Source organism: Citrobacter sp. Cpo012 (genome assembly GCF_030333015.1).
GTDB classification, from domain to species: Bacteria; Pseudomonadota; Gammaproteobacteria; order Enterobacterales; family Enterobacteriaceae; genus Citrobacter; species Citrobacter portucalensis.
Map to the genome: position 1 here is coordinate 1 of NZ_JAOWGR010000043.1, position 57671 is coordinate 57671.

The 57671-nt window shown below is 50.4% G+C and carries 56 protein-coding genes and 1 tRNA gene (1 of these 57 running past the window's edge); 29 read left to right on the top strand and 28 right to left on the bottom strand.

From position 1 onward, the window contains the following. Positions 1-109: 109 nt before the first annotated feature. The 6 genes from tnpA to OGX90_RS19900 all read right to left on the bottom strand — a co-directional run bounded on the left by tnpA (position 110) and on the right by OGX90_RS19900 (position 4624). On the bottom strand, positions 110-568 hold the full coding sequence (gene tnpA / locus OGX90_RS19875; RefSeq protein ID WP_057069660.1) for an IS200/IS605 family transposase: 459 nt from the start codon (positions 566-568) through the stop codon (positions 110-112). Between the two features lie 173 nt (positions 569-741). Further along, positions 742-1248, bottom strand: coding sequence for a protein disulfide oxidoreductase (locus OGX90_RS19880; RefSeq protein ID WP_234692935.1), 507 nt, complete (start codon positions 1246-1248; stop codon positions 742-744). Beyond that, on the bottom strand, positions 1238-1861 hold the full coding sequence (locus OGX90_RS19885; RefSeq protein WP_008784317.1) for a DsbA family protein: 624 nt from the start codon (positions 1859-1861) through the stop codon (positions 1238-1240). The genes OGX90_RS19880 and OGX90_RS19885 overlap by 11 nt, the downstream gene beginning before the upstream one ends. Next, positions 1858-3738 (bottom strand): cytochrome c biogenesis protein CcdA, encoded by a 1881-nt coding sequence (locus OGX90_RS19890; protein WP_286624569.1) that lies wholly within the window; start codon positions 3736-3738, stop codon positions 1858-1860. The genes OGX90_RS19885 and OGX90_RS19890 overlap by 4 nt, the downstream gene beginning before the upstream one ends. A gap of 48 nt (positions 3739-3786) precedes the next feature. Continuing rightward, a complete protein-coding gene (locus tag OGX90_RS19895; RefSeq protein WP_008784315.1) occupies positions 3787-4149 on the bottom strand; it encodes a hypothetical protein in 363 nt (120 codons plus the stop codon). A 70-nt stretch (positions 4150-4219) separates the two neighbouring features. Continuing rightward, positions 4220-4624 (bottom strand): VOC family protein, encoded by a 405-nt coding sequence (locus OGX90_RS19900; protein WP_079934909.1) that lies wholly within the window; start codon positions 4622-4624, stop codon positions 4220-4222. A gap of 396 nt (positions 4625-5020) precedes the next feature. Here OGX90_RS19900 and dsbA point away from each other — a divergent pair, with 396 nt between their 5' ends. The 4 genes from dsbA to OGX90_RS19920 all read left to right on the top strand — a co-directional run bounded on the left by dsbA (position 5021) and on the right by OGX90_RS19920 (position 7871). Beyond that, positions 5021-5644, top strand: a complete 624-nt coding sequence (gene dsbA / locus OGX90_RS19905; protein WP_008784313.1) for a thiol:disulfide interchange protein DsbA — start codon at positions 5021-5023, stop codon at positions 5642-5644. Positions 5645-5849: 205 nt separating this feature from the next. Then, positions 5850-6770, top strand: a complete 921-nt coding sequence (gene cbpA / locus OGX90_RS19910; protein WP_003832035.1) for a curved DNA-binding protein — start codon at positions 5850-5852, stop codon at positions 6768-6770. After that, entirely contained in the window at positions 6770-7063 is a 294-nt protein-coding gene (gene cbpM / locus OGX90_RS19915) for a chaperone modulator CbpM (protein WP_003832033.1), read from the top strand. Before cbpA ends, cbpM begins: the two co-directional genes overlap by 1 nt. A 121-nt stretch (positions 7064-7184) precedes the next feature. Next, positions 7185-7871 carry a Crp/Fnr family transcriptional regulator gene (locus OGX90_RS19920; RefSeq protein ID WP_153687013.1) on the top strand — a complete coding sequence of 229 codons (687 nt, stop codon included), beginning with the start codon at positions 7185-7187 and terminating at the stop codon, positions 7869-7871. Positions 7872-7918: 47 nt separating this feature from the next. Here the strand turns inward: OGX90_RS19920 and OGX90_RS19925 are convergent, their stop codons facing one another. The 4 genes from OGX90_RS19925 to OGX90_RS19940 form a co-directional block, all read right to left on the bottom strand. Continuing rightward, on the bottom strand, positions 7919-8755 hold the full coding sequence (locus OGX90_RS19925) for a nucleoside-specific channel-forming Tsx family protein (protein WP_008784309.1): 837 nt from the start codon (positions 8753-8755) through the stop codon (positions 7919-7921). A gap of 96 nt (positions 8756-8851) precedes the next feature. Then, a complete protein-coding gene (gene tsgA, locus OGX90_RS19930; RefSeq protein WP_032942923.1) occupies positions 8852-10006 on the bottom strand; it encodes an MFS transporter TsgA in 1155 nt (384 codons plus the stop codon). A 38-nt stretch (positions 10007-10044) separates the two neighbouring features. Then, positions 10045-10752 carry a purine-nucleoside phosphorylase gene (gene deoD / locus OGX90_RS19935; protein ID WP_032942921.1) on the bottom strand — a complete coding sequence of 236 codons (708 nt, stop codon included), beginning with the start codon at positions 10750-10752 and terminating at the stop codon, positions 10045-10047. A 162-nt stretch (positions 10753-10914) separates the two neighbouring features. Then, positions 10915-11274 carry a YcgJ family protein gene (locus OGX90_RS19940; RefSeq protein ID WP_156174764.1) on the bottom strand — a complete coding sequence of 120 codons (360 nt, stop codon included), beginning with the start codon at positions 11272-11274 and terminating at the stop codon, positions 10915-10917. Between the two features lie 212 nt (positions 11275-11486). On the opposite strand from OGX90_RS19940, the gene OGX90_RS19945 reads away from it, so the two are divergent. The 3 genes from OGX90_RS19945 to OGX90_RS19955 are packed head-to-tail and all read left to right on the top strand — an operon-like array spanning position 11487 to position 14213. After that, positions 11487-11849, top strand: coding sequence for a GtrA family protein (locus OGX90_RS19945; protein ID WP_048214495.1), 363 nt, complete (start codon positions 11487-11489; stop codon positions 11847-11849). After that, complete coding sequence (locus OGX90_RS19950) at positions 11846-12769, top strand: glycosyltransferase family 2 protein (protein WP_234692931.1); 924 nt, start codon at positions 11846-11848, stop codon at positions 12767-12769. The genes OGX90_RS19945 and OGX90_RS19950 overlap by 4 nt, the downstream gene beginning before the upstream one ends. Position 12770: 1 nt before the next feature. After that, entirely contained in the window at positions 12771-14213 is a 1443-nt protein-coding gene (locus OGX90_RS19955; protein ID WP_234692930.1) for a glucosyltransferase domain-containing protein, read from the top strand. A 261-nt stretch (positions 14214-14474) separates the two neighbouring features. Here OGX90_RS19955 and OGX90_RS19960 read toward each other — a convergent pair. Both OGX90_RS19960 and OGX90_RS19965 read right to left on the bottom strand, forming a co-directional pair. Then, positions 14475-14562 (bottom strand) — tRNA-Ser (locus tag OGX90_RS19960). A 142-nt stretch (positions 14563-14704) separates the two neighbouring features. After that, positions 14705-16333, bottom strand: coding sequence for an ABC transporter substrate-binding protein (locus tag OGX90_RS19965; RefSeq protein WP_234692929.1), 1629 nt, complete (start codon positions 16331-16333; stop codon positions 14705-14707). Positions 16334-16603: 270 nt separating this feature from the next. Between OGX90_RS19965 and yccA the strand changes: the two genes are divergently transcribed. Both yccA and tusE read left to right on the top strand, forming a co-directional pair. Next, the gene (yccA, locus tag OGX90_RS19970; RefSeq protein WP_008784297.1) at positions 16604-17263 is read left to right on the top strand and encodes an FtsH protease modulator YccA; all 660 of its coding nucleotides are present in this window, start codon (positions 16604-16606) and stop codon (positions 17261-17263) included. A gap of 88 nt (positions 17264-17351) precedes the next feature. Further along, positions 17352-17681 (top strand): sulfurtransferase TusE, encoded by a 330-nt coding sequence (gene tusE / locus OGX90_RS19975; protein ID WP_008784296.1) that lies wholly within the window; start codon positions 17352-17354, stop codon positions 17679-17681. Here the strand turns inward: tusE and yccX are convergent. Genes yccX through OGX90_RS19990 form a run of 3 tightly spaced genes read right to left on the bottom strand, consistent with a single transcriptional unit; the run spans position 17678 to position 19359 of the window. Further along, positions 17678-17959, bottom strand: coding sequence for an acylphosphatase (yccX, locus tag OGX90_RS19980; protein WP_020996508.1), 282 nt, complete (start codon positions 17957-17959; stop codon positions 17678-17680). The genes tusE and yccX overlap by 4 nt on opposite strands. 46 nt (positions 17960-18005) lie before the next feature. Then, on the bottom strand, positions 18006-18794 hold the full coding sequence (locus OGX90_RS19985) for a helix-turn-helix transcriptional regulator (RefSeq protein ID WP_103284992.1): 789 nt from the start codon (positions 18792-18794) through the stop codon (positions 18006-18008). A gap of 13 nt (positions 18795-18807) precedes the next feature. After that, on the bottom strand, positions 18808-19359 hold the full coding sequence (locus OGX90_RS19990; RefSeq protein WP_048227014.1) for a YbhB/YbcL family Raf kinase inhibitor-like protein: 552 nt from the start codon (positions 19357-19359) through the stop codon (positions 18808-18810). A gap of 214 nt (positions 19360-19573) precedes the next feature. Here OGX90_RS19990 and rlmI point away from each other — a divergent pair, with 214 nt between their 5' ends. Then, entirely contained in the window at positions 19574-20785 is a 1212-nt protein-coding gene (rlmI, locus tag OGX90_RS19995) for a 23S rRNA (cytosine(1962)-C(5))-methyltransferase RlmI (protein WP_048227015.1), read from the top strand. A 57-nt stretch (positions 20786-20842) separates the two neighbouring features. Continuing rightward, entirely contained in the window at positions 20843-21160 is a 318-nt protein-coding gene (hspQ, locus tag OGX90_RS20000; RefSeq protein WP_003035905.1) for a heat shock protein HspQ, read from the top strand. Between the two features lie 67 nt (positions 21161-21227). Here the strand turns inward: hspQ and OGX90_RS20005 are convergent, their stop codons facing one another. Then, entirely contained in the window at positions 21228-21641 is a 414-nt protein-coding gene (locus OGX90_RS20005; protein WP_153753380.1) for a CoA-binding protein, read from the bottom strand. A 172-nt stretch (positions 21642-21813) separates the two neighbouring features. Between OGX90_RS20005 and csgI the strand changes: the two genes are divergently transcribed. Together csgI and mgsA are read left to right on the top strand one after the other, a co-directional pair. After that, a complete protein-coding gene (gene csgI / locus OGX90_RS20010) occupies positions 21814-22476 on the top strand; it encodes a curli synthesis inhibitor (protein ID WP_016149882.1) in 663 nt (220 codons plus the stop codon). Between the two features lie 93 nt (positions 22477-22569). Then, positions 22570-23028, top strand: coding sequence for a methylglyoxal synthase (gene mgsA / locus OGX90_RS20015; RefSeq protein ID WP_003035897.1), 459 nt, complete (start codon positions 22570-22572; stop codon positions 23026-23028). Positions 23029-23060: 32 nt separating this feature from the next. On the opposite strand, the gene helD is transcribed toward mgsA, so the two are convergent. Next, positions 23061-25115 (bottom strand): DNA helicase IV, encoded by a 2055-nt coding sequence (helD, locus tag OGX90_RS20020; protein ID WP_234692928.1) that lies wholly within the window; start codon positions 25113-25115, stop codon positions 23061-23063. A 125-nt stretch (positions 25116-25240) separates the two neighbouring features. On the opposite strand from helD, the gene OGX90_RS20025 reads away from it, so the two are divergent. Both OGX90_RS20025 and yccS read left to right on the top strand, forming a co-directional pair. Then, the gene (locus tag OGX90_RS20025; protein ID WP_003831998.1) at positions 25241-25687 is read left to right on the top strand and encodes a YccF domain-containing protein; all 447 of its coding nucleotides are present in this window, start codon (positions 25241-25243) and stop codon (positions 25685-25687) included. A gap of 18 nt (positions 25688-25705) precedes the next feature. After that, entirely contained in the window at positions 25706-27859 is a 2154-nt protein-coding gene (gene yccS / locus OGX90_RS20030; protein ID WP_048236463.1) for a YccS family putative transporter, read from the top strand. Here the strand turns inward: yccS and OGX90_RS20035 are convergent. Then, positions 27837-28451 carry a TfoX/Sxy family DNA transformation protein gene (locus OGX90_RS20035; protein WP_003831996.1) on the bottom strand — a complete coding sequence of 205 codons (615 nt, stop codon included), beginning with the start codon at positions 28449-28451 and terminating at the stop codon, positions 27837-27839. The genes yccS and OGX90_RS20035 overlap by 23 nt on opposite strands. A 217-nt stretch (positions 28452-28668) precedes the next feature. On the opposite strand from OGX90_RS20035, the gene sulA reads away from it, so the two are divergent. Continuing rightward, on the top strand, positions 28669-29178 hold the full coding sequence (gene sulA, locus OGX90_RS20040) for an SOS-induced cell division inhibitor SulA (protein WP_008784287.1): 510 nt from the start codon (positions 28669-28671) through the stop codon (positions 29176-29178). A 357-nt stretch (positions 29179-29535) separates the two neighbouring features. After that, the gene (gene ompA, locus OGX90_RS20045; RefSeq protein ID WP_137377301.1) at positions 29536-30594 is read left to right on the top strand and encodes a porin OmpA; all 1059 of its coding nucleotides are present in this window, start codon (positions 29536-29538) and stop codon (positions 30592-30594) included. An 88-nt stretch (positions 30595-30682) separates the two neighbouring features. Here ompA and matP read toward each other — a convergent pair whose 3' ends face one another. After that, positions 30683-31135, bottom strand: a complete 453-nt coding sequence (matP, locus tag OGX90_RS20050) for a macrodomain Ter protein MatP (RefSeq protein ID WP_032942905.1) — start codon at positions 31133-31135, stop codon at positions 30683-30685. A gap of 185 nt (positions 31136-31320) precedes the next feature. Here matP and OGX90_RS20055 point away from each other — a divergent pair, with 185 nt between their 5' ends. Next, the gene (locus OGX90_RS20055) at positions 31321-33081 is read left to right on the top strand and encodes an AAA family ATPase (RefSeq protein ID WP_137377300.1); all 1761 of its coding nucleotides are present in this window, start codon (positions 31321-31323) and stop codon (positions 33079-33081) included. A 68-nt stretch (positions 33082-33149) separates the two neighbouring features. Beyond that, a complete protein-coding gene (gene fabA, locus OGX90_RS20060; protein ID WP_003035875.1) occupies positions 33150-33668 on the top strand; it encodes a bifunctional 3-hydroxydecanoyl-ACP dehydratase/trans-2-decenoyl-ACP isomerase in 519 nt (172 codons plus the stop codon). A 107-nt stretch (positions 33669-33775) separates the two neighbouring features. Here the strand turns inward: fabA and rmf are convergent, their stop codons facing one another. The 6 genes from rmf to rlmKL form a co-directional block, all read right to left on the bottom strand. Then, the gene (gene rmf / locus OGX90_RS20065) at positions 33776-33943 is read right to left on the bottom strand and encodes a ribosome modulation factor (protein ID WP_003035871.1); all 168 of its coding nucleotides are present in this window, start codon (positions 33941-33943) and stop codon (positions 33776-33778) included. 256 nt (positions 33944-34199) lie between these two features. Continuing rightward, complete coding sequence (gene pqiC, locus OGX90_RS20070) at positions 34200-34763, bottom strand: membrane integrity-associated transporter subunit PqiC (protein ID WP_048214507.1); 564 nt, start codon at positions 34761-34763, stop codon at positions 34200-34202. Next, positions 34760-36400, bottom strand: coding sequence for an intermembrane transport protein PqiB (gene pqiB, locus OGX90_RS20075; protein ID WP_137377299.1), 1641 nt, complete (start codon positions 36398-36400; stop codon positions 34760-34762). The genes pqiC and pqiB overlap by 4 nt, the downstream gene beginning before the upstream one ends. A 4-nt stretch (positions 36401-36404) precedes the next feature. After that, positions 36405-37658 carry a membrane integrity-associated transporter subunit PqiA gene (gene pqiA, locus OGX90_RS20080; RefSeq protein ID WP_186413546.1) on the bottom strand — a complete coding sequence of 418 codons (1254 nt, stop codon included), beginning with the start codon at positions 37656-37658 and terminating at the stop codon, positions 36405-36407. A gap of 15 nt (positions 37659-37673) precedes the next feature. Then, complete coding sequence (locus OGX90_RS20085) at positions 37674-39581, bottom strand: ABC transporter ATP-binding protein (RefSeq protein ID WP_008784281.1); 1908 nt, start codon at positions 39579-39581, stop codon at positions 37674-37676. Positions 39582-39593: 12 nt separating this feature from the next. Beyond that, complete coding sequence (gene rlmKL / locus OGX90_RS20090; protein ID WP_003831977.1) at positions 39594-41702, bottom strand: bifunctional 23S rRNA (guanine(2069)-N(7))-methyltransferase RlmK/23S rRNA (guanine(2445)-N(2))-methyltransferase RlmL; 2109 nt, start codon at positions 41700-41702, stop codon at positions 39594-39596. 98 nt (positions 41703-41800) lie between these two features. On the opposite strand from rlmKL, the gene OGX90_RS20095 reads away from it, so the two are divergent. Continuing rightward, a complete protein-coding gene (locus OGX90_RS20095) occupies positions 41801-42907 on the top strand; it encodes a YcbX family protein (protein WP_286624574.1) in 1107 nt (368 codons plus the stop codon). Here OGX90_RS20095 and zapC read toward each other — a convergent pair. Together zapC and pyrD are read right to left on the bottom strand one after the other, a co-directional pair. Further along, positions 42904-43446: a cell division protein ZapC gene (zapC, locus tag OGX90_RS20100; RefSeq protein ID WP_003035852.1), complete on the bottom strand. Its 543-nt coding sequence runs from the start codon at positions 43444-43446 to the stop codon at positions 42904-42906. The two genes, OGX90_RS20095 and zapC, sit on opposite strands and share 4 nt — an antisense overlap. Before the next feature lie 165 nt (positions 43447-43611). After that, a complete protein-coding gene (gene pyrD / locus OGX90_RS20105; RefSeq protein WP_003831973.1) occupies positions 43612-44622 on the bottom strand; it encodes a quinone-dependent dihydroorotate dehydrogenase in 1011 nt (336 codons plus the stop codon). A gap of 243 nt (positions 44623-44865) precedes the next feature. Between pyrD and ssuE the strand changes: the two genes are divergently transcribed. Genes ssuE through ssuB form a run of 5 tightly spaced genes read left to right on the top strand, consistent with a single transcriptional unit; the run spans position 44866 to position 49116 of the window. Continuing rightward, positions 44866-45441, top strand: coding sequence for an NADPH-dependent FMN reductase (ssuE, locus tag OGX90_RS20110; RefSeq protein WP_153753391.1), 576 nt, complete (start codon positions 44866-44868; stop codon positions 45439-45441). Continuing rightward, on the top strand, positions 45434-46408 hold the full coding sequence (locus tag OGX90_RS20115; RefSeq protein ID WP_048235698.1) for a sulfonate ABC transporter substrate-binding protein: 975 nt from the start codon (positions 45434-45436) through the stop codon (positions 46406-46408). Before ssuE ends, OGX90_RS20115 begins: the two co-directional genes overlap by 8 nt. After that, on the top strand, positions 46405-47550 hold the full coding sequence (ssuD, locus tag OGX90_RS20120; RefSeq protein ID WP_008784276.1) for an FMNH2-dependent alkanesulfonate monooxygenase: 1146 nt from the start codon (positions 46405-46407) through the stop codon (positions 47548-47550). The genes OGX90_RS20115 and ssuD overlap by 4 nt, the downstream gene beginning before the upstream one ends. Positions 47551-47560: 10 nt before the next feature. Then, positions 47561-48352: an aliphatic sulfonate ABC transporter permease SsuC gene (gene ssuC / locus OGX90_RS20125; protein WP_048235702.1), complete on the top strand. Its 792-nt coding sequence runs from the start codon at positions 47561-47563 to the stop codon at positions 48350-48352. Beyond that, the gene (gene ssuB, locus OGX90_RS20130; RefSeq protein WP_286624577.1) at positions 48349-49116 is read left to right on the top strand and encodes an aliphatic sulfonates ABC transporter ATP-binding protein; all 768 of its coding nucleotides are present in this window, start codon (positions 48349-48351) and stop codon (positions 49114-49116) included. Before ssuC ends, ssuB begins: the two co-directional genes overlap by 4 nt. Before the next feature lie 96 nt (positions 49117-49212). Here ssuB and pepN read toward each other — a convergent pair whose 3' ends face one another. After that, positions 49213-51825: an aminopeptidase N gene (gene pepN / locus OGX90_RS20135; RefSeq protein ID WP_286624579.1), complete on the bottom strand. Its 2613-nt coding sequence runs from the start codon at positions 51823-51825 to the stop codon at positions 49213-49215. Positions 51826-52091: 266 nt separating this feature from the next. Between pepN and pncB the strand changes: the two genes are divergently transcribed. The 4 genes from pncB to aspC form a co-directional block, all read left to right on the top strand. Further along, positions 52092-53294 (top strand): nicotinate phosphoribosyltransferase, encoded by a 1203-nt coding sequence (gene pncB / locus OGX90_RS20140; protein WP_003836860.1) that lies wholly within the window; start codon positions 52092-52094, stop codon positions 53292-53294. A gap of 166 nt (positions 53295-53460) precedes the next feature. After that, entirely contained in the window at positions 53461-54861 is a 1401-nt protein-coding gene (asnS, locus tag OGX90_RS20145) for an asparagine--tRNA ligase (protein WP_020996514.1), read from the top strand. A 599-nt stretch (positions 54862-55460) separates the two neighbouring features. Beyond that, positions 55461-56537, top strand: a complete 1077-nt coding sequence (gene ompF, locus OGX90_RS20150; protein WP_048235705.1) for a porin OmpF — start codon at positions 55461-55463, stop codon at positions 56535-56537. A 183-nt stretch (positions 56538-56720) separates the two neighbouring features. After that, positions 56721-57671: the 5' portion of an aspartate transaminase gene (aspC, locus tag OGX90_RS20155; RefSeq protein ID WP_048235707.1), read on the top strand. Its footprint extends 240 nt past the window's final position; 951 of the gene's 1191 nt are visible here — the first part of the coding sequence; the start codon lies at positions 56721-56723; its stop codon lies off the right edge, out of view.

Genomic DNA, 57671 nt, shown 5'->3' on the forward strand with positions numbered 1-57671 from the left:
AATAAATATCCTCCGGCATAGCCGGAGGTTTTTCTGATGCGCCTATAAGGCTCTGTTACCAGCCGCGCCCTAACAGGCGCATACGATCTGACATTTGCATCAGACTTCGTTACTTACGGCCCGTAAACGGGCTACCCGGATAAGGGATCGATAACTGCTCGCCCATTTTATCCTCTGCAAGCTGGTGCTTTATGTATTCCTGTATCCTTGCCGTGTTCTTACCCACCGTATCTACGTAATACCCACGACACCAGAACTCCCTGTTCCTGTATTTAAACTTCATATCACCAAACTGCTCATACAACATCAGACTGCTTTTACCTTTCAGATAACCCATAAAACCGGATACGCTCATTTTGGGCGGGATTTCCACAAGCATATGGATATGATCTGCACAGCATTCCGCTTCCAGGATCCGCACGTTTTTCCACTCACACAGCTTTCTTAAGATGCTGCCTATCGCCCTACGTTTCTCCCCGTAGAATGCTTGTCTTCGGTATTTGGGCGCAAAAACTATGTGATATTTACAGTTCCATCGGGTGTGCGCTAAGCTCTTTTCGTCCCCCATTGGGACCCCCTTTTGATTTCTTGTTTAACCCTTGCAGTTGCCAGACCGCAAGGTGTTTTAACAAATCAAAAGGGGTTTTAATAACTGGCCCAAAGCTGAAAGCTTTCCGGAACCCCCAGCCTAGCTGGGGGTTTTCTGTGCACAAAAAATGCCGGGTTTCCCCGGCACATTTATCAGAACGTTTTCGCCCACCACAACCGAAGTTTCATGCCCCAGTAGCTGGTCCAGCCGCTGGTGGTTGATACCACCCGACCTTGTGACATCACCACCAGCGTTGGCGTGACGCTGATTGCCCAACTGTGGGAAATGGCCCCGTTCGCATCATTGATGACCGGAAAGTCCACGCCTTTACGCGACAGCCAGCGAGATACCTCAGCTTCATTTCCGGAACGTAACGCAATGGTCATCACATTTTCCCCTTCCGAACGCAGCCTGGCGACTTCCGGCGTCGTGAAGCGGCATACGCCGCACCAGCTCGCCCAGAAATAAAGCAACACCGGCTCGTCTTTGCTGAGCGCCGCCAGCGTGACGGTTTCACCATCCAGCGTTTGTAAAGGCGTGCTGTCAAAGGAGGCAGGGAGTTGCGGCGCGCGCCAGGCATCCATCAGCAGCATTGCCCCCGCCAACAGTGCCAGTAAGATCAGCCCTTCGCGCAACCAGCGGCGCAGTTTACTGAGCATTGGCCGCCGCCAGTTTTTCTTTTACTACTTCCTCAAGGGTTTCCCACGGCACCGCGCCGGGAATAAGTTCATCACCAATAATCGTTGCCGGGGTTCCCTGCACCCCCACCAGTCGCGCCAGTTGCAGGTTAGTGCTCAGCGTTTCAGCACTTTGGGCGTCCAGCGTCACCGGACTGGCCCCCGCTTTTTCCTGCGCCTGTTTGATACTGACGTCGGTATGGTAGCCCTTCTTCTGCATCAATTTTTCATGTAATGCCAGGGACTGTTGCGGATGCTCATGCCATGTGGTCAGCACGGTCCGCGCCGCCAGTTCCGAACTTTCACCTTTAAACGGCAGCGGTTTAATCACTACCGCCACGTCAGGGTATTTCTGCACAATTTTTTCCAGCATTGGATCCAACTGCTTGCAGTATGGGCAGTTGTAATCGGTGAAGTTTATCAGGGTCAGTTTCGCCTGCTTCGCGCCAATCCGTGGGCTGTTGGGATCGTTAAACAAGGCTTCCTGAATTAATGCTTCAATTTGCTTTTCCTGTTCCGGGGTAAACGGCGCAGGCTCTTTCGCGATACTGACGGCAGAAAACAGGGTTAACAACAGAACTATCATCATTTTCATGGGGTTACTCCTTTGGCATCATTCAACGTTTGCAGTACCGCATCGCGGGTTAACAACGTAGGTAACGCCTGGCCATCCGGCAGACCGGGGCCATAAATTTGGTTATACGGCACAGCAACCTGGCCGCGTTTTTTTAGAAATTCGGTAATAGCTTCAGAAGGGAGTGTCCAGTCGCCGCGAAGCGCCACCACATCCGGCTGTTGCAATGCGGCCTGTACGTCTTCTTTATGCAACACATTGTATTTGTTTACCTTACAGGTGATGCACCAGTCGGCTGTGACGTCAATGAACACGCGCTTATGTTGCGCCAGCGCATCCTCAATCGCCTGCTCGCTTAGCGGTTGCCAGTTCACGCTTTCTTTAGCGCTACTTTGTCCGCTAACCCCTAAGTGTGGGAGCAACAACGTCGCAAGCCAGATAGCCGAACCCAGCATCATCACGCCAAGCAGACGCCGCAAAATATTCATCCACCGCCCTGGCCGCGGCAAACGCAGCGCCAGACCGGGACGCAGGGCCACCAGCAGCCACGGTAAGCTCATCCCCAGCCCAAGTGCGATAAACAATCCCCACAACGTCGGCAGCGAAGCGGTCAATGCTACCGCCACCGCCGTTCCCAGAAACGGGGCACTGCACGGCGTGGCAAGCAGTGTCGCAAATGCACCTTGCCAGAAATGTCCCGACAGTCCGTTGCCGCCGTGAGTCGCCAGCGTGGTGGTCATAGCAGAAGGGAGTCGGAATTCAAACCACCCGAACAGGCTGGCGCTGAACGTCAGCATCACTAGCACCATGACGCCAATGAACCACGGATTCTGAAACTGGATCCCCCAGCCAAGGGCTTGATTGGTTAAACGCAGCACCGTCATCAATAGCGCCAGAGCCATAAACGAGACCAGTATTCCGGCTACCGATGCGAGGAACTGACGACGGATCTGGCGACGACTTTTTTCCTCGACCAGCAAAATCGAGCCCAGCTTCATGCCCAGAACCGGTAACACACAGGGCATCAGATTGAGGATCAAACCGCCCAGCAGCGCCATGAACACCACTTGCCACAGTGGGAGTGAGGCGTTCTCAACAACCGGGGCTTCGCCAATCGCAAGACGACTCTCCTGGGCAACACCGTTGTCTGCCAGCACCAGCGTGACTGACTTACCACGCAGATCCGGCGCGCCTTCTCCCCAACCGTCATGTACTGGTACCGTGGCGCGTAACGTCTCCCCCTCAACATGAATTTGCGGCATGCCAAAATCCGCATCATCAACAGCATCCAGATACAGCCCTGGTTCAGTCCAGCCTCCCGCACGGCGAGCCTCGACGACTAACTCTCCCGCCCGTGCGCCAGCGCTCAGAGCATCGGTCAGGCCGCTGGCAAGTGGGATCTGTCCCATCGCCTGAGCATAGTCATGTGCAAAAGTCGGGTCCTGGGCTGTGGGCGTCACGGAAAAAGGAAAATCCGTCAACAGGCAAACGTTGCTACAGGTGGATAGCGTCAAAACGCCGCTGAGCGTGGCGGGCGCTCTACCGCGCACCACCATCGGGAACGTCACCTTATCGTGATACCCCTGAGTAGTGATATTGGCGACCTCAAAACGAGCAGGGGTTGGCCAGGACCAGTCGACCGCGGGCATTTCCCCTTTCCAGGCGATAGCAGGTGCAACGCCTCCCTCGCCCGGAGAACGCCAGTAGGTTTTCCAGCCGTCCTCCAGTTTGACATCCAGCAACAGACGGGTTTCTCCGCCTGCGGACGTATCAGCGCGTAACCGCACGCTGGCGTGATCGTTATCGGGTGAACGCAGCCAGCCGGGTTCAGCCGCCCAGGATACGGGCAGCCATAGCAATAACAGACAGAGCAGCGCCTGTCTGAAAACAGTCATCATAGTTTTTCTCCGTGAATAATTATCTAACAGTCAGCAACGGCTGTTCTGTCATTCACGGAAGACGCAAAATCGGAGATGCACCCGGAGAGTGGGCGGCGAGATGGCTCGCGGTGGGAAAAAAGGTAGACGAAACGCCCGTACTGGCGCCAGCAACGACAGCAGCAGGCACAGCACCAGAATAGCACCTTCAAACAATACGGGTGGCGCAGCCAGTAATGATTTCGCACTCAGTTCACAAGGGGTAACGGGTGAGGCCTCATCGGTCTGCACTTGTGCGCTGGCGACAACGCTTGTAACGGCGGTATCCATCTGCAACGCGTGCAGGCCCGCCATGCGTTGTGCGGTGCAAACCATCACCACAACACATGCCAGACAGAGGAACCACCATCCCATCCGTTGACGTTTCGCCATTATACCCTCACTCATTGATGCGAGTTATCTTAACCACTCGCCAGGTTTTGGCAACCTTTACGCTGTAAAGTTATGTCCTGCCATCTGCTGGATATACCGCGATTTCAATCAGATTGAGATCGGGATCCCTGACATACACCGAGCGAATAGGTCCTGTCGCACCGGTACGTGCAACGGGCCCTTCAATAATCTCGACTCCGTGGGTTTGAAACGTCTCCATCACCTCTTCCAGCGTACGCGTGGTGATAAAACATAAATCCAGCGCCCCCGGCGTTGGCGCGTAGGCTTTGGGTTCAAACTCTTTTCCCCGAATGTGGAGATTGATTTTCTGATTGCCAAAGACGAAGGCTTTCCGACCTTGCGCGAAGGTTTCCAGCCTCATGCCTAAAAGCTCGACATAGAAACGAACGCAAGCCTCTTCATGATTGGTGGTTAGTACCAGGTGATCCAGGTGGTCAATCATAGCGATATCCATTTGGGTTGCTCATCTCTGACACTTACCCTATTCATTCACGCGCGACAAGAAAAAGAAAATCTACGGAGTTATTTGCAGAACTTAACGCAACAACCTGTAATTCACGCTTTAAAAACGAAATGATAATTAATCATATTTCCGCCTTTATTTATTACGCTATAACATTGCTAAAAACACCCCTGAAAATATCACGCAAGTTATCATTCACTATTTACGAAGAATGCCAAAAGATATTTCCATGACAGCACACAGATAATGCCCACCACGTACTGATGCGTAAATGAAAGTAAGGGTCAGCGCATTTCCAGAGAATTTCCTTATTATATTCAGACGCAATGAATAACGTATTCATTAGCAGATAATTTGTTTATTAAATGTTATTTAGAGTATATGGAAATGAAAAAATATTTATTACCCCTGATTGGGTTACTTTTTACAGTTAGCGCTCAGGCAGCATCATTTACCGACGGCAAAGAGTATATCTCACTGGAAAAACCTGTCGCTTCCGCTCCAGCCGCACTGAAGTTTTTCTCATTCTATTGCCCTTCCTGTTATCAGTACGATGAAGTTTTTGAAATCACTGATAACGTGAAAAAAGTATTGCCTGCAGATGTCAAACTCACCGAATACCACGTCGACTTTTTAGGTCCGCTGGGGCAAGACATGACCCACGCCTGGTCCGTCGCCATGCTGTTGAACGTACAAGATAAAGTTAAGCCGTTGCTTTTTGATGCCGTTCAGAAAAAACAAACCGTTAAAACAGCGGACGATATTCGTAACGTATTTATCAGCGCGGGCGTCAGCGCCAGTGATTATGATGCGGCATGGAATAGCTTTGCCGTGAAATCACTGACCGCTAAACAGCAAGAAATGGCGAAGGCAGTTGATTTAACCGGTGTGCCCGCCATTTTTATCAACGGAAAATATATGATCAATCCAAAAGGACTGAAGTCAGATGACCTTAATGCATTCGTGCAAAACTATGCTGATACGGTCCGCTTCCTGATAAGCAAATCCTGATGTTTAGCTAATCTCATTTTTCGCACCACACATCAGATGCCGTAACCTCAACTGCGCTGTTGGTGGTGCAATGCCTGCATCGTTTATCGCAATATCCTCCCTTCCCGGTTGGCATTCGCCGTTATCAGGATTACCCTAAACTTAGCGGTGATACCTGTTGTCAGGGTTCACCTTCTGCAAGTGTTGATTTACACGAGAGAACGCTATGGAATTAAAGGATTATTACGCCATTATGGGCGTGAAACCGACAGACGATCTCAAGACAATCAAGACCGCCTATCGTCGACTCGCCCGTAAATATCATCCTGATGTCAGCAAAGAGACTGACGCAGAGGCCCGGTTTAAAGAGGTTGCAGAAGCCTGGGAAGTTTTGAGTGATGAGCAGCGACGCGCCGAGTACGACCAGCTGTGGCAGCACCGCAACGACCCACAGTTCAGCCGTCAATTCCAGCAAGGAGAGAATCAAAGCTACAGCGCCGAAGATTTCGACGATATCTTCTCCTCCATTTTTGGCCAGCGTGCGCACCAGTCGCGCCAGCGCCCTGCCAGCCGCGGGCACGACATTGAAATTGAAGTTGCCGTATTCCTCGAAGAAACGCTTACTGAGCATAGCCGCACTATCAGTTACAACCTGCCAGTCTATAATGCGTTTGGCATGGTAGAACGAGAAATTCCTAAAACGCTGAATGTGAAAATTCCGGCTGGCGTCGGTAACGGTCAGCGTATCCGTCTGAAAGGCCAGGGTACCCCCGGCGAAAACGGTGGGCCGAACGGTGATTTGTGGCTGGTGATTCATATTGCGCCGCATCCGCTGTTCGATATTGTTAATCAGGATCTGGAAGTTGTCGTTCCCCTCGCGCCGTGGGAAGCTGCGCTGGGTGCGAAAGTAACCGTTCCGACGTTGAAAGAGAGCATCCTGCTGACCATTCCTGCAGGCAGTCAGGCCGGCCAGCGACTCCGCATTAAGGGCAAGGGTCTGGTAAGTAAAAAACATACCGGCGATTTGTATGCGGTGATCAAGATCGTCATGCCACCGAAACCTGACGACGCCAGTGCCGCCCTGTGGCAACAACTGGCGGATGCACAAAAGACCTTTGATCCGCGCAAAGAGTGGGGGAAAGCATAATGGCTAACGTTACCGTCACTTTTACCATTACAGAATTTTGTCTGTACACCGGTGTGTCAGAAGAAGAACTGCATGAGATTGTCGGCTTAGGGGTGATAGAACCTCATGAAGACGAGACGTTTGACGATCATGCGCTGACAGTAATGCGTCGCGCGGTGCGCCTGCGTCAGGAGCTGGAACTTGACTGGCCAGGGATTGCCGTTGCGCTGACGTTGCTGGAGGAGAACGCTCAGTTACGCCAGGAAAACCGCCTGCTGCGCCAGCGCCTGTCTCGCTTTATCAGCCATCCTTAGTGTGTCAGGACCAGCATGGTGCTGGTCCTTTTATTATCCGCCCCGCGCTCTTAATGACATTGCCCAGCAGATGGCATACAGTCTGAGATAAGAATTATCTTAAACAATAAGACGTTGAGTCATGCAGCTTAAACCCCTCACGAAAGGTCGTTTTCACAACATCTGGCAGCAGGATGATGCCTTGATTGAGAAGATATTTCAGGAACTGCTCTCTGAAACGCAGATTATCCAGGAAGATGAGTATCTATACCGCCAGGGACAGGTTGTCGATCGACTGATCATGGTGCAATCCGGAAGAATTTCACTGCGTTACAGCGCGGAGAATGGTCGCCGATTCCAGTTGGGCGCCATGGAATGCGACGAGCAGCTGTTTGGTGAAATGGAGTTTTTTACCGGGTATCGCTGCCAGCTTGATATCGTCGCGGAAGAACCACTGACCGTAGCGGTGTGCAGCTGTGACCGTCTGGAAGAAGCGCTAAATCAGCACCCCAGACTGGCGATATTTTTTGCCAGTGCAATGGCGATTGATTATCAGGATATGCTGGAAATCTTCCTGCACCGGATGCTCTATCCTATCGTACATAACGTGGCGTATGACCTGTATCGCCAGCATCAGAACAAGCAGCCGATGGATGGTTTCCATAAAAAATACCAGGAAGCTGAGCGATTCGGTACTACCGACCGGGTCTATCGGCGGGCGGTTAAAACGCTGACGGATGCCGGGCTGGTAACGCGAACGAAGCAAGGACTGGAAATTAAGGATCTGGATGGGCTGCGTAAATTTCTCGGCAATGACATCATTGACTGACACACCAACGCTCGTTAACAGAGCATTGGTGTGTCATTTCGGCGCAATCAGAACTTATAGGTGAGGCTGAAATAGTGACCGAGCCCGGTGGTACGCCCTGCTCCGCCGTGGTTTTCCATCAATGCCATGTTACGGAAATACTTCAGGCCATAACCGACTGCATAATGCTCTGAATGCCAGTAGATACCGTTATACCATTCAATCGCGTTATTGCTGTATAACGGTTGATTAGCAATCTTATTCGCGGCGAACTGGTAGTCAAAGTACCCCTGATAGTTCAGATAACTGCCGTTGGCAAAGGTATAGAATGGTGTCGACCAGTTAGTCGAGAACATATAGCCATCCCACTTTCCTTCGTTATCCGCACCGTAGTTTTCACGAACATAATGCGCATAGATGTTCATTCCCACCAGACCAAACCACGGGACCTTCACATCTGTACCCAGGCCAACGTAATGTTCAAATAATTCCCGGTCGCCAATGTTATTTACCGTTGCAATATAGAATTCGTTAAACGGCCCAACGGATAAATCTTTATTAAAAATGGCGTCCAGGGAAAAACGCGGAGATATCTTGGCAAAGAAGTTATCACCCCCATGACGATCGTCCTGCTCGCGATCCAAAATATCAAAGAAATCCACATAACCGTACAGATCGATAATGCCAGAGCGTGCACCAAACTCCAGTTCCAGATAGGTGTCATTGCGAATACCATATGGCACTTTCGCGTCCACACTTTGCATTAAGTTCATCTGCATCCAGTTAAAATCATTTTTACGGATGTTGCCATCAGTATAGTCAGCCGCGAATGCTTGCATACAGCTCATTGCCACTACTGCACCCAGGATTGTTTTTTTAATCATTAACTTATTGTTCTTCAGCATTTTTCAATTCCTTTGAGTAAGGTTGAGTATCGCCCCACCATATAAATAGTGTGGCGACTGGCTATTTAATTAAAGAGGTAAGTGTTATCAGTGCTTTTAATTACGTTTGAGTTTTAATGTCACCATCAACATGACAAAGATAATTAAATACAACACCGGTATCGCGTACATAATCTTCTGCAATCCCATTGTTTTTTCCATGAGCGCGCTGATCGCCGGACTAAACATGGCCCCGGCACTGCCGCTAATTAAAATATAAGAAACGTTCTGACTGCTCGCACGCTTCACGAAAGAAACACCGTAGGCAATAAATGAGTTATACAGCGCAGCACAGACAAACCCGTAACTGTAGGCCAGATAATCAAGCCCGGAGATATTATCCTTCGTGACGATAATTGTGGTAATAATGCTAGCCAGCAGAATAATACTTAGCAGGAAATAATGTATCTTCACCCGAGAAACAATGACGGTTGATACTAATGCCCCGACCAGCGCAGCGCCCCAGTATTGCGTAATAATATTTCCTGCTTCTTCAAAGGGAATGCCAAATTTGTTCTTCACAAATAATGGTGCCCAGGTCAGGAAGGTGTACAGCGCCAGCATTCCTAAGAACAGGCCAATGCCTCCGCTGATGATCCCTGGATTCCACTCCGATTTTACCTTATCTGTCCGATCTGCCGTGGGCGCCGTCTCGCAGGCAGTAAAGCGGGTGAGCGCCACAACGCCCAGCGTGAGTAAGGCCACCATACCCACGCTTAGATAGCTGTAACTCCACGACATATTGTGCGTCAGGGCGAAGGTCGTGATCAGCGGAAAAACCACACCCGCAACGTTGAAAGTGGCGTCCTGCACCACCAGCATCGTACTTTGAATACGATCCTGCCAGACCGATACCACAATCGTTCCCGCCACGCACAGACCGATTCCACCGCAAAAACCCACCAGGGTCATGGCGACCATCACAGGCCATAAGCCAGGGCTTAAATGCATTACCAGAGCGCAAAGGAACACTATCGAATAGATAATGAGCGTCATACGCTTCACACCGATTTTCTCAATCAGGAAAAAGGCGGCGATGGTGCCGGCTAATGCTCCACCATTGAGCAACGAAAATATCGAAGCAACGGTATTCACATCGGCACCGTAGCGTACTGCAATCGGTTCGATTAGCATACCGAACTGACTGGCAAACCCTGCCATAATAAAATTTGCCAGAAAACTAATCAGCGTAAGTGCTATTTTATTCTTCATATAATGCCATCTCTGATTGGTTCAATTAAAAGCTGGAACTAAGCGGTAACAGCAGTATTTAGCGCCAGCTCAATCATGTTGTTAAAGGTCAATTGTCGTTCTTCTGCGGTTGTTTCTTCTCCGGTCAGGCAATGATCGGAGACAGTTAAAATAGCCAGCGCTTCAATATTAAACTGATGCGCTAAAGCGTATAAGCCTGCTACTTCCATATCTACACCGAGCACACCGAATTTTTCCAGTGCCGGTATTAAATTTTCGTCAGGATCGTAATAAAGATCGCCGCTAAAAACATTGCCGACTTTAATATCGATACCGGCCTTCTGTGCCAGCGTCCACGCCTGCTGCAATAATGGGAAATAGGCGGATGTTGCCATCGCATAGCCTGCGCTACGTTTTAAATTTGTGACTGAATCCGTTCCGGCTGCGACGGCCAGGATAATATCGCGCATTTTGACATGATGTTGTGTTGCCCCTAAACTGCCGACGCGTATAATTCTTTGCACACCAAAATCATGTACCAGTTCATGGGCATAAAGCGTCATTGAAGGAATGCCCATTCCATGTCCCATCACCGAAACAGGTTGCCCAAAATATAAACCGGTATAACCCAGCATATTACGTACATTGGTGACTTCGCGGTAATCCATTAGATAATTTTCGGCAATAAATTTAGCGCGGAGCGGATCGCCCGGCATAATAACGGTTGGCGCGAAATCACCTGGCTTGGCATTAATATGTGCAGTCATAACAATTCCTGAATTATGGGTATTGAAGATATGCAGGGATTGTAACCAGACGTTTGTGAGGTGATTGAGGACAAAAGTCCTGCTCACAGGATCGGCCTCTCATTTTTGAGAGTTAGTGGTGTAGTGCCCCCGCAATACAGGCTGGGGACACGTCAGAGATTGTCAGGGCTTGTCGACCTTTCCGAACAGTAACGCGGTGTAATGGGTGTTTATTTTACCGCTGCGCTTACCGTCGGTGCCGAAATAGCGGTCATCCCGACACAAACGTTCGTTGGTATCGCAAAACAGGCCACCGCGGAATGTAAAAGCCGAGGTATCGAACTGTCCCGCAGCTGCCAGTTTTTCGCCCTGCTGCTTGCCAAGATATTTCGTGGTCAACGCCACCGACAAACCGTGTTCATCGGCACAGATGGTTTTATCGCACAATACGCCCGGCGCTGGACTGTTTAGCCCAGTCGTTGCTGCGTACGCCGACAATGACAGAATGCTTAGCGCCAGCAAGGTGCCAACTTTTATCATCATAATCTCCTTATATCAGCTGACTTGCGCCAAAAGTATAAAGCAAAAAGCGGGGGCTTTCGGCAACCTATTCTTACAGATAACGTGGCTGTAGCATTTACAGCCCCTTAATCATCCCCAAATGACTCTGCTTACTGCGCTGACTGGCGTCAACATGTCGATCTGGTTTTACATCAATGTTAAACTCCCTTTCTTCCTGTTCAGCATTTTTAATCATGATAAAACTACTTTCTCGCTACATTTCTGTCGGAATCGTAAACACGGCATTGCATTGGGCCGTGTTCGGCATCATGGTGTACATCATGAAAAATGACCAAGCTGTGAGCAATGTAGTGGCATTCTTATGCGCAGTAACATTTTCATTTTTTGCTAACGCAAAATTCACCTTCAATGCAAAAGCCACCAGCAGAGGATACATACTGTTTGTTGGTTTTATGGGGTTGTTGAGTTTCATCTCCGGTCAGATTTCCGATCGCTTTAACATTTCCCCACTCATAACGCTGATTGAGTTCTCCTCAATCAGCTTAGTATGTGGGTTTGTATACTCTAAATTTGTTGTTTTTAGGGATCCGAAATGAAAATTTCTCTGATAGTGCCAGTCTTCAATGAAGAAGATACAATACCTATTTTCTACAAGACGGTGCGAGGATACGAAGAACTAAAAAAGTACGATGTTGAAATTGTGTTTATCAACGACGGTAGCAAAGATGCTACAGAATCAATTATTAATGCCCTTGCCTTATCTGATTCGCTCGTTGTTCCCGTTTCATTCACACGTAATTTTGGAAAAGAAGCCGCCATATTTGCAGGACTGGAATGTTCCACTGGCGAAGCCGTTATCCCAATCGATGTCGACCTACAGGATCCAATTGAAACAATTCCATTGATGATAAATAAATGGTTATCGGGTGCAGATATTGTACTGGCAAAGCGTGCGGACCGTTCTACAGATGGAAAACTTAAGCGAAAAACCGCTGAATGGTTCTATAAATTGCACAATAAAATAAGCGCCCCGAAGATCGAAGAGAACGTTGGTGACTTCAGACTCATGTCCCGCGATGTCGTAGAAAATATCAAACTCATGCCGGAACGTAATCTCTTTATGAAGGGTGTTCTTAGCTGGGTTGGAGGTCGTACTGACGTAGTGGAGTACACTCGAGCAGGCCGTATAGCTGGTAAATCAAAGTTTAATGGCTGGAAATTGTGGAATCTCGCACTCGAAGGTATTACCAGTTTTTCAACGTTCCCACTCCGAATTTGGACTTACATTGGTTTTTTTGTCGCCACTTTATCCTTCTTATTCGGCGCATGGATGATTATAGACAAAATATTTTGGGGCAATCCGGTAGCGGGATATCCATCTATTATTGTTTCAATTCTTTTCCTGGGCGGTATTCAGTTAATTGGAATCGGTGTACTCGGGGAGTACATAGGTAGAATATATATTGAAACCAAACAAAGACCGCGCTACATAGTTAAAAAACAAGATGGGATTTAACATGTTTTATAAATTCGATAAAAAATTATTTTTTATTTATTCAGGACTGGCTCTCCTATTTATTTACCCTTTAATTCAAGCTGGAATATATTATAGAGATGATTTAGACAGATCGATCACTGGAAACTACGGCTGGCGAGGTTTAGGTCGACCTTTTGCGGATGTTATAGCAAGAATTTTTTCTGCAAGTGGCCACTACAATCTTGATTTATTTCCTTATACCATGATCGCGTCCTGCATTCTCTTAGGAGCATCTTCACTTGCACTTAGTAAACATTTGATTAAATCAGATGTACCTAACGCTAAAATGGTTGCCGCACTTTTAATATTCAACCCATTTATCCTGCAAAATATCGCTTATAGATACGATAGTCTGGGAATGTCTATTTCATTTTTCGTGGCTGTAGTGGCATATACATACCAAAATAAAAACTTGACACTAGAGATAGCAATAAAGTTGATAGCGGGTGTATTATCCTTAACATTGTATCAACCGTGTGCAAATATTTTCATCGGTTTGCTGGCTGTTGACGTAATAATTATCGCAATAAAAAAACAGGCACATATCAAAGAATCGGTAATATTTTTATTTAAAAAAACAATTTTATTTATCTCATTTTATCTTATCTACATGATTTTCTTCTCTCCAAAACACAACTCGCGCTCAGAGTTAATATCTTTGGATAAGGGAGGATTTGAGCACCTAATCGGAACATTAACCTCTTTAAAAGCAATAACCCTTTCATATTTTTACCACCCTGTTTACATTTACTTTGCTATTCCGATACTAATTAGCCTGGTGTTTATGCTCATTTCTTATCGCACAAATATAGGGAGTATAGTATCCTTTATTTTGTATAGTGGATTGTCTTTTTTAATATTCATTATATCTCTTATGGGGCCAACTATATTACTTCAGGATGCACCGGTACTCCCCCGTACCTTAGTATCATTTTCAGTCATATTGGTTATAATTGCTATACCCATTATGCATTTTACTCCACGCTTTAAATATGCAGCATTGATACCGGTTATTGCTTCACTTGCTTTTAGTGCTCAACTAAGCAACACAATGAAATCACAACAAGAATACGAAGATTTTGTTTTTAACATGATTGCGCAAGATATTGCCAATCATAAAAACATCGTATCTATTGGTACTGTAGGTCAATTAAATATAAATGAAAGAGCAAAGCTAATAGTAGAGAGCAAACCGCTCATAGGTTACTTCGTTTCCCCAGCCACTGAATTCTTAGCGTCCTTTCAATTGATTAATAAAGGATTAACACAAACACGACATGGTTATACTGATGTGAATGACAGCAAAAATCAATTTGCTGATATGATTAACAAAGGAATTAAACCTGTATCATCTAATGAATATTATTCATTATTCATCTCAGATAACACCGCTATAGTCTACTTAGGTAAATTTAACAATTAACGATTACAAGCCCTCACACCTAAATGTGGAGGGCTTTGTTTTTTAAGAAGAGTCTACACCAGTCATTTCAAGTGATATCAGGGATTACCATAGCTCACTCAGGCTGGGCTGGAGAATATGATGCCTGCTTACGTTATTCAGTTTACTTGCCAAATATAGAGCATGTAATGCGCAACAGTAACACTGACATTCACGACACCATGTTTTAAATCTTTCTCAAAAGCAAAAAGGGGTTACCTTTCGGTAACCCCTTTTCATGTTTGGCGGAAGCGTAGAGATTCGAACTCTAGAACCCTTTCGGGTCGCCGGTTTTCAAGACCGGTGCCTTCAACCGCTCGGCCACGCTTCCAATGAGGCGCACTATAAACATCCCGAACGGACCTGTAAAGCATCAATGTGTTCGTTTGCCTGAAAAACAGCCAAAATGTTGTTAATCGACTGAAATAACAACAAATTGACCATTTATTCAGCACGAATACCGGCTATAGCGCTTAATGTTTTTTGATGTACATATCTTTGGTGTAGTAATTTCCCCGGTTATCCGGCGCAAATCCCCCCACCCACGGCTTCACCAGATGCGTGCGGACATAGTGGTAAACCGGAATCGCGGGCACATCCTCACCTAAAAGGTCTTCAGCCTGCTGATAGTATTTGCCGCGTTCTTCCAGTGAACTTGCTTTTGCCGCATTACGCATCGCTTCATCAAAGGCGGGGTTACTGTACTTGGTGGTGTTCTCGCTATCACCGGCCCGGAAGATATTGAGGAAACTTGAGGCATCATCATAGTCGGCTATCCACGCATAGCGCACGACATCAAAATTACCGGTGTGCATAGTGTCCAGCATGGTTTTCCATTCCTGGTTTTGCAGCTTCGCCTCGACGCCAAGGTTTTTCTTCCACATCGACGATGCGGCAATCGCAATACGCTGGTGCGTTTCGAAGGTGTTGTAGAGCAGATTCAAGCTAAGCGGATGCTCAGGACCAAAACCGGCTTCAGCCAGCAGTTTTTTGGCTTCAGCAATACGTTTTTCGAGCGGCCATGACGCATACTCCGGCGCATGCAGTTTCACCCCACCTATTTCCGGCTGGCTGATAACCCACGCTGCTCGCTGCCCCTGCCCCATCACCTTTTGCGCAATGATGTCTTTATCCAACGCCATATTCAGCGCCCGGCGCACGCGCGGATCATTAAACGGCGCGCGGGTTGTATTGAACTGATAGTAATACGTTGAAAGCTGAGGCGAGACATGCAGTTCATCCCCCATTGTTTTTTTCAGTTGCGCGAACTGGTTAACCGGTACGCTATACACAATGTCGATTTCACCGGCCTTATAGCGATTTACGTCAGCCGACTCTGAGCTAATAGGCAAATAAGTAACTTTATTAATAACCGTATGCCGATCGTCCCAATAATGTGGGTTACGCTCGGCAACGATGCGCTCATTAACCACCCACTGCGATAATTTGTACGGCCCGCTGCTGACAAAATGCTCTGGCCTGGTCCACTTATCGCCAAAACGACCTATCAACACTTTATCCAGCGGGACCAGAGATGGATGCGCCAGCATCGCCAGAAACGCCGCCGTCGGTTGCGTCAGGGTAATTTCCAGCGTGGTATCATCCCGAGCTTTGACTCCCAGCGTGGCGGGATCTTTTTTCCCTTGGGCAATATCAACCGCGTTCGCAACGTGCATGTTGCCCAGATACGAAGCATAAGGTGAAGCCGTTTGCGGCGAAACCAGACGCTGCCAGCTCCAGACGACATCCTGTGCGGTAATAGCAGATCCATCTGACCAGGTTATGCCCGGGCGTAAATGGAAGGTCCAGACAGTGTTGCCTTTATTCTCCCAGGACGAGGCTAGACGGGGTTCGATAGACCCATCCTGCTTGACAGCAACCAGACCGTCGAACATATCGCTGATTAAATTAAACTCAACGTTGCTTTCAACTTTATGCGGATCCAGAGATGCCGGCTCACTGCCGTTGTTTCTGACCAGTTCCTGTTTTTCTGCCAGTAGTGTTCCTGCAGGAACATTTGCCGCCCTCGCCGCGCCGTTTATAGACATCAAACAGACAGCCAACAGCGTAAACGTCAATATCTTCGATTTATGTTGAATCATTCCCTTTACCTTTTTGCTCTGTTTTATGTAGACACCGCTGTCACTGTCAGAGAGATTCAGGAATAACGCAATATTTTTCAGTTACCTGGTAGATAGCGATCTGACATTTTTGCACATACAGTGCTAACATCTAATTCGGGAACTTTTGTTGAAATAATATGCTTAAGTTTGGCGGGCTAAAATGCGTAAAGATGGGTAAAACCGCTGTGTCATTCCCCTTGATTTCATTATCCTCCATCATTAATTACATCTGTCATAAGAGAGTGACTCATGGATCGTATTATTAGTTCTTCGCGCGAGCGTACATCGCTACTCAGCACGCATAAGGTGCTGCGCAATACCTATTTCCTGCTCAGCCTGACGCTGGCGTTTTCAGCGATCACTGCGACCGCCAGTACCGTACTGATGTTACCTTCTCCGGGACTTATCCTGACGCTGGTGGGTATGTATGGTCTGATGTTCCTGACCTATAAAACGGCAGATAAACCGGTTGGTATTTTGTCAGCGTTCGCCTTCACTGGCTTCCTGGGCTACATCTTGGGACCGATGCTGAATACATACCTGTCCGCAGGCATGGGTGATGTTATCGCCATGGCGCTGGGCGGTACGGCGCTGGTCTTCTTCAGCTGCTCAGCCTATGTGCTGACCACGCGTAAAGATATGTCCTTCCTCGGCGGTATGCTGATGGCGGGTGTTGTAGTGGTGTTGATTGGTATGGTTGCCAATATCTTCCTGCAACTGCCAGCATTACATCTGGCAATCAGCGCGGTGTTCATTCTGATTTCTTCAGGCGCAATCCTGTTTGAAACCAGCAATATCATCCGCGGCGGTGAAACCAACTATATTCGTGCCACCGTTAGCCTGTATGTTTCGCTGTACAACATCTTCGTCAGCCTGCTGAGTATTCTGGGCTTCGCCAGCCGCGATTAAGATGTCCACACGCATTATCCAGCCCCGCTTATGCGGGGCTTTCTTTTTTGGTAAACTGCCGCCAGTTTGACTAACGCAGTGACGAATTATGTTGATCTTTGAAGGTAAAGAAATCAGTACCGATAGCGAAGGCTATCTGAAAGATACCACGCTGTGGAGCGAGGCGCTGGCGGAGAGAATCGCCGAAAACGAAGGCATTACGCTCTCCGCGGAACACTGGGAAGTGGTGCGTTTTGTCCGCGAGTTTTATCTGGAGTTTAATACCTCCCCCGCTATCCGCATGCTGGTAAAAGCGATGGCCAACAAGTTTGGCGAAGAGAAAGGCAACAGCCGTTATCTCTACCGCCTGTTCCCGAAAGGTCCGGCCAAGCAGGCAACTAAAATTGCCGGCCTGCCGAAACCGGTGAAATGTATTTAATAGCGGATACTAAATCCCTTTAGCTCGTCGCCAGGACGATGTGGTTCACTAAGAACCCGGTCAACCCTGGCGCTGCTCGGCCCCCCGGCTTTCAACCACTTCATCAGTTGTTCTACCCGGTCGCTTTCACCACAGGCGACAACCTCTACGCTGCCGTCATCCATATTCTTCGCGTAGCCGGTCAACCCCAGCCGTTGTGCTTCATGCTGGGTGGTGTAGCGAAATCCTACCCCCTGAACCCGGCCATAGACCCAGGCGATTATGCAGACTTTCGACATTGCGGTTCTCCTTATTAACGTATATGAAGGAACAGGTACCGAGGCCTCATCGCACCTGTTTCGGCAGACATCCGTAATGCTGGCGAAATCTTGCAGTAAATCGTGAACCTGACAGATAGCCACAGCGTAACGCTATTTCGCCAATCGGCAGCGTGGTCGACTGTAGTTGAGAGAGCGCACAGGACATTCGCACCTCCTCGACTATCTGCCGGTAACTCTGCGATTCCATCTGTAATCGTCTGCGTAACGTCGAGGTACTGATAGACAGGTGACCAGCAATCTCCTGAGCTGTCCATAGCTTAGCAGGGGATAACATAATTAGTTGTCGCACCTGTTCAGTAAGATTAAACCGTCGCTCGATAAGCAGAGGCCCCGCCACACCATCATGCAGTAGCGCCAGCAATAATCCCATCGCCTGATGCTCCTGCAATATTGCAGGTAAGTCCTGGCGTACTGCATCCAGCAAGCTTTCCCACATAAAAGCCAGTCCGTTGCTCATTGGCGTACATAGCGACGTCAATTTTGCCGGAGGGAAATCCTCGACCCAGTTATTTTTAAACGCGGTAATGATGCTCGTCGATAGCAACAACAAATCCGAGCGAAATGCTCCCTGTTCCGGCTGATTAATAATCTCCAGAGGCGTATTCGCCGGGATGATAATCAGCTCACCCGGTCCTGCAACCAGACGATTTTCATCCTGAATAATGACCTTACTTCCCTGCGTAATATGGCAAATAGCAGCAGAAAACAGTTTAACCCGATGCAAGTGGTGCAGATGGCCGGAACGCACCTCAGCGGTGGTAAGGTTGTTATGGCGAAAATGTACATCCTGCACCAGAGTATCCTCTTTATTTTCTTGCGTAAGTGGCGGTTAATTCAGCTTTAGCAATCACGTGGCTGTTCAGCATAAAACCGACTAGGGCACCGCTGGCGTTACTGTCAATTGGCAACTCGTCTGTATTTAACGCCCACACGGTAAACTGATAGCGATGAGGTTTATCGCCCGGCGGTGGACAGGCGCCACCGAATCCAGCATAACCGAAATCATTGCGTCCCTGAACTGCTCCAGCGGGTAACTTATCCATGCTGGCCCCGCCAGGAAGAGTGTGGATCTGAGCAGGAATATTTACGACGGTCCAGTGCCACCAGCCGCTTCCCGTTGGCGCATCAGGATCAAACAGCGTAATGGCAAAACTTTTGGCATCAACTGGCGGATTTTGCCAGCTCAGTTGTGGGGAGATATTGTCGCCACTGCAGCCAAATCCCTTAAACACCTGTTTTTGCGTTAACTTCAGGTTAGCGGGTATGTCGGTGCTGTTGAGGCGAAACGTCGAGGCGGCAGAGGTATTAAAACTCAACGCAACAATGGCGGCGGTAGCCAGAAAGTAGACAGCTTTCATTGCATTTCCTTTTTCTGATTAAGAAATAGCAATGTAAACGGTGGGCATAAAAGAAACTGTGCCTCTGTGATAGAGTTTTGTGCCGAAACGCTCAACGCCATACCCTGATGATTGACCTCACCATCTGTGCTACTCTACGCGCCATTTTATTTTAATGGTTTCAGGTTGGTAGTTTACTCCAGCCCGCGTCACTGTTTGTGAGAGGTTGCTCCGCATGACTGAATCTACAATTCCACATTATCCTCGTTTAGTGTTAGCCAAAGGGCGCGAAAAATCATTACTGCGCCGCCATCCGTGGGTATTTTCCGGTGCTGTCGCACGTATGGAAGGTAAAGCCAACCTCGGTGAAACCATCGATATTGTTGACCATCAGGGTAAATGGTTAGCACGCGGCGCGTACTCACCCGCGTCGCAGATCCGTGCACGCGTCTGGACATTCGACAAGTCTGAGTCCATCGATATTGATTTCTTCACCCGTCGTCTGCAGCAGGCGCAGACATGGCGTGACTGGCTGGCGAAAAAAGACGGTCTGGACAGTTACCGTCTGATCGCCGGAGAATCCGATGGCCTGCCGGGCATCACCATTGACCGCTTCGGCAACTTCCTGGTGTTGCAGTTGCTCAGCGCGGGGGCTGAATACCAACGCGCCGCGCTGATTAGCGCTCTGCAAATTGTTTTCCCGGACTGCGCCATTTATGACCGTAGCGATGTGGCCGTACGTAAAAAAGAAGGTATGGAGCTGACTCAAGGGCCAGTAACGGGTGAGCTTCCGCCAGCCCTGCTGCCAATTGAAGAGCACGGAATGAAGCTGCTGGTTGATATTCAGCATGGTCACAAAACCGGCTATTACCTCGATCAACGCGACAGCCGCCTGGCCACGCGTCGTTATGTGGAAAATCAGCGTGTGCTGAACTGTTTCTCTTATACCGGCGGCTTTGCGGTCTCAGCATTAATGGGCGGATGCCGTCAGGTCGTCAGCGTTGACACCTCTCAGGAAGCGCTCGATATTGCCCGCCAGAACGTGGAACTGAACAAGCTGGATCTGAGCAAAGCTGAGTTCGTGCGTGATGATGTGTTCAAACTTCTGCGTGCTTATCGCGATCGTGGTGAGAAATTCGACGTCATCGTGATGGATCCGCCGAAATTTGTCGAAAACAAAAGCCAGTTGATGGGTGCCTGCCGCGGCTATAAGGACATCAATATGCTGGCTATTCAGTTGCTCAATCCGGGCGGTGTGCTGCTGACTTTCTCCTGCTCTGGGCTAATGACCACCGATTTATTTCAGAAAATCATCGCTGATGCCGCAATAGATGCTGGTCGTGATGTACAATTTATAGAGCAGTTCCGTCAGGCCGCCGATCACCCGGTGATCGCTACCTACCCGGAAGGGCTGTATCTGAAAGGGTTTGCCTGTCGCATCATGTAACTTGAAAAGTGGAATATTACCCTTACATAAAGGGTATCTATTTCCCGGGAGGTGACTATGATTGCCAGCAAATTCGGTATCGGCCAGCAGGTCCGCCATTCCCTGTTAGGTTACCTCGGAGTGGTCGTGGATATCGACCCGGAATATTCGCTTGATCAACCGTCAGCCGATGAGTTGGCGGTTAACGACGAACTTCGCGCCGCTCCCTGGTATCACGTGGTGATGGAAGACGATAATGGTCTGCCAGTGCATACGTATCTGGCCGAAGCACAGCTGAGTAGTGAGCTACAGGAAGAACATCCGGAACAACCGTCGATGGATGAACTGGCGCGAACAATTCGAAAACAGCTTCAGGCCCCGCGCCTGCGCAATTGATGCTAACACAGGCCCGATGGCGATTCGCTAATCGGGCCTGTGCGTTTTGTTCGGCTACAGATCAGCCTTACTTCGCCAGTCCCAACCGCGGGATCTCAATCGCCGGGCAGCGATCCATCACCACCATCATCCCTGCATCGCGAGCCAGCACGGCTGCCTGCTCGTTAATCACGCCGAGCTGCATCCATAGCGTCTTCGCGCCGATGGCAATTGCCTCCTGAGCAACACCCCACGCCGCTTCAGAATTACGGAAGACATCTACCATATCCACTTTCTCTGGTACATCTGCCAGCGTCGCATAGCCCTGCTGCCCCAGCAGCGTTTTTCCGGCAACCTTCGGTGAAACAGGAATAACGTGATAGCCCTGATCGAGTAAATATTTCATCACCCGATAGCTTGGACGATCGGGTTTATCGCTTGCCCCCACCAGCGCAATCGTATGGGTCGTTGTCAAAATGCCAGCAATATCGGTCTCTTTCATCGTTTTCCTCCAGGCTGTTTAGCAAAGTGTACGACAAACCTGCCCCCGCAACCATTCATCCCATACTGGCGCATGAGAGCTAAACTCAAAAATATGTCTATATGTTAGTAAACATGATTATCGAAAAATTTAGATACATCTTATACAGATATTTTCTGGACAGGAGAAACCTATGAAAGCCGGCATTGTGACAGCCTTGATTGCCCTATGTTTGCCGGTAACCGTTTTTGCTACCTCTTTACGTCTGTCTAATGATATTGACCTTCTGGTACTGGACGGAAAAAAAGTCTCCAGCTCATTACTGCGTGGTGCCGACAGTATTGAGCTGGAAAATGGTCGGCACCAGCTCGTGTTTCGCGTAGAAAAAACCATTCGCCTGTCCAGCCACGAAGAACGTCTGTATATTTCGCCTCCGTTGGTCATCAGCTTTGATACCCAACTCGTCAGTCAGGTTAATTTCCACCTCCCACGTCTGAGCAACGAGCGGGATGCAACGCATTTTGATGATGCCCCGCGCGTAGAACTGCTGGATGGGGACTCCATGCCTATACCGGTTAAGCTGGATATTCTGTCAATCACGTCCACCGCAAAAATCGTAGATTATGAAATGGAAACAGAGCGCTATAACAAAGCGGCTAAGCATGCGTCTTTACCGCAATTTGCCACAATGATGGCCGATGACAGTTCGCTGCTTTCCGGGGTGTCAGAACTGGATCGCGTGCCGCCTCAGTCGCAAACACTGACCGAGCAGCGCTTAAAATATTGGTTTCAACAGGCTGACGCACAAACGCGAAGTAACTTCTTACAATGGGCGGAGAAACAACCCCCATCGTGACATTTATGTTCGTATACGCATTTTTTTTGTCTTTCTCTTGCAGCGTCAAGTGCTTCCAGTACTCTGTAACAAGGTTAACTTGGGAGCTGTACTATGGAATTAACGACTCGCACATTGCCAGCGCAGAAACATATTGCGTTGGTCGCACACGATCACTGCAAAAAGATGTTGATGAGCTGGGTTGAACGCCACCAGCCATTACTGGAAAAACACGTTCTGTATGCAACAGGAACAACAGGAAACTTAATTCAACGCGCGACAGGAATGGACGTCAACGCCATGCTGAGCGGCCCGATGGGGGGGGACCAGCAGGTGGGTGCGCTGATTTCAGAAGGGAAAATTGATGTGCTGATTTTCTTCTGGGATCCGCTCAACGCCGTTCCCCACGATCCTGATGTCAAAGCCCTGCTACGCCTGGCCACGGTCTGGAACATTCCAGTCGCCACCAACGTGTCAACGGCTGATTTTATTATCCAGTCGCCAAACTTCAACGACGCAACAGATATCTTGATCCCGGATTACGCCCGTTATCTGGCAGAACGCCTCAAATAAACGCTAAGCAGGCGGTAATTGCCGCCTGCTTTTCAGGGTTTCCTGGTCACCGGAACGTCTAATTGCTTAAGCTCATCAACAAAGCATGATGGCGCGTCTTTGCTAAACAGTAGCCATACCCGATGCCGCGCACGCGTTAGCGCCACATACAGCAACCGTCTCTCTTCCGCATCAGGAAAATCTTCAACAGCCGGGAGTAACGCCTCTTCCATAATCGACTCGCGAGCCGGAGCCGGGAAACCGTCATTCCCTTCATGAAGCCCCATAACAATGACATAATCCGCCTGCTGCCCTTTGCTGGCATGAATAGTCATAAAATCCAGCTGCAGCTTGGGCCAGCGGGTGGCCGCTTTGTCCAGGCTGGCAGGTTTGAGATGATGGTATCGCGCCAGCACCAGAATTCTCTCTTCGGCTTTTACAAAACCCGACAGCTTATCCAGCAACAGATCTAACTGGCTTTCGTCGAGCAACGTGACGGCTTTTTTATCACCGGTCGCCAGACTGTTCAGCGGTTTTGTGAGCTGGTGTGGGTTTTGTTGGATAAACTGGTTTGCAACTTCGCCAATACGGCTATTAAAACGGTAAGTCGTATCCAGATTACAGCTATCGCCCTCACCAAAATTTTGCTGGAATGCGGTTGTCAGAGAAAGCTGTGCTCCGCTGAACCGGTAAATGGCCTGCCAGTCATCTCCCACGGCAAACAGCGTGGTCTGCGAGTTTTGCTTACGCAAGGCGGCTAACAGGGCGGCGCGCTGAGGGGAAATATCCTGAAATTCATCGACCAGAATATGTTTCCACGGACTGATAAACCGCCCCTTCTCCAGAATGACAATAGCCTGATGGATCAACCCGGAGAAATCGACGGCATTCTCATCCTTCAGGGCACTCTTCCAGGCCTTGAGCAGCGGCGCCATTAGCTTTATGCGTTTACTGAACAGATCACGGATCTCCTCCGGAGCATTAGCAATCATCTCCGCCTGTGCTCCGCCATGCATACGCATCAAACTAACCCAGCGATCCAACCGGGAAGCCAGACGGCGCTGTAATTTTTCGTCATCCCAGAAGTTACCTTCGGGTACAGACCACTGCATTTCTTCTTCTAACCATTGTCGCCAACCTTTAGCCTGAGCCTTTTTCTCACTGCACTGCTGACGCCAGGTTGTTATAAAGAGTTTGTTGCGCGCGATAGCATCATTTTCCAGCTTGCTCACCGTTGGAACTTTTTTGCTACCTTGCGAAATAATGTGCAACGCCAGTGAATGGAACGTCCGTGCGGTGACCTCATCCGTATGCAGACGCTCACGGATGCGGTCATCCATCTCCTGGGCGGCTTTGCGTCCAAACGCCAGCAACAGGATTTGTTCTGGTGCGGCTTCTCCTCGTGCAAGCAACCAACCAGCCCGGGCAACCAACACAGATGTTTTACCGCTTCCAGCACCTGCAAGTACCAACAATGATTGCTCACCGTTCACCACCGCGCGCGCCTGAGCAGGGTTCAACGGCGAAGATTCAACATGCTGGAAAAACTCGGCATACTCTTCCAACATTGCATCGGTGTACGCCTGATTGTGCTGTAAGCGACAGGCTTCAATGTCTTTCAACCATGCCTGGCATTGACGTAACGCCTCCCGGCAATTTTCAAATTCCTCCAGCCGATTAACCGGGAGCGGTAACGCGGCAAAGGCACGGCGAATCTGCTGCTGCAGCCCTGACGTTTGTTCGCGCGTCAGCCATTTACTTTCACTAGTACGCGCCGCTATCGCATCCAACTGCTGCTGTAAAACCCCCGCAGCAACGTCACTCATTTCCTGGCTCCACTGTTGCCAGAGTGCATTTAAATGATGATGGAAGCGCTGGGTTTCCGCCCACTCTGTACCGTGAAGACGAACCACCTTCTCATCCGGGAGTACAAACTCCAGCTCGCCCCATACCAGGCCGCGTTTGCAATGAATAGCCAGTAACTGATTGAAGGGAATAAGATACTCGTGACGATCGCCGGAAACTTTAATCCCGGCATTGAGAATAACGGCCCGATCGTAAGGGTGTTGTGCCAGACGTTTTCCAAGAGAAGTTGCTTTCAGTTCCATAAGACTCAAGCGGATCCACACGAAGAGGTTTGCTTATCAGTGTAACCGCCAGAGAAAACGTGCTCCAGCCCAAAAAAACGTTACAATTGCCGAATTCACAGAAAACCAGAGTTAACCGAGGGTTTATGCGTACTGTTCTGAATATTTTAAATTTTGTGCTTGGGGGGTTCGCCACTACCTTGGCCTGGTTACTGGCAACGCTGGTCAGTGTCGTGCTTATTTTTACTTTACCCTTGACCCGTTCATGCTGGGAGATAACCCGACTTTCGCTGTTTCCCTATGGTAACGAAGCGATTCATGTCGATGAACTGAATCCGGCCGGTAAAAGCGTCCTGTTAAATACCGGCGGCACCGTGCTCAATATTTTCTGGCTGATTTTCTTCGGCTGGTGGTTGTGCCTGATGCACATCATCTCTGGTATTGCCCAGTGCATAACGATTATTGGTATTCCGGTTGGCATTGCGAACTTTAAAATCGCTGCCATTGCGCTCTGGCCGGTGGGTCGCCGGGTGGTTTCAGTAGAAGTTGCCCGTGCAGCGCGTGAAGCCAATGCACGTCGTCGTTTTGAATAATCAGGACCGATGGCCTTTATGTTAAGTCCTCTGCTCAAACGCTATACCTGGAACAGCACATGGCTGTACTACGTGCGGATTTTTATCGCGCTATGCGGCACAACGGCGCTACCCTGGTGGCTGGGTGACGTCAAGCTGACTATCCCACTCACGCTAGGTATGGTCGCTGCCGCACTTACCGATCTGGACGATCGTCTCGCAGGCCGATTGCGCAATTTAATCATCACACTGGTGTGCTTTTTTATTGCCTCAGCCTCCGTTGAACTGCTCTTCCCATGGCCATGGCTGTTTGCTATTGGGTTAACGCTTTCCACCAGCGGCTTTATTCTGCTGGGGGGATTAGGCCAGCGCTATGCAACTATTGCTTTTGGTGCATTGCTGATCGCCATTTACACGATGCTGGGCACCTCGCTTTACGATCAGTGGTATCAACAACCCATCCTGCTGCTCGCTGGCGCTATCTGGTATAACCTGCTGACGCTCACCGGTCATCTTCTGTTCCCCATCCGCCCCTTACAGGACAATCTTGCACGCAGCTACGAACAGTTAGCGCACTACCTGGAACTGAAATCGCGTCTTTTTGACCCCGACATAGAAGATGAAAGCCAGGCACCGTTGTATGATTTAGCTCTCGCGAATGGCCAACTGATGGCAACGCTGAATCAGACTAAAGTGTCGCTGTTGACGCGCCTGCGCGGTGACCGTGGACAACGAGGAACACGTCGCACGCTACATTACTATTTTGTGGCGCAGGATATTCATGAACGCGCAAGCTCTTCACACATTCAGTATCAAACGCTACGCGATCATTTCCGTCACAGCGATGTGATGTTCCGTTTCCAGCGGTTGATGTCGATGCAAGGGCAAGCCTGTTCACAATTATCTCGCTGTATTTTATTGCGCACGCCTTACCAGCACGATCCGCACTTTGAGCGCGCCTTCACCCATATAGATGCCGCACTTGAGCGCATGCGTGCCAGTGGTGAACCTGCCGACCTGCTCAATACGCTGGGTTTTTTACTGTCAAACCTACGGGCAATCGACGCGCAGCTTGCTACCATAGAGTCTGAACAGGCTCAGGTACTCTCGCGCAATGAGTCTGAAAATCAGCTTGCCGATGACAGTCCCCATGGATTCAGTGATATCTGGTTACGTCTGAGCCGTAATTTCACCCCTGAGTCTGCTCTGTTTCGCCATGCCGTTCGCATGTCGTTAGTGCTCTGTGTTGGTTACGCCATTATCCAGATAACCGGCATGAATCACGGATACTGGATCTTGCTGACCAGCCTGTTTGTCTGTCAGCCAAACTACAACGCCACCCGACATCGCCTGGCGCTCAGGATTATCGGCACGTTGGTTGGGATTGCCATTGGTTTACCGATCCTGTGGTTTGTGCCCTCTCTCGAAGGGCAACTGATACTCCTGGTGATCACTGGTGTACTGTTTTTTGCCTTTCGCAACGTCCAGTATGCTCACGCCACCATGTTTATCACGCTGCTGGTGTTACTGTGCTTTAACCTGCTCGGCGAAGGCTTTGAGGTTGCGCTGCCGCGTGTCATCGATACGCTAATTGGCTGTGCTATCGCCTGGGCTGCTGTCAGTTTCATCTGGCCAGACTGGCGTTTTCGTAACCTACCACGGGTAATTGAACGGGCGACTGACGCTAACTGCCGCTACCTTGATGCTATTCTCGAGCAATATCATCAGGGCCGTGATAATCGTCTGGCCTACCGTATCGCTCGCCGTGATGCGCATAATCGTGATGCTGAACTCGCCTCCGTGGTATCAAACATGTCAAGCGAGCCGGATGTCACGGCCCAAACCCGCGAAACGGCGTTCCGTTTACTGTGTCTCAACCATACGTTTACCAGCTATATTTCTGCGCTGGGCGCACATCGCGAACAACTGACCAATCCAGACGTTTTGGCATTGCTGGATGACGCTGTTTGCTATGTTGATGATGCCCTTCACCATCAACCCGCTGACGAGCAGCGTGTATATCAGGCGTTAGAAGGGCTGAAGCAGCGAATTCAGCACCTGGAACCACGCCCGGACAGTAAAGAGCCGCTGGTCGTTCAGCAAGTTGGGCTATTGATCGCCCTGCTCCCAGAGATCCGGCGATTACAGCAGCAAATTGACGTGCTGCCGTCTAATACCCCGGCTCCGGCGTAAGAGAACTTACCCACTCAACCAGCTCCTGGCGACGCGTCGCCGGGAGCGCGGCTTCATGTATCCCCCCTACCGCGCCTTCAAGGGCATAGAGTACTTTTACCGTCAGAGCCGGGTTATTTTGCCGAAGTTTCAGCCAGCACATTTGTGCCCCCAACGATCGCATGGTCCCCTCATCTTTAATTCCAGCTTCATTCAACAGAGTCTCCAGATGAAACGTCATATTCGGCAATTCCCGCAGACGATGCTGGGCAAAGCGACTCTGTTTTTCCTTAACCGCTGCATCCAACGAATATCGCGATAGCGACACCAGCTGCTGCTGGTTTTGCCACAGGGCATCGTTCACCTGGTAATAATTAAGTACAAGAGGACGTCCGCGCTTAATAAATGTCAGCCAGACAGGAGAATTTTGTACACAATACTGGGCGCTCTGCTCACAGGCGCGAAGATACAGCTCACCATTAGCGACCATGGCAAAGACCGTATCGCCAACCGTCAGACTGTAGCCACCAAACAGTGAGCGATAGTGAATTGTCCCCAGAGAAGCCAGATATTCCTGCGATTTATAGATCCTTGCATAAGAAAGCTCTTTCATAAAAATCCTTTTTAAATCATAACGTAAGCAAATGATTTTCAGTAGCGGATCCGTTAATGACGAAAATAGGCAACTTATGCGTATGGGGCAAGATGAATTTTATTTTTCCCGTGACGACGACTAAAAAATGCGAACCTGTTTCCGAAAATAAGGTTGATCTTTGTTGATGGCAGGGTTACTGTATATCCATACAGTAACTCACAGGGCTGGATTGATTATGTACACTTCAGGCTATGCAAATCGTTCATCGTCGTTCTCTTCCACATCAAGCAACATTGCGCGCGTTTCATCAGAGAACGCAACCGCTGGGCTTATCAGTGAAGTTGTCTATCGCGAGGACCAGCCCATGATGACACAACTGCTGCTGCTTCCCCTGCTGCAACAGTTAGGGCAACAATCACGCTGGCAGCTGTGGCTGACGCCTCAGCAAAAATTAAGCCGGGAGTGGGTGCAGTCAGCTGGACTTCCATTGACGAAAGTCATGCAAATTAGTCAGCTCTCCCCCTGCAATACGCTGGAATCGATGATTCGTGCGCTGCGCACGGGTAATTACAGCGTCGTTATTGGCTGGCTGGCGGAAGAATTAACGGAAGATGAACATGCCGAACTGGTCAAAGCGGCTGATGAAGGTAATGCGATGGGTTTTATCATGCGTCCGGTTCGCGCCCAGACACTTGCGGGGAGACAGCATTCCGGGCTAAAAATTCACTCGAATTTGTATCATTGAGTAAAATTAGGATTTATCCTGGAATTTTTTTTCATCTCTCAATTTGTCTTTGAGCTGTAATGTGTTTTTCGTCTGAACGCTTGTCTGAAGCGGTTTTCAGGATATCCTCAGTACATTTATTCAGCCATAAATGTTAAATATTGTGTATACAAGCCTTTTTTTTTCATATGCCTGACGGACTTCACACTTGTAAGTTTTCAACTACGTTGTAGACTTTACATCGCCAGGGGTGCTCGGCGTAAGCCGCAGATATCGGTAGAGTAACTATTGAACTGGTCCCCGGGTGAAGGATTTAACCGTGTTATCTCTCTTCGGAGATATTCATGGCGAATTTTGGATGATAACGAGGCGCAAAAAATGAAAAAGACAGCTATCGCAATTGCAGTGGCACTGGCTGGTTTCGCTACCGTGGCGCAGGCCGCTCCGAAAGATAACACCTGGTACGCTGGTGCTAAAATGGGCTGGTCTCAGTACCATGATATTGGCAACAACCAGATCAATAACACCGGGCCTACCCACGAAAGCCAACTGGGTGCCGGTGCGTTCGGTGGTTATCAGGTTAACCCGTACGTTGGTTTCGAAATGGGTTATGACTGGTTAGGTCGTATGCCGTACAAAGGCACTGCCGACACTACCAATCAAAATGGCGCTTTCAAAGCTCAGGGCGTTCAGTTGACCGCTAAACTGGGTTACCCAATCACTGACGATCTGGACGTTTATACTCGTCTGGGTGGTATGGTTTGGCGTGCAGACGCTAAAAGCAGCAGCGGCTTCAAAGACCACGACACTGGTGTATCCCCAGTATTCGCTGGTGGCGTAGAGTATGCAATTACTCCTGAAATCGCCACCCGTCTGGAATACCAGTGGACCAACAACATCGGTGACGCGAACACCGTTGGTGGTCGTCCGGATAACGGCCTGTTGAGCGTTGGTGTTTCTTACCGTTTCGGTCAGCAGGAAGAAGCAGCTCCAGTAGTTGTTGCTCCGGCTCCGGCTCCAGAAGTACAGACCAAGCACTTCACTCTGAAGTCTGACGTTCTGTTCAACTTCAACAAAGCAACTCTGAAACCAGAAGGCCAGCAGGCTCTGGATCAGATGTACAGCCAGCTGAGCAACCTGGATCCGAAAGACGGTTCCGTAGTAGTTCTGGGCTTCACTGACCGTATCGGTTCTGACGCTTACAACCAGGCTCTGTCCGAGAAACGTGCTCAGTCCGTTGTTGATTACCTGATCTCTAAAGGTATTCCTTCTGACAAAATCTCTGCACGTGGCATGGGTGAATCCAACCCAGTTACTGGCAACACCTGTGACAACGTGAAAGCTCGCGCTGCACTGATCGACTGCCTGGCTCCGGATCGTCGTGTTGAGATCGAAGTTAAAGGCATCAAAGACGTTGTAACTCAGCCTCAGGCTTAAGTTATCGTCTTATAAAAAACCCCGCTATGCGGGGTTTTTTTTCATCTGTTTTCATCCAAAGTAAGCCACGCATTAAACCAGCCGACCGCTACTCTTTCCCCAGCAACGCCTGTAAATCCTGTTTCAATGTCGACATTTTGTTCGCGTACTTCTCTTTATGCTCTGCGTCTTCAATTAGCTGCACAATAGTTTCAGAAAGCGTTTTTCCGCGCCGCTGCGCAAGACCAGCCAGACGCTGCCAGACCATAAATTCCAGATCGATGGATTTCTTCCGGGTATGCTGATGCTCAGCATTAAAGTGCCGCTTGCGCCTGGCACGTATGGTTTGTTTCATACGATTAAGCAGCGCAGGATTCATGTGTTCTTCAATCCAGCTATTGACCCGAACCGGTTCATTTTCGAGGGTTAGCAATAAATCAACGGCTTCTTTGGCAGCGCTGGCCTCGACGTAACGGGTGATTAATTCCCCCTCACGATGCTTCTTCACCAGATACTTCCATTTCCAGCCGCTTTCAAGGTTTTCAAGTTGTTGATATTTCATTGCGATCTCAATGTTACCGTGTAACTCTTATCAGAATATCAGCTTTTTCGGCATCTGAAGAAAAGAATATCCAGCCTGTGAACTGTCGCGTGTCATCACAACCGTTTCACGGTGCTTTCCAGGTGTTTAGTGGTGAGGGTTACGGTATAATCTCGTTTTTTACAACAGACTAAAAAACATCAACTTTGACCATTACGAAACTTGCATGGCGTGATCTGGTTCCTGATACCGACAGTTATCAGGAAGTATTTGCACAGCCGCACGTCACTGACGACACCGACACCTTACTTAGTGATACTCAGCCACGTTTACAATTCGCGCTAGAGCAGCTTCTTCAGCACTGGACAACATCCTCGTTCATGTTGGTAAAAGCACCGGAAGAGCTTGAGTATCTCAACCTTATTGCAAAGGCTGCACGTCCCTTGCACACGGATGCAGGAAGCCTGACTGGCGGTCATTACGACATCTCCGGTCACACTATTCGTTATCGTACAGCTGAGAAAGCGGAAGACAATTTTGCAACGTTGACGCAGGTGGTCAGCGCTGACTGGGCCGAAGCCGAACAACTGTTTGGCTGTCTGCGTCAGTTCAATGGCGAAATTACGCTGCAGCCAGGTCTGGTACATCAGGCCAATGGAGGTGTGCTGGTTATCTCATTGCGCACGCTGTTGGCCCAACCGCTGTTATGGATGCGCCTGAAAGCCATTGTCAGCCACGAGCGTTTTGATTGGGTGGCTTTTGATGAGTCTCGCCCGCTGCCTGTCTCCGTTCCGCCTATGCCGCTTAAACTGAAAGTGATTTTGGTAGGTGAGCGTGAATCGCTGGCGGATTTCCAGGACATGGAACCAGAGCTGGCTGAGCAGGCCATTTACAGCGAGTTTGAAGATAATCTGCAGATAGTGGATGCCGAAACCATGACGCAGTGGTGTCAATGGGTCACGCATACTGCTATGCGCAATAATTTGCCTTACCCCGCTCCTGATGCCTGGCAGGTTCTGATCCGTGAAGCCGTTCGCTATACCGGTGAACAGGATACATTGCCGCTTAACCCGCTGTGGATCACCCGACAGTTCAAAGAGGTGGCTCCGTTATGCGAGGGCGAAACCTGCAACGCTGAACAGTTCAGCCTGATGCTGGCTCAGCGCGAATGGCGTGAGGGATTCCTGGCTGAACGCATGCAGGATGAAATTCTGCAAGAGCAGATCCTTATCGAGACGGAAGGCGAGCGTATTGGCCAGATCAACGCCTTGTCGGTGATTGAGTTTCCGGGCCACCCACGCGCATTTGGCGAGCCTTCTCGTATCAGTTGCGTCGTGCATATTGGCGACGGCGAGTTTACGGATATTGAGCGCAAAGCCGAGCTTGGCGGAAATATTCATGCCAAGGGTATGATGATTATGCAGGCGTTCCTGATGTCGGAACTCCAGCTGGAGCAACAAATCCCCTTCTCTGCCTCGCTGACCTTTGAGCAATCTTACAGTGAGGTGGACGGTGACAGCGCGTCTATGGCAGAACTGTGCGCATTGATTAGCGCTCTCGCCGACGTTCCTGTAAATCAAAGTATCGCCATTACCGGTTCTGTCGATCAGTTTGGTCGGGCACAACCTGTCGGTGGTCTGAATGAGAAAATTGAAGGTTTCTTCACCATCTGCCAGCAGCGTGAGCTGACGGGCACGCAGGGCGTTATCATTCCTTCGGCTAACGTTAGACACCTCAGCCTGCAGCCTGCGCTGCTACAGGCCATAGAAGAAGAAAAATTCACTATCTGGGCGGTGGACGACGTGACCGATGCGCTGCCACTGTTGTTAAATCTGGTGTGGGATGGCGAAGGCCAGACAACGCTGATGCAAACCATTCAGGAGCGTATTGCCACGGCAACGCAACAGGAAGGTCGTCACCGTTTTCCATGGCCGCTACGTTGGCTGAACTGGATTATTCCGAACTGATCGGACTTGTTCAGCGTACACGTGTTAGCTATCCTGCGTGCTTCAATAAAATAAGGCTTACAGAGAACATGGTAGATAAACGCGAATCCTATACGAAAGAAGACCTTCTTGCCTCTGGTCGCGGTGAGCTGTTTGGCGCTAAAGGGCCACAACTGCCAGCACCAAGCATGCTGATGATGGACCGTGTCATCAAGATGACCGAAACCGGTGGCAACTTTGACAAAGGTTATGTTGAAGCTGAACTGGATATCAACCCAGACCTGTGGTTCTTCGGTTGTCACTTTATCGGCGATCCGGTGATGCCGGGCTGCCTGGGTCTCGACGCCATGTGGCAACTGGTTGGATTCTATCTCGGCTGGCTGGGCGGCGAAGGTAAAGGCCGTGCGCTGGGCGTAGGCGAAGTTAAATTCACCGGCCAGGTTCTGCCGACCGCGAAGAAAGTCACTTACCGCATTCACTTCAAACGCATCGTTAACCGTCGCCTGATCATGGGCCTGGCAGATGGTGAAGTGCTGGTTGATGGTCGTCTGATCTACACTGCAAACGATCTGAAAGTGGGTCTGTTCCAGGACACTTCCGCGTTCTAATCCAGAACTGCGAAGCAGCCAGACATTAACGTTTTCCCGTTTTATCTGGTGTGCAAAAAGGCGAAACCTCCGCTCTGCGGAGGTTTCTTTTATCTAAAGAGACAGAATCAGGCCATTAAAACCCTATCCCCCATGGCTTCTCGCCAGCCTCCCAGCCAGTATGACCTCTGATTCAGCGTCTGATAGGGACACATTTCTTTTGAGCGTCCGGCAATGCCGGCCTGATATCCACGTTGATGTGCCCGTTCCAGGCGATCTCGTTTTTGTCTCTTCATGCCTCGTTTCCCTCATTTTTGGGTCTGGTGGAAAAGAAAACAGTGATTACTAAGTGTGCAATCACACTAAACGAATACCCCTAAACATCAGGCTCGTCAATGCGCAAAATTCACGCCAGTGTCATATTTGTGAGCTACTCGCTAAATCATTTGTACAAAAATAGTCAGTCAGAACAGCTATCTCCACGGCTAATAAAATAAAAAAAACCGCCCCGGGCAATGAACCAGGGGCGGCATAATTTACAATTATTTAAGCTTAAGGGATGCGTTTCAGCTCTTGAGCAATGGCCGTTGCTTCCTGACTCCAGGCGTTGGCAAGAACCTTCACCATCTCATCGTAGCCGTCTTTCGTCTGCACAACTTCGATGTGGAACGGGCGTTTGATCAGTTGTCCCTGGTGATTCAGCAACCATTCACCGCTCACAATAACCTTACCATCGTACCGACCGTGGAAGCCGGTTACGGTCACGTTCAGCGTATCCTGAGTGCTTCCCAGCGGCTGTGAAGCGACAACCCAGCCAGGCAACTGCATACTGAGGTTCGCAACCAGTGTATTGCGCAATTGCTGATCTAATGGGCTGGCCCAGAGATTATTATTGGCTATCACATATTGCACATCGCTGGTCTGGTAAACCACCCCATTACCGGCCAGATAATCAGGTACCGCAATCTGTTCAACCCACAGCAGACGGTTTCCCTGATTGGCGGAGCTCTGCACACCGCCTTGTGCGATAGGGAGCTGGTAATAGCTTTTATTTTCTCCGCTGGAGCTGCATGACGTCAGCCAGACCGCCATCATCACCACTAGCCACTTTTTCATTGTTTCGCCCTCTTCGGCTCTGGATCTTTTTTGTCCTTCGCTTCAAATACCAGCGCATTACTCTTATCGTTCAACGTTTTCAGTACCGGTTGCAGTTCACGCAGTACCTGATCAAGACGCTGCATATCCGCCACCATCTTGTTGTAGGCCGCGGAACCAGGCTGGAAGCCCTGCATACTACGATTCAGTTCACGTAGCGTGTTCTGCATATCCGCCGGCAGATCCTGCATCGACTGGCTGGACGTGATCTTGTTCATGTTATCCAGCGTGGTTTGCAGATGTTTCATTGTGCGCTGGCTTTCCGACAGCGTATTGGTTGCCTGCTCAATCATCGGGTTCAGCGGCAGATTGTTAATCTTATCCAGCGCTTCCATCAGACGCTGTTGGATCTGCGCCAGACCACCGCTCACGGTCGGAATAATTTGATAACCATTAAATTCGCGCACACCGGTAATCGGCGGCTCTTTCGGGTAGAAGTCGAGATCGACATACAGCGCGCCGGTCACCAGGTTCCCGGTTTTCAGCGATGCCCGTAATCCGCGTTTAAGCAATTCCGCCAGATGAGCGCCAACATCGGTATCTTCTCCCAGCTGCGCCTTCAGACGTTCAGGTTCAATACGCACCAGCACCGGAATGCGGTAATCATTGTTAAATACCTGACGCATATTCGGTGAGAAGAAAGGTACTTTACTCACCGTACCCAAGCGGATGCCACGGAATTCCAGCGGTGCACCAGGCTGTAGGCCACGAATCGAATCTTTAAAGAACATCAGGTAATCAATATGATCGGTATACAGGGAATCCTGAATACTTTTTTGATCGTCATAGAGGTTAAATGAGGCCTGCTGCTCAACCGGTTGACCTTGTTCCAGTCCTTCGGGCACATCAAAACTTACACCACCGCCAAACAGCGTGGAGAGCGATCCCATTTCTACGCGCATACCTGCTGAGGTAAGATCTACGGCGATCCCGCTGTCTTTCCAGAAACGTACATTGCTGGTCACCAGACGATCGTTAGGCGCATTGATGAAAAGCTGATAGCTGATCGTACGCTTTTGCGCATCAAACGTGCTGGTTTCAACCGAGCCCACACGATAACCGCGGAAAAGCACCGGATCGCCTGGACTCAACTGACCGGCTTTTTTGCTGTCCAGAATCACACGGATCCCTTTTGCATCTGGCGGGGCCAGCGGCGGTGAATCCAGCAGTTGGTAATTTTCCAGCTTACTGCCTTTATTGCCAGGCTGCAGTTCAATATAAGCCCCGGACAATAGCGTGCCGAGCCCACTGATACCTTCACGTCCAACCTGCGGCTTCACCACCCAAAAGACAGAATCTTTATGCAGCAGCTTTTCCATTCCGGAGTTAAGACGCGCTTTAATCTCCACATGGGTCAAATCATCAGTCAGGGTTGCGCTCTCGACGATACCGACATCCACGCTGCGGCTTTTAATCGTCGTTTTGCCCCCTTCAATACCTTCGGCATTGGTGGTAATCAGCGTGACTTCCGGCCCCTGATGACTGTAGTGATAAAACAGAACCCACGCGCCAATGAGTGCAGTAACGATAGGGAATATCCACACAGGCGACCAGTTTTTTACCTTTTGCACTTTGGCTTCCCCACTTTTAGATTCCATGCTGTCAGGACTCCTCATGGCCTGGTTCTGGTTCACGGTCCCACGACAGACGCGGATCAAATGTCATCGCAGAAAACATTGTCATAATGACGACTAAAGCAAACATCAAAGCACCCATTGCAGGATAAATGTTCATTAACCCTCCCATGCGCACCAGCGCAGAGAGTACCGCAATCACAAAGACGTCGATCATTGACCAGCGACCGACAAATTCCACAACTTCATAAATCAGGTGCATACGTTCGCTGTCGCGTTTGCCGTGCCCTTTGGCATCCCAGCATAGCCAGGCAATGGCGATCATTTTCAACGTCGGCACCATAATACTGGCGATAAAAATAACCGCAGCCACCGGGTAAGAGCCTTCGCTCCAGATTAAAACCACCCCCTCAATTATCGTTGATGGCAGCTTTGACCCGAGCAGATCGGTAATCATAATCGGCAAAATATTGGCAGGAAGATAAAGCATGATCGACGTGAACAGTAATGCCAACGTCCATTGCAGACTGTTTTTGCGCCGCACATAGCCTTTCGTCTGGCAGCGCGGACACACCCGTTCATCAGCGGGAAGAACCGCGGTGCAGCAAGAGCAGGAACGCAGTCCCTGTCGAATGCCGGGCACGCCAGGTTTTAACTCCTGCTTAATCACTGGCATTGGCGCAATATCATCCCACAGCCAGCGACGGTCAACGCACTGGAATGCGCGCAGTTGCAAAACGCAAAAGAAGCACCACGGAATAAAGCTGCTGCCCACGCCGATATCGCCGTAAGCCATAAGCTTAACGAAGCTGACCAGCACGCCAGCGAGGAAGATTTCCGCCATCCCCCAGCTTTTTAACTGGAACAGGACGCGTGCAAGACCCGCCTTAAGTCTGGCGGGCATCTGCACCCGATTCACCAGCAGCAGGATAGTCAGCAGGCAAAACGCGGGGACCAACTGCACGAATAATAAAAAGAAGGTGCCGAGACTGGCGTAGTCTTCAGAAAAGAGAACGCTGGGGATCTCCAGCAACGTCACTTCGCTGCTCACCCCTGCAACGTTCATATTCACAAAGGGGAAGAGGTTTGACAGAAGCAGCATGAATAATGCTGCTAATACATAGGCGGTAGGACGCTGCCGCGGCGCGTCCCACTCAACCGTTAACGTAGTGCCACATCGTGGACATGCCGCTTTTTGACCATGCTCAAGGCGAGGTAACGCCACCAGCATGTCACACTGCGAGCACAAAATATGCTTCGCGGCATGGTGATGTTCGCACATATGTGCTCCTTTAAATTATGCGCCGTTCTTCAAAGACTCAAGATACTCCCAGCGCTCAAAGGCTTGCTCAAGTTCTTGTTCCGCTTCGTTCAGATTAGCTAATACCTGCTGTGTTTGCTCATGTGGCTGACTGAAAAAAGCGGCGTCAGCAACCTGAGCTTGTAGTCTTTCCAGTTTAGCTTCCAGTTCTTCAAGCTGAGCGGGGAGCTGCTCCAGTTCGCGCTGCAGTTTATAGCTTAGTTTGCTCGTGCCACGTTTGACAATTTCTGCTTTAGGAGCAACAGCTTCCTCTGTTTTTTTCGCGACCGGTTGTTTAAACGCCACATACTGAGATTGCTGGCTGCGCGCGTCATGATAACCGCCGACATAACGACCAATTTTACCACCGCCCTCGAAGATCCAGCATTCAGTTACAGTATTATCCACAAACTGACGGTCGTGGCTTACCAGCAGTACAGTCCCCTGATAGCTATCAATTAGTTCTTCAAGCAGTTCCAGCGTTTCGACGTCAAGATCGTTCGTTGGTTCATCGAGAATCAAAAGATTGCTGGGTTTCAGAAAAAGACGCGCCAACAGCAGGCGATTTCGTTCCCCACCAGAGAGCGCTCGCACTGGCGTCATCGCGCGTTTCGGATGGAACAGGAAGTCCTGCAGATAACCCAGCACATGGCGAGGTTTACCGTTAACCATCACCTCTTGCTTACCTTCAGCCAGGTTGTCCATCACGGTTTTATCGGGATCCAGTTCGGCGCGGTGCTGATCGAAATAGGCCACTTCCAGCTTGGTGCCGACGTGAATGCGTCCACTGTCAGCCTGAAGCTGGCCTAACATCAGCTTCAGCAGCGTTGTTTTGCCGCAGCCGTTCGGTCCGATTAGCGCAATTTTGTCGCTGCGCTGTACCTGTGCTGAGAAATCTTTTACCAGTTGCTTTCCATCAACCTGGTAATCCACGTTCTCCATTTCGAAAACAATCTTGCCTGAACGGCTCGCCTCTTCGACCTGCATCTTCGCCGTGCCCATCACTTCGCGACGTTCGCCACGCTCGCGACGCATCGCTTTCAGCGCGCGCACGCGGCCTTCATTACGGGTACGGCGCGCTTTGATCCCCTGACGGATCCAGACCTCTTCCTGCGCCAGCTTGCGGTCAAACTCTGCATTTTGTAACTCTTCTACGCGCAGCGCTTCTTCTTTTTCCAGCAGATACTGATCGTAATTCCCCGGATAAGTCACCAGCTTGCCACGATCGAGGTCGACGATACGCGTCGCCATATTTCGTATAAATGAACGGTCATGGGAAATGAAGATGATTGTCCCATTGAAGGATTTCAGGAACCCTTCCAGCCAGTCGATGGTTTCAATATCCAGGTGGTTTGTTGGTTCATCCAGCAGCAGTACACGCGGATTGCTCACTAACGCGCGGCCCAGCGCCGCTTTACGCAGCCAACCGCCTGAAAGCGAAGAAAGTGCGGCGTTTGGATCCAGCCCCAACTGCTCCAGCACTTCATTAATACGGCTTTCGAGCTGCCACAGATTGTGATGATCGAGCATTTCCTGAACCCGCGCCATCTCATTCAGATTTCTGTCGCTCGGATCAGTCATCACCAGACGCGAAATATCGTGATAACGTTTGAGATACTCGGCCTGTTCTTCGATACCCTCGGCAACGAAATCATACACGCTGCCTTCAACATTACGCGGCGGATCCTGTTGCAGACGCGCCACAACCAGATCCTGCTCATAAATGATACGCCCGTCGTCAAGCCCCTGCTCACGGTTCAGGATCTTCATCAGCGTCGATTTACCTGCGCCGTTACGGCCAACCAGACAGACGCGTTCGTTATCTTCGATATGCAGTTCTGCATTATCAAGAAGCGGCGCATCGCTGAACGACAGCCATGCACCATGCATACTGATCAATGACATTTATTTATCCTTTCAGGCTGCGGTAATCAGCCAGCAATTGTGGATCTGACGGTTACGGGCAAAATCCTGGGAAAGCGTTTTTTGGGTAATTTCTTGTGCTTTCAATCCCAGTTCAGCCAAACCGTCGAGATCCATACGGAACCCACGTTTGTTGTTGGAGAACATGATCGTGCCGTCTTTACGCAGTAGACGTTTCAGATCTTTCATCAGCGCCAGATGATCGCGCTGCACATCAAACGAATCTTCCATACGTTTTGAGTTAGAGAACGTCGGCGGATCGATGAAAATCAGATCAAACTGTTCATTCGCATCACGCAGCCAGCCCAGGCAATCGGCCTGAATTAAACGATGAGCGCGACCGCTCAATCCGTTCAGGCGCAGGTTACGTTCCGCCCATTCCAGATAGGTACGCGACATATCGACCGTCGTGGTGCTACGCGCACCGCCCAATCCTGCATGTACGCTGGCGCTACCGGTGTAGGAAAACAGGTTGAGGAAGTCCTTACCTTTACTCATCTGCCCCAACATACGGCGCGCAATACGGTGATCGAGGAATAAACCCGTATCAAGGTAGTCAGTCAGGTTCACCCACAGGCGCGCGTTGTACTCGCTTACCTCAATGAATTCACCCTTCTCATTCATCTTCTGATACTGATTCTTGCCTTTCTGACGCTCACGGGTTTTCAGCACCAGTTTGTTTGGCGCGATTTCCAGTACTGACAGCGTGGCGGCAATGATGTCGAACAAGCGTTGACGTGCTTTTTGCGCATCGACCGTCTTCGGCGGTGCGTATTCCTGAACCACGACCCAATCACCGTAACGATCTACTGCAACGTTGTATTCCGGCAGGTCAGCGTCATACAGGCGATAGCATTCAATGCCTTCCTGACGCGCCCATTTTTCCAGCTTCTTAATATTCTTGCGCAGGCGGTTGGCATAATCTTCCGCTACCGTGGCAGGCTTGCTGTCCGCAGTGGTCTCTGCAACGTGATAATTCTTCTGCACACAATCCAGCGGGCCGTTTTTCGCTTTGAACTGCTTGTCGGCACGTAATTGCAGGCTGCTGAGCAGATCCGGCGAGGCGCTGAACAGCGACAAATTCCAGCCGCCAAACTGGTTTTTCATCGTACGGCCCAGCAGGCTGTGCAGGGCAATCAGCGCCGGTTCGCTATCCAGACGTTCGCCGTAAGGCGGGTTACTGATAACCGTCCCATACGGTCCTTTCGGCAGCGGATTGCTCAGTTTGGCGACATCTTTCACGTCAAATGTCATCAGATCGGCGATACCGGCGCGGCGAGCATTACTACGCGCTTTTTCAATCACGCGCGCATCGCTATCGGATCCATAAAAATGCGAGGTATAGTCAGCCAGTCCCTTACGCGCACGCACCTGCGCTTCGGCTTTAACTTCTTGCCAGACAGCTTCGTCGTGTTGCGCCCAACCGCTGAAGCCCCAGTATCCACGGTGCAGACCCGGCGCGCGATCGGTCGCCCACATTGCCGCTTCAATCAGCAGTGTGCCGGAACCACACATCGGATCGAGTAACGGGGTTCCCGGCTGCCAGCCAGAACGCATAACAATTGCCGCGGCCAGCGTCTCTTTAATCGGTGCCTGACCCGCGCGATCGCGATAGCCACGCTGATGCAAACCGTCACCGCTCAGATCGAGCGCAATGCTGGCAGTATCTTTGTTCAACCAGACGTTGATGCGCAGATCCGGAGATTCACGATCCACATTCGGACGCGGCATATTTTTGCGGGTAAAGGCATCGACAATCGCATCCTTGACCTTCAGCGCGCCGTACTGGCTGTTACGAATGGTCTCGTTCAGTCCGCTAAAATGGACGGCAAACGTAGCACCAGGGTTAAATATCTCTGTCCAGTCGATTGCCTGAACGCCGAGGTACAGATCAAGATCGCTGTAGACCTTGCACTCTCCCATCGGCAGGATAATGCGCGAGGCCAGGCGGCTCCACATCAGGCTCTGGTAAACAAGCCGCGTGTCGCCCTTAAAATGGACCCCACCCTGAACGACCTGACACTCCAGCGCGCCGAGGTTTTCCAGTTCAGTTTTTAACAGCTCTTCCAGCCCGCGGGCCGTACTGGCAAACAGAGAATTCATAATGTCACTTTTACTCCGAGAAAATTGCTGCGCATTATAGCTAATATGGGCTGTATGTCATAAAGTTGAAGGCTTATTTTCATTCGAGGGGCTGTACAGTGGTCACGTTAACCCGACTTTTTATTCATCCGGTTAAATCAATGCGCGGCATTGGGCTTACGCATGCCCTGGCAGATATTAGCGGTCTCGCCTTTGATCGCATATTTATGATCACTGAACCTGACGGAACGTTCATAACTGCCCGCCAGTTCCCACAAATGGTCCGTTTTACGCCTTCCCCATTCCACGATGGGCTGCATCTTACAGCGCCAGATGGCAGCAGCGCGCTCGTGCGATTTGCCGACTTCGCTCCCCAGGATGCGCCAACAGAAGTATGGGGAAACCATTTTACCGCGCGTATTGCGCCAGCGGCTATCAACCAGTGGCTTAGCGGCTTTTTCTCCCGTGAAGTGCAGTTACGCTGGGTCGGACCGCAGCTGACGCGCCGTGTAAAACGCCATGTTGATGTTCCTTTATCCTTCGCTGATGGTTATCCTTATCTGCTGGCCAACGAAGCATCCCTGCGCGATCTGCAACAGCGCTGTCCGGCAAGCGTCAAAATGGAACAGTTTCGCCCCAATATAGTGGTTTCGGGAGCTGGTGCCTGGGAAGAAGATACCTGGAAAGTGATTCGTATTGGCTACGTCATTTTTGATGTAGCAAAACCCTGTAGCCGCTGTATTTTCACGACAGTTAGCCCGGAAAAAGGCCAGAAACATCCATCCGGTGAACCGCTTGCCACATTGCAAACCTTCCGTACTGCGATAGATAACGGCGATGTCGATTTCGGTCAGAATCTTATCGCGCGTAACAGTGGCGTTATTCGCGTCGGCGATGAGGTAGAAATTTTGGCAACCGGCCCCGCCAGAGCGTACGGCGCGGCTGAATCAGACGAAACTACACCCGAACAACAACCTGATGCCACGGTGCTTATTGACTGGCAGGGACAGACCTTTCGCGGAAATAATCAACAGGTATTGCTTGAGCAGTTGGAAAACCAGGGTATCCGGGTTCCCTATTCATGCCGGGCAGGCATTTGCGGATGCTGTCGAATTCGACTGGTAGAAGGCGAAGTTAGCCCGTTGAAGAAATCAGCGATGGGGGACGACGGAACGATTCTGTGCTGTAGCTGTGTTCCCAAAACGGCAATCAGGCTGGAGAGCTAAACCGCCTGCTCAAGGCTGAAACTGTCAACAACGGCCTGCGGTTTCAGTCTGTCATTCATTATTTTAATCGCATCGCCAAGCTGCATCGTACGCCCGGCGATAACCACGCCAGGTTGCGCAAGCAGGCAAAGCGCGGCGTTTTCACCCGGCTCAACCACTAACAGGTTTACCTGTTCATCGGTATCGCTTAAATCAACACAGGCTGCGTCACCCACGACCGGCGACCAGTTAATACCGTGTGCGACAAAGTGCCAGCTTTTTGGCATTTGCGGTTTGAGATAACGAATCGCCACCAGCGCATTAAGCACCAGTTCCGCTTTTTGTTCTTTGGCTAAATCCAGGTAGCGACATTTTTCTTCAAAGGAAAAATAAAGCGCGGCGTCATCAACACAAAAACCTGACGGAGAAAATGCATCAGGAGTGAGCATTTTACGAGCAAAACGCGAACGGAATAACATGCCATTGGCTAAATCGAGCATCATACGATCGTGCTCTTCATCATAATACCAGCGCCAGTTATCGTCGGGTTTAATTCGCATCAGTTTCTCTCCTTTCCTTAATCATCACCGTTACGACAGTATCCTTTTGCCGCTTCGTTTATTGCCCTAATAATAAAAGCTCAGAATGTTTAAATAAGCAACAGTAAAGGAATATAAAACAACCAGGGCTAGAAATAAAGCCCTGGTTTGTGATTAAGGTAGCATTCAGATATTGCTGACGATTTCTTTTATCAACGGCGGACCTTTAAAAATAAAGCCCGAATAAATCTGTACGAGGGTTGCACCAGCAGCTATTTTCTCACGTGCAGCAATCACCGAGTCGATACCACCAACGCCAATAATCGGCAGCTGACCTTTTAATTCCTGAGACAACTGGCGAATAATTTCTGTACTTTTTAATTGCAACGGTCGACCGCTCAGACCACCCATTTGATCGCAATTTTTCATTCCCTGAACAAGAGAACGATCGAGGGTGGTGTTAGTCGCAATTACGCCATCAATATTATGACGAACTAAACTATCGGCGACCTGGATCAGTTCTTCCACAGAAAGATCCGGCGCGATCTTTACCGCCACCGGAACATATTTATGGTGGATCGCTTGCAGATCGTTTTGCTTATTTTTAATTGCCGTCAGGAGATCGTCCAGCGCCTCGCCGTATTGTAGCGTACGTAATCCCGGCGTATTCGGCGAAGAGATATTAATCGCGATATAGCCAGCATAAGCATAGACTTTTTCCATACAAATCAGATAGTCATCTTTGCCGTTCTCTACTGGGGTATCTTTGTTCTTACCAATATTAATACCCAGAATACCGTCGAAATGTGATTTTTTAACGTTCTCAACCAGGTTATCAACCCCGTGGTTATTAAACCCCATGCGGTTGATCAAACCTTCTGCATCGACCAGACGGAACAGACGCGGTTTATCGTTACCCGGCTGAGGGCGTGGCGTCACGGTACCAATCTCAATGGAACCAAATCCCATCGCGCCGAGCGCATCAATGCACTCCCCGTCTTTATCCAGTCCGGCAGCAAGCCCGAGCGGATTTTTAAACGTCAACCCCATACAGGTAACCGGTTTTGCCGGTACTTTCTGGCGCACAAGCGCTTCAAGCGGTGTGCCGGTAATGCGACGTAATTGCTGGAATGTCAATTCATGAGCGCGCTCTGGATCGAGCTGAAAAAGGGCTTTACGAACGAAGGGGTAGTACATGAACTCTCCTGGATTCCCGGTGTGCAAACCGGGGGCGTATTATGTGCGATCGCGAGCAAAAAGGGAATTGACCTGCGGCAATAAATAGCAATCGTTTTCCTCGCCTCTGCCTTTTTATTCAATTTCCAACTTTTCTATCCCGTATAAATCATTTCGATAAACAAAGCCTCTCTGCCAGACTGCACAAATTGTTATCAATGTTAACCAAAAGCAAACAATTAGTTATAAGGGGAGAATGAAATTATGCGCGTCATCACTCTGGCGGGGAGCCCTCGCTTTCCCTCTCGATCCAGTGCGTTACTGGAATATGCCCGAGAAAAACTTCACGGTCAGGATGTCGAAATCTTTCACTGGAACCTGCACAATTTTGCCCCGGAAGACCTAATCTATGCTCGTTTCGACAGTCCGGCGCTGAACACATTTATCGAACAATTGCAGGATGCAGACGGGCTGATTGTCGCAACACCAGTCTATAAAGCCGCTTACTCTGGCGCCCTGAAAACCCTGCTCGACCTACTCCCCGAGCGGGCGCTGGAAGGGAAAGTGGTTTTGCCGTTGGCGACCGGCGGCAGCGTGGCGCATTTACTTGCCGTCGATTACGCGCTGAAACCGGTACTGAGCGCATTAAAGGCCCAGGAGATCCTGCACGGTGTGTTTGCCGATGATTCACAGGTGATTGATTATCAGCATAAACCTCAGTTTACGCCCAATCTTCAGCAGCGTCTGGACAGTGCGCTCGATACCTTCTGGCAGGCGTTGCATCGTCGCGATGTCCAACTTCCTCAACTGAACACCCTGCGAGGTGCCGCTCATGCTTGATTTTCTCAGGCGTCACACGTCATGGCTGGCACTGACCGGGTTGTTGTCGCTGTCAACGCTGGGGCATGCCGCAGAATCGGCCCCCGATGCTCTGCGTATTGGTTACCAGAAAGGAAGCGTCAGTATGGTGCTGGCCAAAAGCCATCAGCTACTCGAGAAACGCTATCCGCAGACTAAAATCTCGTGGGTCGAATTCCCGGCTGGACCGCAAATGCTGGAAGCACTCAATATCGGCAGTATCGATCTCGGCAGTACCGGTGACATTCCGCCGATTTTCGCCCAGGCAGCCGGGGCCGATCTGGTTTACGTGGGCGTCGAGCCGCCCAAACCGAAAGCCGAAGTGATTCTGGTGCCAAAAAATAGCCCGATCCAGAGCGTCGCGCAGCTTAAAGGACATAAAGTCGCCTTCCAGAAAGGCTCCAGCGCCCACAATTTACTGCTCCGGGCGCTGCAACAGGCCGGACTGAAATTTACCGATATTCAACCGACGTATCTGACTCCCGCCGATGCGCGAGCGGCCTTTCAGCAAGGAAACGTGGATGCGTGGGCTATCTGGGATCCCTATTATTCCGCCGCGTTACTGCAAGGTGATGTACGCGTACTGAAAGACGGCTCAGACCTCAAGCAAACCGGTTCGTTTTATCTCGCCGCCCGTCCTTATGCCGAGAAAAATGGCGCTTTTGTACTTGGCGTACTGGATACCTTTAGCCAGGCCGATGCGTTAACGCTCAGTCAGCGCCAGCAAAGCATTACCCTGCTGGCCAAAACCATGGGGCTGCCCGAACCGGTGATTGCGTCTTATCTGGATCACCGTCCGCCAACCACCATTGTGCCAGTCAACGCCTCTGTTGCTGCCCTGCAACAACAAACCGCCGATCTGTTTTATGACAACCGTTTGGTGCCGAAAAAAATCGATATTCGCCAGCGTATCTGGCAACCCACTCAGCAGGCAGGAGAAAAATTATGAGTCTGAATATGTTCTGGTTTTTACCCACCCACGGTGACGGTCATTATCTTGGAACGGAAGAAGGTTCGCGCCCGGTCGATCACAGTTATCTGCAACAAATCGCGCAAACGGCCGATCGTCTTGGATTTACCGGCGTCCTGATCCCAACCGGTCGCTCTTGCGAAGATGCCTGGCTGGTCGCCGCTTCGATGATCCCGGTCACCCAGAGATTAAAGTTTCTGGTCGCGCTGCGCCCAAGCGTCACCTCGCCAACGGTTGCCGCACGTCAGGCTGCGACGCTCGACAGACTCTCAAATGGCCGGGCGTTATTTAACCTGGTGACCGGCAGCGATCCGCAGGAGCTGGCAGGCGACGGCGTGTTCCTCGATCACACAGAACGATATGAAGCCTCTGCTGAATTTACTCAGGTCTGGCGGCGACTGCTGCAAGGTGAAACGGTGGATTTCAACGGCAAACATATTCATGTTCGCGGCGCGAAGCTGTTTTTCCCTCCCGTACAACAACCCCAGCCACCGCTTTATTTCGGCGGCTCGTCTGATGTCGCACAAGACCTTGCTGCCGAGCAGGTTGATCTTTATCTGACCTGGGGCGAGCCCCCTGAGCAGGTGAAAGCGAAGATTGAACAGGTGCGAGCCAAAGCGGCGGCGCTCGGGCGCAAGATCCGCTTTGGTATTCGTCTGCATGTGATCGTACGGGAGACAACCCACGAGGCGTGGCAGGCAGCGGATCGTCTGATAGCCCACCTTGATGACGACACCATTGCCAAAGCCCAGGCCGCCTTCTCAAGAACGGATTCGGTTGGTCAGCAGCGAATGGCTGCACTGCACAATGGTAAACGCGACAAACTGGAAATTAGTCCGAACCTGTGGGCAGGCGTTGGACTGGTACGCGGTGGTGCGGGTACCGCGCTGGTCGGAGATGGTCCGACTGTCGCGGCGCGTATCAACGAGTATGCCGCGCTGGGAATCGACAGCTTTGTGTTGTCCGGATACCCACATCTGGAAGAGGCATACAAGGTTGGCGAGCTGCTGTTCCCGCATCTGGATGTTGCTATACCGGAAATTCCGCAGCCGCAATACCTGCAACAACAAGGTGAAGCGGTGGCAAACGAATTTATCCCGCGCAAAGTCGCGCAAAGCTAAGGAGCGGCTAATGGCAACGCCGAAAAACAGGTGGTTATTACGCCTCGCGCCCTGGTTTTTACCGGTAGGTTTGGTGGCGCTCTGGCAGCTCGCATCTTCAATGGGCTGGCTGTCCACTCGCATTCTGCCCTCTCCGGAAGGTGTTATCGAAGCTTTCTGGACGCTTTCCGCCAGCGGCGAGCTTTGGCAGCATCTGGCCATCAGTTCCTGGCGCGCGCTGATCGGATTCTCCATCGGTGGATCGATTGGCCTGACACTGGGACTTATCAGCGGTCTTTCGCGTTGGGGAGAACGCCTGCTGGATACCTCGGTGCAGATGCTGCGTAACGTACCGCATCTGGCGCTGATCCCGCTGGTGATTTTGTGGTTCGGCATTGATGAATCCGCCAAGATCTTTCTCGTGGCGTTGGGCACGCTGTTCCCAATTTACATCAACACCTGGCATGGGATCCGTAGTATCGATCGTGGGCTGGTAGAAATGGCGCGCAGCTATGGATTATCCGGCTTTTCACTGTTTGTTCATGTGATCCTCCCCGGCGCCCTGCCCTCGATTATGGTCGGCGTGCGTTTTGCTCTCGGGCTGATGTGGCTGACGCTGATTGTGGCGGAAACTATTTCTGCCAATGCAGGTATTGGTTACCTGGCGATGAACGCCCGCGAATTTCTGCAAACCGATGTGGTCGTGGTGGCCATTATTCTCTACGCCCTGCTCGGCAAACTTGCCGACGTCAGCGCCCAATTGCTGGAGCGAGTCTGGCTACGCTGGCATCCGGCTTACCATGTAAAGGAGGCTACCGTATGAATACCGCTCGCCTGAACCAGGGTACACCGCTGTTGCTGAGCGCCGTGACAAAACAATACGCCGCCAATACAGTGCTCAATCAATTAGATTTGCATATTCCGGCCGGACAGTTTGTTGCCGTGGTTGGCCGCAGCGGCGGTGGTAAAAGTACGTTGCTGCGTCTGCTGGCAGGGCTGGAATCGCCGACCTCAGGCGCATTACTTGCCGGAACCACCCCACTGGCGGAAATTCAGGATGATACGCGTATGATGTTCCAGGATGCGCGTCTGCTGCCATGGAAGACGGTTATCGATAATGTGGGCCTGGGTCTGAAAGGTCAGTGGCGCGATGCGGCCCGAGATGCGCTGGCCGCCGTTGGGCTGGAGAGTCGTGCTCACGAATGGCCGGCTGCGCTGTCCGGTGGACAAAAACAGCGTGTAGCCCTGGCACGGGCATTAATTCATCGCCCCGGTTTGCTGCTGCTGGATGAACCCCTCGGCGCTCTGGATGCCCTAACCCGCCTTGAAATGCAGGCTCTGATCGTCTCTTTATGGCAAGAGCACGGCTTTACCGTACTGCTGGTCACTCATGACGTCAGTGAAGCGGTGGCAATGGCCGATCGCGTGTTGCTGATTGAGGACGGAAAAATCGGGTTGGATCTGACGGTGGATATTCAGCGCCCCCGCCGTTTGGGATCGGTACGGTTATCCGATCTGGAAGCGGAAGTGTTGAACCGGGTTATGAAACGCGGCGAGACGGAACAACCGATTCTTCGACATGGATAACCGCTCAGAAAACCAGGCCCGGTAGCGCTTACCGGGCCTTTTGCCGGATGGCGGCGTTACCGCCTTATCCGGCCTACTAAACTACAGGTCAACGTTTCAGGCTAACGCTTTGTCAATCTTCTCGAACAGATCGCCGGAGAGATTCTCCAGACCTTTCAGCTGTTCCAGCGCCGCACGCATTTTCGCCTGACGTTTTGCATCATAACGTTTTAAGCGAATCAGCGGCTCAATCAGACGTGACGCCACCTGCGGGTTACGACTATTAAGCTCAGTCAACATGTCGACCAGGAACTGATATCCACTACCATCTTCCGCATGGAATGCCGCCGGGTTGCTACCCGCAAAGGCACCGATCAGCGAACGAATTCGGTTCGGGTTACTCATACTGAAAGAGCGATGCTTCAGCAGGCCGCGTACCGTTTCCAGCACGTTTTTCGCCGGACTGGTGGATTGCAGGATAAACCATTTGTCCATCACCAGACCGTCATGGTGCCACTTATCGTCATACTCCTGCATTAGCGCGTCGCGACAAGGTAGCTGCGCCGCCACTGCCGCGGATAGAGCCGCCAGCGCATCGGTCATATTGTTCGCTTCACGATACTGCTTGCTTACCAGCGTGTCAGCCAGATGGGTTTCGCCAAAGGCCAGGAAACGCAGGCAGGCGTTACGCAGCGTACGCTTGCCAATATCGGCATGCTCAACGCGGTACTCATCAAGATGATTAGCGTTATAGATGGCGAGGAATTCATCCGCCAGCTCGGCCGCCAGCGTGCGGGTTAACGCTTCGCGTACTTCGGTTATCGCCACCGGATCGATGATGTCGAACAGTTCGGCTATTTCATTTACTGAAGGCAGCGTCAGGATCTCTGCCGCCAGCGCCGGATCGATTTTCTCATCCAGTAAAATTGCGCGGAATGCATCAGCCACGTGTACCGGCAGCGACAGCGGTTGTCCCTGCTGATGACGAGCAACGTTAAGCTTAATATAGGTCGCCAGCAGGCTTTGCGCCGCGTCCCAACGAGAGAAATCGTTACGCGCATGACGCATCAGGAAGGTCAGCTGCTGATCGCTCCATTTGTATTCCAGTTTTACCGGCGCGGAGAATTCGCACAGCAGCGCCGGAACCGGCTGGAAGTAGACGTTATCGAAGACAAACGTCTGCTCTGCCTGGGTGACGTTGAGTACAGAATTCACCGGGTGCCCGCCTTTTTGTAGCGGGATCACTTTCCCTTCGTTGTCATACAACTCGAGGGCGAAAGGAATATGCAGCGGCTGTTTTTCGGCCTGATCCGGCGTGGCCGGCGTGCGCTGGCTGATCGTCAGCGTGTACTGCTCAGTTGACGGATTGTAGTCATCACGCACGGTCAGAATCGGCGTACCGGACTGACTGTACCAGCGGCGGAAATGGGAGAGATCAACGTTAGAAGCATCTTCCATCGCCTGCACGAAATCATCACAGGTTGCAGCACTTCCGTCATGACGCTCAAAGTAAAGTTGCATCCCTTTCTGGAAGTTAGCCTCACCGAGCAGGGTGTGGATCATACGAATGACTTCAGCGCCCTTTTCGTACACGGTCAGGGTATAGAAGTTGTTCATTTCAATGACCATATCCGGACGGATAGGATGCGCCATCGGGCTGGCATCTTCAGCAAACTGCAGACCACGCATGGTGCGCACATTGCTGATGCGGTTTACCGCGCGTGAGCCGAGATCGGAACTGAACTCTTGATCGCGGAACACGGTTAAGCCTTCTTTCAGGCTCAACTGGAACCAGTCACGGCAGGTCACACGGTTGCCGGTCCAGTTGTGAAAATACTCATGACCGATAACGCGCTCAATATCGAGGTAGTCTTTGTCGGTGGCGGTATCGGTACGTGCCAGCACATATTTGGAGTTAAAGATGTTCAGACCTTTATTCTCCATCGCGCCCATGTTGAAGAAATCCACAGCGACAATCATATAGATGTCGAGGTCATACTCGAGGCCAAAGCGCTCTTCATCCCATTTCATGGAGTTTTTCAGCGAGGTCATCGCCCACGGCGCGCGGTCAAGGTTGCCGCGATCGACGTACAGTTCCAGCGCCACTTCACGCCCGGAACGGGTGATAAAGGTATCGCGCAGAACGTCGAAATCACCGGCTACCAACGCAAACAGATAGCACGGTTTCGGGAACGGATCTTGCCACTGTACCCAGTGACGACCATTTTCCAGTTCGCCCTGCGCCACACGGTTGCCGTTAGAGAGCAGGAACGGATATTGGGTTTTATCGGCGATAATTTTGGTGGTAAAACGCGCCAGGACATCAGGCCTGTCCAGATACCAGGTAATATGGCGGAACCCTTCCGCTTCACACTGGGTGCACAGCGCTTCGCTAGACTTGTACAGCCCTTCCAGCGCGGTATTGGCCGCTGGGCTAATTTCATTCACGATACGCAGCGTAAAACGTTCCGGCAACTGACTAATGACCAGAGCGCCCTCTTCTTCTTTATACTCTGTCCACGGCTCGTCGTTCACGTGGATCGACACCAGGGTCAGATCTTCGCCATTCAGGCGCAGGGGCACATCGGACGCGCCATGACGGACAGCCTGGCTCACTGCGGTGACCACGGTTTTTTCAGCATCCAGGTCAAAGGTCAAGTCAATATCAGTAATCTGGTAATCCGGCGCACGATAGTCGTGACGGTATTTGGCTTGTGGCTGTTGTGTCATAAAAAAACCTTTAGCATCTTTAATAGAGTCTCGGCTTCAGTCTATTCCTGTTGCGTAAATCGCGCTACGCAGAATGTTCATCTTTTCAGGCACAAACACCCTTTTTGCTACATTTTCATAACACGTGGCACGAATTGCCCTCGACCAGAAAGAGAGCTTATGGTGTGATCGGGGTTCAATAAATCGCTAAACAGGGTATACTCCAGCGGTTTTCTTAGTTGTTTATTGTACTAAACGCTCCCGTGAGAGGATGCTACTGCGCACCTATGACACAATTCGCTTCTCCTGTTCTGCACTCGCTGCTGGATACAGACGCTTATAAGTTGCATATGCAGCAAGCCGTTTTTCACCACTACTATGATGTACAAGTAGCGGCTGAATTTCGTTGCCGTGGCGATGACCTGCTCGGTATTTATGCCGATTCTATTCGTGAGCAGGTGAATGCTATGCAGCACCTGCGACTGCAGGAGGATGAGTACCAGTGGCTCTCCGGCCTGCCTTTCTTTAAAGCTGATTACCTCACCTGGTTACGTGATTTCCGCTATAACCCGGAACAGGTTTGCGTCACCAATGATAACGGCAAGCTAAACATCCGCTTAACCGGTCCGTGGCGTGAAGTGATCATGTGGGAAGTCCCGCTGTTAGCGGTGATTAGCGAACTGGTACACCGTTACCGTTCACCTGAATCAGGCGTCCCGCAGGCACTCGATGAGCTGGAAAGCAAACTAGTAGAATTCTCTGCTTTAACGAAAGATGTCGATATGTCCCGCTTCCATTTGATGGATTTCGGTACGCGTCGTCGTTTTTCGCGCGAAGTACAGCAGGCTATCGTTAAACGCCTGCAGCAAGAGCCCTGGTTTGTCGGCACCAGTAACTACGATCTGGCCCGCCGCCTGTCATTAACCCCAATGGGTACGCAGGCGCATGAGTGGTTCCAGGCTCATCAGCAAATCAGTCCAGAACTTGCCACCAGCCAGCGCGTAGCCCTGGCAGCCTGGTTAAATGAATACCCTGATCAACTCGGCATTGCATTGACCGATTGCATCACCATGGACGCATTTTTACGCGACTTTGGCGTTGAGTTCGCTACCCGCTACCAAGGGTTACGCCATGACTCAGGCGATCCGGTGGAATGGGGTGAAAAAGCCATCGCTCATTATGAAAAACTGGGTATTGATCCGCTGAGCAAAACGCTGGTCTTCTCAGATAATCTCGATCTGAAAAAAGCGATTGAACTCTACCGCCACTTCTCTTCCCGCGTACAGTTGAGTTTTGGTATTGGGACACGGCTAACATGCGACATTCCGCAGGTTAAGCCACTCAATATTGTGATCAAGCTGGTGGAATGTAACGGCAAACCGGTGGCGAAGTTATCTGACAGCCCGGGTAAAACCATCTGCCACGATAAAGCATTTGTTCGTGCACTGCGCAAAGCCTTCGATCTCCCGCATATCAAAAAAGCCAGTTAAGCCTTCCAGGGAGCCATTTTGGCTCCCTTTTTCGCGTTTATTTCCGAAATCTTTCACTCCAGCTACGAATTCTGCTTGTCTGATTGCAGATGCCAGGTAACATAGGTATCCCCCCATTACGGGTGGACATGTGTTTATATATCCGACTATTAACAGAGAGAATATTATGAGCGTTGTGCCTGTAGCCGACGTACTCCAGGGCCGCGTAGCCGTTGACAGCGAAGTCACCGTGCGCGGATGGGTGCGTACCCGCCGAGATTCAAAAGCTGGCATCTCCTTCCTCGCCGTTTATGACGGTTCCTGCTTTGATCCTGTACAGGCCGTCATCAATAATTCTCTGCCCAATTACAATCAGGACGTACTGCGCCTGACGACGGGTTGTTCAGTTATCGTAACGGGTAAAGTCGTTGCATCTCCTGGACAAGGACAGAGCTTTGAAATTCAGGCCACTGAGGTTGAAGTAACGGGCTGGGTTGAAGATCCTGACACTTACCCAATGGCAGCCAAGCGTCACAGCATTGAGTATCTGCGTGAAGTGGCGCACATGCGTCCGCGTACCAACATGATTGGTGCGGTAGCGCGTGTACGTCATACGCTGGCGCAAGCTCTGCATCGTTTCTTCCACGAGCAGGGTTTCTTTTGGGTATCGACTCCGTTGATCACCGCTTCCGATACGGAAGGTGCCGGTGAAATGTTCCGTGTTTCTACGCTGGATCTGGAAAACCTGCCGCGTAACGATCAGGGCAAAGTCGATTTCGACAAAGACTTCTTTGGTAAAGAAGCCTTCCTGACCGTTTCCGGTCAGCTGAACGGTGAAACCTACGCCTGCGCCCTGTCTAAAATTTATACTTTTGGCCCGACGTTCCGTGCAGAAAACTCTAACACCAGTCGTCACCTGGCAGAGTTCTGGATGCTGGAACCAGAAGTGGCTTTTGCTGACCTGAATGATGTTGCAGGCCTGGCTGAAGCGATGCTGAAGTACGCGTTTAAAGCCGTACTGGCAGAGCGTGCGGATGATATGAAATTCTTCGCTGAACGTGTCGACAAGGACGCGATTTCACGCCTGGAACGTTTCATTGACGCTGACTTCGCGCAGGTGGATTACACCGACGCGGTAAGCATTCTGGAAAAATGCGGTAAACAGTTCGAAAACCCTGTTTACTGGGGTGTGGATCTGTCTTCTGAGCATGAACGTTACCTTGCTGAAGAGCACTTTAAAGCGCCGGTGGTAGTGAAAAACTACCCGAAAGATATCAAAGCGTTTTATATGCGCCTTAACGAAGACGGTAAAACCGTTGCTGCAATGGACGTACTGGCCCCGGGAATCGGTGAAATCATCGGTGGTTCTCAGCGTGAAGAGCGCCTGGACGTGCTGGATGCCCGTATGCTGGAAATGGGTCTGAACAAAGAGGATTACTGGTGGTATCGCGACCTGCGTCGCTACGGTACCGTTCCGCATTCCGGCTTCGGATTGGGCTTCGAGCGTCTGATCGCTTACGTCACCGGCGTACAGAACGTCCGTGATGTTATTCCGTTCCCGCGTACTCCACGTAACGCCACCTTCTAACGTGCGTTATTGTTTCAAAGGCCAGCATTGCTGGCCTTTTTTATACCCTTTTCGTGTTATCTGGATACCCATCTCACGTTAAACACAACCTTTCAATCCCCTCCACCTGTTACGTAATATTTCATCGCAATACATTTGCGCAAAAAATAATCAGCAATTTTATTGTGGATTAGCATTTTCTGATTAAATAGTACATTTTTTAGCCTCTCGCACGGCACTCCAGACGTCCAAAAATCGTTACCTGTAAAATCCGAACTTTCCGGCATAACGGATAAAAAACGACCTTAGCAAAATTAAACATAAGAAAATCATATAAATAGAAATAAAAACGAGAATTTTAAGCGCAGGGGCATCCGAAGTTTGACGCTGTTCACAAAGTTGCACAAAAATAACATTTTGTTACATATTTTTTCTTTTTGAAACCAAATCTTTATATTTGTAGCACTTTGACGGTAGCGAAACGGTAGTTTGAATGGAAAGATGCCTGTCAGACACATAAAGACACCAAACTCTCATCAATAGTTCCGTAAATTTTGATTGACGGAATTTATTGGCGGCAGTGGCAGGTGTCATATAAAAACCGATGAGGGTAATAAATAATGATGAAGCGCAATATTCTGGCAGTGGTTATCCCTGCTCTGCTGGTAGCCGGGGCAGCTAACGCTGCAGAAGTTTATAACAAAGATGGCAACAAGCTGGATGTATACGGTAAAACCGTAGGTCTGCACTATTTTTCTGATAACGCTGGCAACGATGGCGATCAGACTTATGCCCGTCTTGGTTTCAAAGGGGAAACTCAGATTAATTCCGATCTGTCCGGTTACGGTCAGTGGGAATACAACTTTGCCGGTAATAACTCTGAAGGCGGCAGCGACGCTCAGAACGGCAACAAAACCCGTCTGGCATTTGCTGGTCTGAAATATGCCGATCTGGGCTCTTTCGACTACGGTCGTAACTACGGTATCGTTTACGATGCACTGGGTTACACCGATATGCTGCCAGAATTTGGTGGTGATACCGCATACAGCGACAACTTCTTCGTTGGCCGTGTGGGTGGTGTTGCAACCTACCGTAACTCTAACTTCTTCGGTCTGGTTGACGGCCTGAACTTCGGTATCCAGTATCTGGGTAAAAACGAGCGTGATGGCAATACCGGTCGTTCTAACGGTGACGGCGTTGGCGGTTCTGTAAGCTACGAAATGGATGGCTTCGGTATCGTCGGTGCATACGGTGCAGCTGACCGTACCAACGCGCAGGAAAACTCTTTCTACGCTAACGGCGGCAAAAAAGCTGAGCAGTGGGCAACTGGCGTTAAATACGATGCTAACAACATCTACCTGGCAGCGAACTACGGTGAAACCCGTAACGCAACTCGCATCTCAGGTGCCGGAAACAGTGGCTTCGCCAACAAAACTGAAGATTTCTTTGTTGTCGCTCAGTACCAGTTCGATTTCGGTCTGCGTCCATCCCTCTCCTACAACAAATCTAAAGCGAAAGACGTAGAAGGCGTGGGTAACGAAGATCTGGTTGACTACATTGAAGTAGGCGCTACCTACTACTTCAACAAAAACATGTCCACCTATGTTGACTACCAGATCAACCAGATCGACTCTGATAACAAACTGGGCGTGAACTCTGACGACACCGTAGCAGTCGGTATCGTTTACCAGTTCTAATAGCAGACCTCTTTGTTAAATGCCTATAAAACAGGACTTCGGTCCTGTTTTTTTATATCTGCTAGCGAATTCTTGCGTCTTAAAAAAACACCTCAGCTTTTCGTCAGTAACGGTTGGCATTTTGTAAATCTACCGTTAACCTGATAGCGGACTTCCCTTCTGTAATCACTATGGAACCTCGTCATGTTTGAGAACATTACCGCCGCTCCTGCCGACCCCATTTTGGGTCTGGCTGATTTGTTTCGTGCCGATGACCGCCCTGGAAAAATAAACCTCGGGATCGGTGTATATAAAGATGAGACAGGCAAAACGCCGGTGCTGACCAGCGTTAAAAAAGCCGAGCAATATATACTGGAAAATGAAACCACCAAAAATTACCTTGGCATTGACGGTATTCCAGAGTTTGGTCGCTGCACTCAGGAATTACTGTTTGGTAAAGAAAGTTCGCTGATCAACGATAAGCGTGCACGTACCGCACAGACCCCTGGCGGCACTGGTGCACTGCGTGTGGCAGCTGATTTTCTGGCAAAAAATACGTCGGCTAAACGCGTATGGGTGAGCAATCCAAGCTGGCCGAACCATAAGAGCGTCTTTAACTCTGCAGGCCTGGAAGTTTGTGAATACAACTATTACGATGCAGCAAACCACTCGTTAGATTTTGATGCGCTGCTGGCAAGCCTCAGCGAAGCGCAGGCTGGCGACGTGGTGCTATTCCACGGCTGCTGCCATAACCCTACCGGCATCGATCCTACGCTGGAACAGTGGCAAACGCTGGCTCAGATGTCTGTCGAAAAAGGTTGGTTACCGCTGTTCGACTTCGCATACCAGGGTTTTGCCCGTGGCCTGGAAGAAGATGCAGAAGGTCTGCGCGCATTTGCGGCTCTGCACAAAGAGCTGATCGTTGCCAGCTCCTACTCCAAGAACTTTGGACTGTACAATGAGCGTGTAGGCGCCTGTACGCTGGTTGCTGCCGATACTGAAACCGTTGACCGTGCGTTCAGCCAGATGAAATCAGCCATTCGCGCTAACTATTCCAACCCACCAGCACACGGTGCATCCGTAGTGGCCACGATTCTGAGCAACGACGCGCTGCGTGCTATCTGGGAACAGGAACTGACTGATATGCGCCAGCGC

Excerpts from the sequence above, each read along its gene's own strand:
- fabA (WP_003035875.1), top strand. The coding sequence starts at position 33,150 with ATGGTAGATAAACGCGAATCCTATACGAAAGAAGACCTTCTTGCCTCT.
- yccA (WP_008784297.1), top strand. The coding sequence starts at position 16,604 with ATGGATCGTATTATTAGTTCTTCGCGCGAGCGTACATCGCTACTCAGC.
- OGX90_RS20115 (WP_048235698.1), top strand. The coding sequence starts at position 45,434 with ATGCTTGATTTTCTCAGGCGTCACACGTCATGGCTGGCACTGACCGGG.
- ssuC (WP_048235702.1), top strand. The coding sequence starts at position 47,561 with ATGGCAACGCCGAAAAACAGGTGGTTATTACGCCTCGCGCCCTGGTTT.
- pqiA (WP_186413546.1), bottom strand. The coding sequence starts at position 37,658 with ATGTGCGAACATCACCATGCCGCGAAGCATATTTTGTGCTCGCAGTGT.
- OGX90_RS19880 (WP_234692935.1), bottom strand. The coding sequence starts at position 1,248 with ATGCTCAGTAAACTGCGCCGCTGGTTGCGCGAAGGGCTGATCTTACTG.
- OGX90_RS19990 (WP_048227014.1), bottom strand. The coding sequence starts at position 19,359 with ATGAAAGCTGTCTACTTTCTGGCTACCGCCGCCATTGTTGCGTTGAGT.
- OGX90_RS20085 (WP_008784281.1), bottom strand. The coding sequence starts at position 39,581 with ATGTCATTGATCAGTATGCATGGTGCATGGCTGTCGTTCAGCGATGCG.
- mgsA (WP_003035897.1), top strand. The coding sequence starts at position 22,570 with ATGGAATTAACGACTCGCACATTGCCAGCGCAGAAACATATTGCGTTG.
- matP (WP_032942905.1), bottom strand. The coding sequence starts at position 31,135 with ATGAAATATCAACAACTTGAAAACCTTGAAAGCGGCTGGAAATGGAAG.
- OGX90_RS19940 (WP_156174764.1), bottom strand. The coding sequence starts at position 11,274 with ATGATGATAAAAGTTGGCACCTTGCTGGCGCTAAGCATTCTGTCATTG.
- OGX90_RS19920 (WP_153687013.1), top strand. The coding sequence starts at position 7,185 with ATGCAGCTTAAACCCCTCACGAAAGGTCGTTTTCACAACATCTGGCAG.
- ssuE (WP_153753391.1), top strand. The coding sequence starts at position 44,866 with ATGCGCGTCATCACTCTGGCGGGGAGCCCTCGCTTTCCCTCTCGATCC.
- hspQ (WP_003035905.1), top strand. The coding sequence starts at position 20,843 with ATGATTGCCAGCAAATTCGGTATCGGCCAGCAGGTCCGCCATTCCCTG.
- zapC (WP_003035852.1), bottom strand. The coding sequence starts at position 43,446 with ATGCGAATTAAACCCGACGATAACTGGCGCTGGTATTATGATGAAGAG.
- tsgA (WP_032942923.1), bottom strand. The coding sequence starts at position 10,006 with ATGAAGAATAAAATAGCACTTACGCTGATTAGTTTTCTGGCAAATTTT.
- OGX90_RS19890 (WP_286624569.1), bottom strand. The coding sequence starts at position 3,738 with ATGATGACTGTTTTCAGACAGGCGCTGCTCTGTCTGTTATTGCTATGG.
- yccX (WP_020996508.1), bottom strand. The coding sequence starts at position 17,959 with ATGTCGAAAGTCTGCATAATCGCCTGGGTCTATGGCCGGGTTCAGGGG.
- ssuD (WP_008784276.1), top strand. The coding sequence starts at position 46,405 with ATGAGTCTGAATATGTTCTGGTTTTTACCCACCCACGGTGACGGTCAT.
- ompA (WP_137377301.1), top strand. The coding sequence starts at position 29,536 with ATGAAAAAGACAGCTATCGCAATTGCAGTGGCACTGGCTGGTTTCGCT.
- pqiC (WP_048214507.1), bottom strand. The coding sequence starts at position 34,763 with ATGAAAAAGTGGCTAGTGGTGATGATGGCGGTCTGGCTGACGTCATGC.
- pyrD (WP_003831973.1), bottom strand. The coding sequence starts at position 44,622 with ATGTACTACCCCTTCGTTCGTAAAGCCCTTTTTCAGCTCGATCCAGAG.
- ompF (WP_048235705.1), top strand. The coding sequence starts at position 55,461 with ATGATGAAGCGCAATATTCTGGCAGTGGTTATCCCTGCTCTGCTGGTA.
- deoD (WP_032942921.1), bottom strand. The coding sequence starts at position 10,752 with ATGACTGCACATATTAATGCCAAGCCAGGTGATTTCGCGCCAACCGTT.
- OGX90_RS19965 (WP_234692929.1), bottom strand. The coding sequence starts at position 16,333 with ATGATTCAACATAAATCGAAGATATTGACGTTTACGCTGTTGGCTGTC.
- csgI (WP_016149882.1), top strand. The coding sequence starts at position 21,814 with ATGAAAGCCGGCATTGTGACAGCCTTGATTGCCCTATGTTTGCCGGTA.
- asnS (WP_020996514.1), top strand. The coding sequence starts at position 53,461 with ATGAGCGTTGTGCCTGTAGCCGACGTACTCCAGGGCCGCGTAGCCGTT.
- OGX90_RS19900 (WP_079934909.1), bottom strand. The coding sequence starts at position 4,624 with ATGGATATCGCTATGATTGACCACCTGGATCACCTGGTACTAACCACC.
- OGX90_RS20025 (WP_003831998.1), top strand. The coding sequence starts at position 25,241 with ATGCGTACTGTTCTGAATATTTTAAATTTTGTGCTTGGGGGGTTCGCC.
- pncB (WP_003836860.1), top strand. The coding sequence starts at position 52,092 with ATGACACAATTCGCTTCTCCTGTTCTGCACTCGCTGCTGGATACAGAC.
- rmf (WP_003035871.1), bottom strand. The coding sequence starts at position 33,943 with ATGAAGAGACAAAAACGAGATCGCCTGGAACGGGCACATCAACGTGGA.
- rlmI (WP_048227015.1), top strand. The coding sequence starts at position 19,574 with ATGACTGAATCTACAATTCCACATTATCCTCGTTTAGTGTTAGCCAAA.
- cbpM (WP_003832033.1), top strand. The coding sequence starts at position 6,770 with ATGGCTAACGTTACCGTCACTTTTACCATTACAGAATTTTGTCTGTAC.
- OGX90_RS19885 (WP_008784317.1), bottom strand. The coding sequence starts at position 1,861 with ATGAAAATGATGATAGTTCTGTTGTTAACCCTGTTTTCTGCCGTCAGT.
- dsbA (WP_008784313.1), top strand. The coding sequence starts at position 5,021 with ATGAAAAAATATTTATTACCCCTGATTGGGTTACTTTTTACAGTTAGC.
- pepN (WP_286624579.1), bottom strand. The coding sequence starts at position 51,825 with ATGACACAACAGCCACAAGCCAAATACCGTCACGACTATCGTGCGCCG.
- OGX90_RS19945 (WP_048214495.1), top strand. The coding sequence starts at position 11,487 with ATGATAAAACTACTTTCTCGCTACATTTCTGTCGGAATCGTAAACACG.
- tnpA (WP_057069660.1), bottom strand. The coding sequence starts at position 568 with ATGGGGGACGAAAAGAGCTTAGCGCACACCCGATGGAACTGTAAATAT.
- OGX90_RS20035 (WP_003831996.1), bottom strand. The coding sequence starts at position 28,451 with ATGAAAGAGCTTTCTTATGCAAGGATCTATAAATCGCAGGAATATCTG.
- yccS (WP_048236463.1), top strand. The coding sequence starts at position 25,706 with ATGTTAAGTCCTCTGCTCAAACGCTATACCTGGAACAGCACATGGCTG.
- ssuB (WP_286624577.1), top strand. The coding sequence starts at position 48,349 with ATGAATACCGCTCGCCTGAACCAGGGTACACCGCTGTTGCTGAGCGCC.
- OGX90_RS19955 (WP_234692930.1), top strand. The coding sequence starts at position 12,771 with ATGTTTTATAAATTCGATAAAAAATTATTTTTTATTTATTCAGGACTG.
- OGX90_RS19950 (WP_234692931.1), top strand. The coding sequence starts at position 11,846 with ATGAAAATTTCTCTGATAGTGCCAGTCTTCAATGAAGAAGATACAATA.
- OGX90_RS19925 (WP_008784309.1), bottom strand. The coding sequence starts at position 8,755 with ATGCTGAAGAACAATAAGTTAATGATTAAAAAAACAATCCTGGGTGCA.
- cbpA (WP_003832035.1), top strand. The coding sequence starts at position 5,850 with ATGGAATTAAAGGATTATTACGCCATTATGGGCGTGAAACCGACAGAC.
- OGX90_RS20005 (WP_153753380.1), bottom strand. The coding sequence starts at position 21,641 with ATGAAAGAGACCGATATTGCTGGCATTTTGACAACGACCCATACGATT.
- OGX90_RS19895 (WP_008784315.1), bottom strand. The coding sequence starts at position 4,149 with ATGGCGAAACGTCAACGGATGGGATGGTGGTTCCTCTGTCTGGCATGT.
- pqiB (WP_137377299.1), bottom strand. The coding sequence starts at position 36,400 with ATGGAATCTAAAAGTGGGGAAGCCAAAGTGCAAAAGGTAAAAAACTGG.
- helD (WP_234692928.1), bottom strand. The coding sequence starts at position 25,115 with ATGGAACTGAAAGCAACTTCTCTTGGAAAACGTCTGGCACAACACCCT.
- tusE (WP_008784296.1), top strand. The coding sequence starts at position 17,352 with ATGTTGATCTTTGAAGGTAAAGAAATCAGTACCGATAGCGAAGGCTAT.
- sulA (WP_008784287.1), top strand. The coding sequence starts at position 28,669 with ATGTACACTTCAGGCTATGCAAATCGTTCATCGTCGTTCTCTTCCACA.
- rlmKL (WP_003831977.1), bottom strand. The coding sequence starts at position 41,702 with ATGAATTCTCTGTTTGCCAGTACGGCCCGCGGGCTGGAAGAGCTGTTA.